The following is a 53,945-nucleotide window of genomic DNA, read 5'->3' as shown; positions in this document are numbered from 1 at the left end:
CTGGAGGACGGTCTGCGCGCCGCCGGCGTGGCCGCCCTGGAGGCCAAGTTCGCCGCCTCGCACCGCGATCACCTGACCGGCCTGCTGGATCGGCGCACCTTCCTGGTCCGCGCCGGCGAGCAGCTGACCCAGCCCGGGGACTATGAGCTGGTGGTCGCCGACGTGGATCGCCTCCGCCGTCTGAACGAGGCTTTGGGACATGAGCGCACCGACCTCGTGCTGTCGGCGCTGGGGTCGCGCCTGAACGCGGCTTTCGCCCACGACGCCAACGCCGCCCGCATCGGCGAGGACGAATTCGCCGTCCTGGCCCCGCGTGGCTCGGGCATGGTCGCCGAACGGGTGCGCGAGGCGCTGGAACAACCGCTGCGGGTCGCCGGGTTCGACATCTATCCGACCGTCTCGATCGGCTCGGCCCAGGCCGAGGGCGGGCCGGACGCGCCCGATCCCGCCGAAATGCTGAGGCGGGTCGAACTGGCGGTCGAACAGGCCAAGACTGCGGGGCGCGGCGGCGTCGCCGCCTATGGCCGGGCGCTGGAAAGCGACAGCCTGTCCCGTCTGGCGCTGGAGGCCGACCTGCGCAACGCCTTCGTGCGCGGCGAGATCGAGCCGTTCTACCAGCCGATCGTCAATCTGCTGACCGGGGCCGTGGCCGGGTTCGAGGCCCTGGCGCGCTGGCGCCACCCCAAGCGCGGCCTCGTGCCGCCGGACGAATTCCTCGGACTGGCCGACGAGATGGGCCTGATGAACGACCTGGGCCTCCTGATGATGACCCAGGCCTCGCGCCAGCTCGCCGAATGGCTGGTGCGGCATCCGTCGGCGGGCAAGCTGTTCTGTAGCGTCAACCTGTCGGTCGGCGAGATCGAGCGGCCCAATCTGGTCGAGGACGTGACCCGCATCATCGCCGACGCCGGCCTGCCCAAGGGCGCGCTGAAGCTGGAGGTCACCGAGGGCGACATCATGCGCGACACCTCGCGCGCCGCCGAGACCCTGACCCGGCTGCGCAAGGCGGGCGCCTCGCTGGCGCTGGACGATTTCGGCACCGGCTTCAGCTCCCTGACCTGGCTGGCCAAACTGCCGTTCGATACGCTGAAGATCGACCGCTATTTCGTTCTGACCATGGACAAGGACGAGGGCTCGGCCAAGATCGTCAAATCCGTCGTCAACCTGGGCCGCGACCTGTCGCTGGAAGTCGTCGCCGAAGGCGTCGAGAACGCCGGCCTGGCCAAACTCCTGCTCGAGGCCCAGTGCCACTACGGCCAGGGCTTCGGCTACGCCCAGGCCCTGCCGGCCCAGGAGGCCGAGGTCTATCTGAACGAGTCGCTCGCCGACGGCACGGCGCCGATCAAGGCGCGTTCGGCCTAGGCCCGCCCGCTCTGTCCTGACAGCTGCGCCGGGTCGACGCCCAGCCCCGCGAGGGCCTTGGCCCATTTGCCGTCGTAGTCGGCGTCGAAGATCAGTTCCGGATCGGCGTCGGCGGTCAGCCAGACGTTCTCGCCGAGCTCATCCTCCAGCTGACCCTCGCCCCAGCCGGCGTAGCCCAGCAGCAGCACGGAACGATTGGGCCCCGCCGCCGGGTCCACCATGGCCAGCAGAGCCTCGCGCGTGCCCGTCATGGCCAGACCCTCGGTGAAGGCCACGGAGGCGTCGTCGATTAGCCAGTCGTCGGTGTGCAGCACGAAGCCGCGCTCCCGTTCCACCGGCCCGCCGATCAGCACCTGCCGCCCGGCGGCGTCGTCCGGGGCGTCGGGCGCCAGTTTGGTAAGCACCTTCTTGAGGTTCACCCCCGGCGCGGGCCGGTCCAGCCGCAAGCCCATGGCGTGGTCCGGCCGGTGGGCGCAGATCAGGATCACGGCGTGTTCGAACCGGCTGTCGCTGATGCCCGGCATGGCCACCAGCAGCCGCCCGACCAGGGATTGGAAATCGTCCATGATCCTATCATCGGGACGCCGGCCCGCGGACGCAAGGCGGCGTATGGACACGATGCGGTTGGCGTCCTGCGCCGCAACCCCTATCTGGTCGGAGACGTTGCGTCCTCACACACTCCCGGAGCCTGCCATGACCGTCCAGATCGGCGACCGCATCCCCTCGTCCAACCTGACCCGCGCCACCGACGACGGCCCCAGGCCGGTCACCACTGACGACATTTTCGCCGGCAAGACCGTAGCCCTGTTCGCCGTGCCGGGCGCCTTCACCCCGACCTGTTCGGCCCGCCACCTGCCGGGTTTCAAGGACCTTCGCGGCGAGATGACCGCCAAGGGCGTCGACACCATCGCCTGCGTCTCGGTCAATGACGCCTTCGTCATGGGCGCCTGGGCCGACAGCCAGGGCATCGGCAAGGATGAGATCGTGATGTTGGGCGACGGCAACGGCGACTTCACCCGTCAGCTGGGCCTGTCCATGGACGCCAAGGGCTTCGGCATGGGCGAACGCTCCCAGCGCTACTCCATGATCGTCAAGGACGGCGTGGTCAGCCAGCTGAATATCGAACAGCCCGGCGAATTCCGGGTTTCCTCGGCCGAGCATCTGCTGGCGCAGCTCTAGAGGACCCACCTTTCCCCGCTTATCCCGGCGAATGCCGGGACCCAGATAACAGGCCAGGTTCGACGGGACTGCCCCGCGGAGCCACTGGGTCAGGGACCGGGATTTCCATCTGGGTCCCGGCATTCGCCGGGATGAGCGGTATGAGAGAGATCACCACCGACGTCTTCACCCCGGAGCAGCGCAGCGCGGTCATGCGCGCCGTGAAGGGCCGCGACACCACGCCTGAACTCGCCGTGCGCCGCATTCTGCGCGCGGCGGGGATCGGTTACAGGCTGGGGGGCTGCGGCCTGCCCGGCCGGCCCGATCTGGTGATGCAGGGGCGGCGCGTCGTGGTCTTCGTGCACGGCTGCTTCTGGCACGGGCACGCCTGCCCCCGAGGCGCGCGAAAGCCCAAGGCCAACGCCGACTACTGGTCCGCCAAGATCGGGCGAAACCGCGCGCGCGACCTCGCGATGCTCACGGCGCTGGACAGCGCCGGCTGGCGGGTGGTCACGGTCTGGGAGTGTGAGATGAAGGCCGCCGGCTTCGCCGATCGTCTGGTCGCTGCGGTCCGCGATCAGGCGGCGGCGGTCTCGATCCCGGCCTCTTCTTCCGACTGAGCCAGGGCCATCACATGGGTGATGGCGCCCAGCAGCATCGGCGGCGTGATCGGCTTGGGCACGAAATAGGTCATGCCGGCGTCGGTGCAGGCGGCGATGTCGTCCGGCGAGGTGTCGGCCGTGACGGCGATGATCGGCACGCCGGCGTTGGGACCGTCCCCCGCCCGGATGCGGCGGGTGGTCTCGCGACCGTCCAGCTCGGGCATCCGCACATCCATGAAGATGAGGTCGAACGCGGTGTGCTCGCAGATCTTCAGCGCGGCCATGCCGTCGGCGGCGGTGGCGATGTCGCAGCCCAGCGGCTGCAGGATCAGCTGGATGGCGCGGCGGTTGATGTCGTGGTCGTCCACCACCAGCACCCGCATCGGTCGGCCCTCGTCCTCCTCGCCGTCCTCCATGACGGGGTCCGGTTGGGCCTCGGCCGCAACGGCGATCCCGACCGGCTCGGGCGTCGAGGCCAGGGTTTCGGGAGCCGGGGTTTCGGGGGCCGGAGCTGCGACGGGCCGGGGAGCCGCGGCCAGCGATTGCGCAGCGGTGGCAGGCGTGGAGGGGGTGGTCGGACGGCCGGACAGGGCGCGCGCGACGGCGTCCCGGCTTTCCTGATCCAGCACAGTGGGGGCGGCCTCGACCATCTCGCCTGGCTGCAACCGCAGGGCCAGGGTGAACTGGGCGCCAGCGCCCGGACGGCTGCGGACGGTCAGTCTACCGTCCATAAGCTCGGCCAGCTGGCGGCTGATGGCCAGACCCAGACCGGTGCCGCCATGGAGGGCGCTCACGCCGTCGACGGTCTGGTCGAAGGGGGTGAACAGGCGCGCCATCTGGTCGGCCGTCAGGCCGGGACCCGTGTCCGCGACCTCGATCAACACCGCGTGGCCGCCCGGCTCCTCGCTCCAGGCGTTGAGACGCAGGGTGATCGACCCTGTCTCGGTGAATTTCATCGCGTTGGAGATCAGGTTGTTCAGCACCTGACGGACCCGCATCGGATCGCCCCGCACGGCGGCCGGGATGGACGCGGCGCCCTCGACCCGCAGCTTCAGCCCCTTGACCCGGGCCGGACCGCGCCAGAGCCGCGTGGTCTGGTTCAGCAGGTCACGCAGATTGAAGTCGACCTGGTCGACCGTCATGTGGCCGGCGTCCAGCTTGGCGTGGTCCAACAGGTCGTCGAGCATGGCTTTCATCATGAAGCCGGCGTCGGTGATCAGCTGGGCCTGCGAGCGGCCAGCGGCGTCACTCGCGCCGCGCTCCAGCTCCGCGGCGCCGGTCAGGATGGCGCTGATCGGCGTGCGCAGGTCGTGGCCGATCGCGGCGAGAAAGGCGCTGCGGCCCGCCATGATGCGCTCGGCTTCGGCGCGCTTTTCCTCGGCCTCGACACGGGCGGCGCTCTCGGACAGGCGCGCCTCGTTCATCCGCTGCCAGGTCGACAGGCAGTAGGTGATGAAGACGCCGACGGCGATGGCCGCGGCCGTGACGAAACCGGGCGTGGCCCCGTGAATGGCCATGAACACCGGCGTCGCCGCCAGATACAGAAATTGGACCGAGGCCGTCATCAACATGACCGAGGTCGAACGCGGGGCGTTGATCACTGAATAGATGGCGCCGGCCGACAGCAGCATGACGGCGCAGATGCCGCCGAACGGTCCGCCGATGAGCCATAGCGGCACCGACAGGCTGCCGAAATAGGCGGCGTTCAGGATCAGCATGAGCCAGCCGCCGACCCGGCGCACGCCGCGCAGCCGCTCGGCCTTGCCGCTGAGGATCGGGGCGAAGACCCACAGGTCCAGCAGCTGGACGACGAAATAGCCGACGACCCAGGCGAAACTCAGCGACCCGCCAAGAAGCGGGCTGAAAATCAGGGCGCTGGCCGCGGCCATGCCAAGCCGTTGCAGCAGCGCCTTGCGCCGCTGACGGATCGCGCCGGCCCAGTCCCCGGGATCAGAGACGGACGCGGCGGCAGGCATGTCGGCTGTGGCTATCGCCATGCGGGTCCCCGGAGTGAGCGTTTTCGCCCGTCCCGTGATCATGGCCTGCTTGCCCTAACGCTCCGTCAACGGGCGGTCGAAACAGCCTCGGCGACTGTGGAAAACCCGTCGGAGCGCAGGCGCGCGGCGAGGTCGCGCTTGATCCGCCCGATCAGGCCCGGACCCTCATAGATCAGGGCGGAATACAGCTGGACGGCGGACGCGCCGGCCCGGATGCGGGCATAGGCCTCGGCCCCGCTGTCGATCCCGCCGGCCGCGATCAGGGGCAGGCGGCCGGCTGCGGCCTCCGCGGCGGCGCGCAGGGCGGCCCCGGCCCGCGCCTTCAGCGGTGCGCCGGACAGCCCTCCAGCCTCGGCCCGGTGGTTCGAACGCAGGCTGTCGGGACGGTCCAGGGTGGTGTTGGACACGATCAGGGCATCGATCCCGTGATCCAGACTGGCCTCGACGATCAGCGCGATCTCGGCCGACGTCAGGTCCGGCGCGATCTTGAGGAAGACCGGGGTCGGGTCGTCCCCGCGAGCCTCGGCCAGCCGGCCCAGCAGATCGTCCAGCGCCGCCCGGCCCTGCAGGGCTCGCAGCCCCGGCGTATTGGGTGAGGAGACATTGACCGTCACATAGTCGGCCAGACCCTTCAGCCGGATCAGCCCGGCGACATAGTCCGCGGCCTTGTCTTCGGTGTCCTTGTTGGCTCCCAGATTGGCGCCCACGACGGCGTTGCGAGGTCGATCAGCCAGCCGGGCGGCGAAGGCCTCCAGACCGGCGTTGTTGAACCCCATCCGGTTGATGATCGCGCGGTCCTCGCTCAGGCGGAACAGGCGCGGTTTCGGATTGCCGGGCTGGGCCAGCGGCGTGACCGAGCCGCATTCCACAAAGCCGAAGCCCAGCCGAGACAGGCCGTGCAGGGCTTCCCCGTTCTTGTCCAGTCCGGCGGCCAGACCGACCGGATTGGGCAGGGCCAGGCCGGCTACGCTGGTCGCGAGGACAGGGTCGTCGGCCCGCGCCGGCGGCAAGGGCGCCAGCTGCAACGCCCGGATCGCCAGCCCATGGGCGGTTTCGGGTTCAAGCGCACGCAGCAGGGCGGCCCCGATGTCGGTCACGGCCATCCGACGGTTCCGTCTTCAAATCGCATGACGCCCTGGGCATCGACCGACAGGCGGCGTTCGTCCGACGCCAGGTCTGTCGTCAGGGGTCCATAGAAATGCGGAAAAAGGTCGCCGCCGCGCGACGGCTCCCATTTCAAGGCATCGCCTGTTCGTCGGAGATCGACCGCCACCAGCACGAGGTCGCTCCGCCCGGCGTAGTGGCGGCGCGCGGTCTCCGCCAGTTGCGCGCCGCTCGACAGATGAATGTAGCCGTCCTTCAGATCGAGCGCCGACCCGGCGTAGGACGCCTTGGCCAGCGCCGCCTTCCACTCGGCCAGATCGACCAGCTTGTATGCGAAATCGCTCATTCGCCGCCCAGATCACGCGGCTGGATGAAGCCTTCGAAGGTGCAGCGTCCGGCCACGTCGACGGTGAAGATCGCTGCCGCTCCCGGCGGAAAGCCGCCGCTCATCCGGTCCAGAATGGCGGGCGACGCGGCCCCCTCGACCAGATATTCCACCGCCAGCAGATGGACCCCCGGATTGTGGGCCACGACCATCAGACAGCCGGCCTCGTCCTCTCCCGCTTCCACGAACCGGCGCAGGGTTTCGGAACCGCCGTTGTACAGGGGCTCGTCCTCGCGCACCTGCACGTCGCCGAAGGCGTCATGCAGCAGATCCCAGGTCTGGCGCGTGCGGGCGGCCGGCGACACCAGCGCCAGATCGGGGCGCATGCCGCGTCCCGCCAGCACCCGGCCCATGGCGGCGGCGTCCCTGCGGCCACGGGCCGACAACACGCGGTCGCGGTCCCGACCGGAACCGGCCGCCCGTTCCGCCTCGGCGTGACGCATCAGGATCAGTCGTTGCATGGGCAGGGCTTTAAGGGCGTTCGCCGCTTCCCGCCAGATCATCACCGGGCAGATCGCGCGATGATCGCGACGCCGGCTGGGGCTGCATCGCGGGCGTGAGCACCGGCGCCGTGGCCACCGCCCCGCCCGGCCGGATACGGGCATAGGCCTGCCGCGTCGCCTCCAGCAGGATGACGCCCGCCGCGCCCGGCATGATCCGCTTGCCTACCTGTTCGAAACCGTCAGCCAACGGCAGCAGCGGTCCCCACGGCGGCACATACAGGGTCTGGGACCAGGCCGTGGGCTCCAGACCCGCGCCGCGCACCAGCCGCTCCAGCTGGCGGCGGGTGAAAGGCCGTCCGTGACCGAAGGGCGTGGCCTCGGCCCGCGCCCACATCCCGCCCCGGGCCGCCGCGACCAGGATGATCCGCCCGGCCGGAGACAGGGCGCGCACGGCCTCATTCATCAGCCCCTGGGCGTCGTCCGCCTCTTCCAGGGCATGTATCAGCAGGATGCGGTCGAACGAACCGGCGGCGAAGGGCAGGCGGCGGTCATCGACCAGCAGGCTCCGGTTTTTTCCGACCAGGGGCCACGGCTCGACGCCCTGACCGCCCGGCATGGCCGCGACCACGCGCCGGGCCCCGACGAAGGCCTCCAGCCACGGGGTGGCGTAGCCGATGCCCAGGACGTCGCTGTTGGCCGCCTCGCCCCAGGCGTCCTCCAGCCGACGCGCCAGCAGCCGACGCGCGAGGGCGCCGGTAGGCTCGCCGTAGAAGGTCCGGAGTTCCTCGATACTTCGCCGCATGGCGTCACCATAGGCCGCGCCGGGGGCGGCTGCTAGAATGCGCGCATGACCCTCGACGTGCGCCTGTTTCCCTGCCTCAACGACAACTACGGCTTTCTGGTTCGGGACCGGGACACAGGGACGGTGGCTGCCATCGACACGCCCGACGCGGCCGCAATTCTGGTCGATCTGGAGCTCAGCGGCTGGGGTCGGCTCGACCTGATCCTCAACACCCACTGGCACCCCGACCACACCCAGGGCAACGCCCGGCTGAAGGCCGAAACCGGCTGCGAGATCGTCGGACCCGAAGAGGTGCGCAAGGCCGCGCCGATCGACCGGATCGTGGCGGGTGGCGACACGGTCATGCTGGGCGCGACGGCGCTGGAGGTGACCGATGCGCCCGGCCACACCCTCGGCCACATCGTCTATCGCTCGCCCGCGGACGCCCAGGCCTTTGTCGGCGATGTGCTGTTCACCCTCGGCTGCGGACGGTTGTTCGAGGGTACGCCGGCGCAGATGTGGAACAGCCTGCAGACCTTGGCCACTTGGCCGGAGGAGACCGTCATCTGGTGCGCGCACGAATACACCGCCGCCAACGCCCGCTTCGCCCTCAGCGTCGATGATCGGCCGGAAATGGCGGCGCGAGCAGAGGAGATTTTCGCGACGCGTGAGCGGGGCGAAGCCACAGTTCCGACGACCATCGGTGCGGAAAAGGCGTTCAATCCCTTCCTGCGGGCGGGTGACGCCGAAACCTTCGCGGTCGTGCGGGCGGCCAAGGACGTTTTCTAGCGCCGGATCGGAGCCGGCGGGGCCAGGAAGGCCTGAATCACGCGGGCCGACGACGGGCGGCCGGCTACGCCCTGCACCGGAGCCACCACGATGCGCAGGTCGCCGCGTGCATAGGTGACCGAGGCGCGCTCGCCCTCGACGATGGTGATGCTGCGCAGCCGATCCAGCGAAGACCGGGCCGTCGGGGAGCGGGCTATCCGGAGGACCGCGTCGGTTGACAGGATCAGGGCCTCGACAGAGAGGCTTTCGGCCTGCTCGCCCGTAACGAGATTGATCTCGATCAGCCGGCCCATCGTCTGGCTCAACATATGGCTGCGTCGAGCCATCAGTTGGAACAGCTGGGTCGGACCCAGGGTCGGCGGAGTGAGGCTCTGGCCGGGGCCGGCGAAGGATGCGGGCGAGCCGCCGGGCGCCCGGGCCGTATAGACGGTCATGCCGCCGCCGGGGGTCACCCGCAGCAGCTGGTCGCCGGCGTCATTGCGATAGATCACGTCGCCGCGGGGAGCGGCCGTGGGTCGCAGCACCCAGGTCTCATCTCGCCGGTCGAAACGCAACAGAGGCCGCTGGCCGGACCGGTCGAGAATGAAGGCCTCGCCGGACTCCGCGACATAGCGGCCGGTCGGCGGCACGGCGCGCGCGGCGGCTGCCGCATTGCGGTAGCGCAGGGCCTGGCTCTGCTCGGCCTGGGCGTTGCCCTGGTCCTGGGCCTGGGCCTGGGAGGCCATGGGCAGAGACGACAGGGCCGCCGCCGCGAGGGCGATCGCCATCGCAGCCGGAAGCGGCGTTCGCGCCGTTCTGACCCTTGCCGTCAACTCCATGGTGAGCAGTGGTGCTATCGACACGCGGCGGATTTTGGGCAGGACCGGCTCAGCCGACCAGATACTGACCGCCGTTCAGGGACAGGGTGCAGCCTGTGACATATCCGGCACGTTCACCGGCCAGCCACGACACCATATCGGCGATTTCCTCGCCTTTTCCGAGCCTTCCGACCGGAATCTGGGAGATGATCCCGGCCAGGACCTTCTCGTCCATCGCGCCGACCATTTCGGTGTCGATATAGCCCGGTGCGATGCAGTTCACGGTCACGCCCTTGCGCGCGTTCTCCAGCGCCAGCGCCTTGGTGAAGCCGATCATCCCGGCCTTGGCCGCCGAATAGTTGGTCTGCCCAATCTGGCCCTTCTGGCCGTTGATCGAGCTGATGTTAACGATGCGGCCGAAGCCGCGGTCGCGCATGCCGTTGATCACCTGCCGCGTCATGTTGAACACGCTGTCCATGTTCACCCGGATCACGTCGGACCACTGCTCCGAGTTCATCTTGTGGAAGAAGCCGTCGCGGGTGATGCCGGCGTTGTTGACCAGAATGTCGATGGGGCCGAGCTGGTCCTCGATCTCCTTCACTGCGCGCGCGCAGTCGTCGAACGAGCCGACATTGCCCTTGACGATCGAGACGCCCAGTTCCTTCGCCGTGGCCTCGGCCGCCTCGACATTGCCGGAATAGCCGGCGGCGACGAGCATGCCGTCTTCCTTCAGCCGCTGAACGATCGCCTTGCCGATGCCGCGGGTGCCACCCGTGACCAGAGCCACTCGAGCCATGTGTGTTTCCTTGTCCCTGCTGGTGGCCCGCTCTGTCGGAGGGCCTTCATCAGCAGGTGTAGCGGCGAGAGGGGCGAGGGTCGAGGGGCGAGGGTCGAAGCAAGAGGCCAGCCGCTCCCGGACCGTTTTCTTCCCTCGCCCCTCGCCCCGCGCCCCTAAATCCGCGCCATGTCCAGCACGAACCGGTATCGCACGTCGGACTTCTCCAGTCGGGCGTAGGCCTCGTTGATCTGGTCGGGGGCGATCACCTCGATGTCGCAGGCGAGGCCGTGCTCGGCGCAGAAGTCCAGCATCTCCTGGGTCTCGCGGATGCCGCCTATCAGCGATCCGGCCACCGCCCGCCGCCGCCACAACAGACCCATCGCATAGACCGGCAGGCCCTCGGTGGTCAGGCCCAGCATGACCATGGTGCCGTCCTTGGCCAGCAACTGGACATGGCTGGCGATCTCGTGCGTGGCCGAGACGGTGTTGATGATCAGGTCGAAGCTCTCGCCCGCGGCCTTCATCGCCGCCTTGTCGGAGTTGATGAGGAAATGCTTCGCCCCCATCCGTTCGGCGTCCGCCTTCTTGCGGTCCGAGGTCGACAGCACCGTCACTTCCGCTCCCATGGCCGCCGCCTGTTTGACCGCCATATGGCCCAACCCGCCCAGACCGATCACCGCCACCTTCGATCCCGGCCCGACCTTCCAGTGCCGCAACGGCGAATAGGTGGTGATGCCGGCGCACAGCAGCGGCGCGGCGGCGTCCAGCGGAATGCTGTCGGGGATGGTCACGACATAGTTCTGGTCGACCACGATGGCGGTGGCGTAGCCGCCCTGGGTGATCTTCTGGCCGACGGCGGCGCCCTTGGGATCGGGCGAGCCATAGGTCTGGACCATGCCGGGCACGCAGTACTGCTCCTCGCCTTCCAGACAGGGTTTGCACTGGCGGCAGCTGTCGACCATGCAGCCGACGCCGACCCGGTCGCCGACCTTGAAGCGGCTGACGTCGGCGCCGACCGCCGTCACCACGCCGGCGATCTCGTGACCCGGCACGATCGGATAGGTCGTATTGCCCAGGTCATTCTTCACGATATGCAGGTCGGAGTGGCAGACGCCCGCGAACTTGATCTCGATGGCCACATCGTCCGGCCCCGGATCGCGCCGGTCGAAACTGTAGGGCGACAGGGGAGCGTTGCTGGACGTGGCGGCGAAGGCGCGGGTGGCGATGGGCATGGAGGGTCCTCGAGGCTTGGCTTCAGGGGCAGGTGCTTACACGGGGTGCAATCCGCAAGGTCAAAAGTCGTTGCGGCCGTCGACATGGCGCACCGGCACGGCGGCCAGGTCGAGGTCATCGAACAGCCGGGCGTTCACAACGACGCGCGCGGGCCGGGCTTCACCCTCATCCGTCGTCCAGGCGGGTGCCTCGTCGAAGACGCTGCACCCGCAGACCGCGCAGTGGTGAAAGGTCATCATCCGGTCGCCCCACTGGTAGTTGGCGAGATCGTCGGGCGAGAGGTTGAGCTCGACCTGCTCCGGCGCATAATAGGCTGCCAGCGCCCCGCGCTTCGAACAGATCGAGCAGTTGCACTGCGTCACCGTCTCGGGCGCGGGCGCGGAGAACCGCTGGACCCCGCAATGGCAGCTGCCGTGCAGCCGCGCCGTCACTGGCCCAGCTTCGCGATCAGCGCCTGCGCCGCCGCCGGATTGCGCACCTTCGCCCCGGCGATGAAATAGGCAAAGACGTCGCCGGTCTTCGCCCAGTTGCGGGCCTGTTTGACGATCCCGTCCAGCTCGGCCGGGGACATGCCCGTCGGCTCGTCCTCGCGGCTCGACATCAGCCGGGCGTATTTGAAGTCGGCAGTGGGCTGGTCGATCCGCGGCCACTCCGGCGCTTCCTCGTCGATCGCATAGACGATGGCCGCCCCGTATTTCGCCGCCAGATCGTAGAACTGCTGGGTGTCGAACGTCGGGTTCCGCACCTCCAGCGCATGGCGCAGCCGCACCCCGTCCTTCTCCTTCGGCAACAGCTTCAGAAAGCCCTCGAAATCGACCGGGTCGAACTTCTTGGTGGCCATGAACTGCCAGTTGATCGGCCCCAGCTTGTCGCCCAGCGCCGTCAGCCCCTGATCGAGGAACCGCCCGACGCTTTCGCCGCCCTCTGACAGGATTTTCCGGTTGGTGCAGAACCGGCTGGCCTTGACCGCGAAGACGAAGTCGTCGGGCGTCTCGTCGCGCCACTTCATCCAGGTCTCGGGCTTGAAGCCGGAATAGTAGGTGCCGTTGATCTCGATCGAGGTCAGCTTGGCGGAGGCGTACTCCAGCTCCTTCTTCTGGCTCAGCTTGTCCGGATAAAAGATCCCGCGCCACGGCTCATAGGTCCAGCCGCCGATGCCGACGCGAATGGTTCCGGTCATGTCAGGCTCCGCTCGGGTCAGAATCTCAGGGACGCAACATAGCCGGGATCGGCCAGCCGGGAATTGATGAACTCGGCCTGTCTCTCGCGCGGCACAGCATAGGCGACGAAGGGCGCGAGCGCGGCCAGGATCTCGGGCGGCGCGTCCATGGCCTCGGGCATCTCGCATTCGGCCATGGCGAAATAGCAGGCCCCCGCCGCGTCCAGCAGCAGGTCGATGTCCCACCGTAGACCGTGTCCGTCGGTCTCGGTCCGCCGCAGCTTGTGGATGCGCCGCGTCGTCAGGGGCCACAGGTCGTCGAAGTCGCGCGGCTCCGCCATCGCCGTCTCGATCTCGATCAGCCGACCGGCGGCCGTGATCTTGTAGGTGAAGCTGTCCTGCGCGACGCCGCTCCGGACCTGACGCCTGATGCGGGCGTCGCCGGGCAGGTATCCCTGCCGGATCTCGCTCCACGCCGACCGGTCCCACAGCGCCAGCAACGCCGCCGAGTCGGACAGGACGTATTTGCGCTCGTTCTCGGTCGGCATGGCGCGCTTCTAGCCCGGCGCCGGGCTCACAGGAAACGCGCGTCTGGCGGACTTCGGCTGTCGTCTCAAACCCCGAGCAGCATCCGGTACGCCGCCGTCGCCCGGGCCCGGGCCGCCTCGTCGTCCAGCAGCCGTTTCGAATGGCCATAGGCCAGCAATATGCCCTTCCACTGGAACACCAGCGTTTCCAGCGTCGCATCGTCGGCCTCGGGCCGCAGGACGCGGAACTCGCGCTTCAGCGTCCGGCCCCAGCGCACCCGGTTGTCCTTCAGCTTGTCGCGCAAGGGCCCCGGCTGGTCGTCCAGTTCGGTCGCGGCGGAAGTCAGCGGACAGCCTCCCGGCAGGTTTTCGCTGTCGTTCCAGGCCAGTTCGCGCTCGAACAGCTTCTCCAGCCGCTCGCGGCCGGGTGCGAACGGCTCCGCCGGCCGCCAGACCTCGGTCACGAACCGGTCCGTCATGGCGTCCAACAGGGCCAGTTGCAGCGCCTCCATCGACTGGAAATGCTTCAGCACCCCGCTCTTGGACAGGTTCATCCCGGTCGCGAGATCGCCCAGGCTGACGCCGGTCATGCCGCGCACGCTGACCTGACGCATCGCCTCGTCCAGAATCCGCGCCCGCGTGTCCTCGCCCTTGCCCAACGAAATTACCTCTTGACCCAAAGTAACCGACCGTGCACTTATCGGTGACCGACCGGTTACTTTTATCCTCAGCCGGACGGTTTGGAAAGTCCCTTTGGAGGAAGCACCATGCTTCTCATGACCCTGATCTCGACGGCGGCCCTGCTCTCCGCCCAACCCGCTCCCGTCGCTCTCGGCGCCGCCGCTGTCCTGGCCGCGCCCGGCGAGGCCCGCAGCGAACTCTTCGACGGCCGCAACTGGACCTGCGGTCCCGACGGCGTCTGCGCCGCCCGCGGCCCCGGCATTTCCCAGCCCCTGGGCCGCGAGTGCCGCCGCTTCGTCGCCCGCTTCGGCATGGTCACCCGCTACGAGCGCGACGGCGCGGCCCTGACCGAGGCGCAGCTGGCCCAGTGCAACACGGCGGCGACGCGGTAGGGGCCGCTCGTCAGTCCGTGGTGAAGCGGATCGACCGCACGGCCGTCTCGGCGGCGTCCAGGCCGTTGCCGAAACCGCTCGACGAGATCACCACGGACTGCGCCCCGTCGCTGACGACAGCCCACAAACATTCACCGGCGGCGGCGTGGAAGCCGGTCTCGGGGTCGCTGATCCCGCAGGCGACCAAGGCGCGCAGGCCGGATTTGCCGTTCACCTCAAACGCCTCGACCGCGACGGGCTCGAACCGGCCGTAGGTGGTCATCAACCGCCCCCCGGCGTTGCGCACGAAGCCCGCCTCTTCAGCCGCGACGGTCTCAAGCGGACCGGCGTGAACCTGGACAGTGAGCAGATCGCGCATGAATTCTTCGGCGGCCGGGTCAGACAAGATCATGCAGCGCGGCCCCATCTCTTCATCGCAGGGACGCATCTGCAGACCGGCGGCCTTGTCGAAAGCGACGCCCAGAGCCGCGGGCGGTTGGGGCGCCGCCTGATGTGCTTCAGGCCCGGCGACCGCGGCGGGCTCCTGGCATCCGGCAAGCCCCAGTGCGGCCACGACCGCGACAACGCTAAACCCGTTCATGATCAGCCTCCCGCCTGCTGCGGCCAAACCTGTGCCCGTTGGAGCCAGTGATCAAGGCCTGACACGCGCAGTCCCGGCCCGAGGCTCAACGGACGCAGCATGGTGTGGCTCAGACCCGGGGAGCGGCCGGCGCTCAGTCCCCCAGCACAGTCTGAATTCCCGCGATGAGGCTGACCGCCGTGATGGGCTTGGCCACATGGCTGTCGGCCCCCGCCGCGAGGGATTCGGCGCGGTGCTCGGCCATGGCGTTGGCGCTTAGCATGACGACGGGTGTGCGGGACCGGTGGGGCATGGAGGCTTCAAAGGCGCGGATCGCCCGGGTCGCGGTCAGACCGTCCATGACGGGCATCTGCATGTCCATCAGCACCACGTCGAAGGTCCCAACTTCAAAGGCCGCGACCGCCTGGGCGCCGTCGTCGGCGGTGACGACCTCGGCGCCATGGCCGCCGAGGATCAGCTGGACCACCCGCTGATTGGTCGGGTGATCCTCGGCAAGCAGGACCCGGATCGGGCGGCCCGCGAGGGCCGGCGCCGCCGATCCGGCGCCGGTTTCGCGGGCGTCATAGTCGGCCAGACTGCAGGCGCGATCCAGCGGCAGGACGAAACGGAAGCGGCTGCCAGCGCCGGGAGTCGACCGGGCCTCGATCGAGCCGCCCATCATCACCACCAGCGAGCGGCAGATGGACAGGCCCAGACCCGTGCCGCCGAACCGGCGTGTGATGGTGCTGTCGGCCTGGTTGAACCGCTCGAACAGCCGGGCTGCGTGGCCGGCGTTGAAGCCGACCCCCGTATCCTCGACCGTGATCGCCAGCTGATGCGGGGCCGACGGCGCGTCAGGATCGTCCGGCCAGGCCTCGATGCGGACTGTGACAGAGCCGGAGGCGGTGAATTTGATCGCATTGGACAGCAGATTGCCGAGCACCTGACGGATGCGGGTGCTGTCGCCCACGAACACGCCCCGGGCCTCGGGCGTGCGCTCGACATGGAAGGCCAGCCCCTTGTCCCCGGCCCGCGCGCCCATGACCGCAAGCGGCTCCAGGGCGTCTTCCAGATCGAAGGGCCGGGATTCCAGGTCCAGCTGGCCGGCTTCGATCTTGGAGACGTCGAGGATGTCAGACACCAGGCGTTCCAGGGTGACGCCCGACCCGCGGATCAGGGCCACCATCTCCGCCTGTTCCGGCGAGAGCGACGTGCGCGACAGCGCATCGACGATGCCGATAACCCCGTTCAGCGGGGTCCGGATCTCATGGCTCATATTGGCCAGAAATTCGGACTTGGCGGTGTTGGCAGCCTCGGCCGCCGCCTTGGCGTCGATCAGGGCCTGTTCAGCGGCGACCCGATCGGTGACGTCGCGGGCGACTGCGTAGATGTGGTCGCCGAACCGGCGGGCGCGCCATTCAAGGGTGCGGTGGTGGCCATCCTTGTGACGATAGCGGTTGATGTGACCGATGACCGGCCCGCCGGGACGCCGGTTCTCGACCTCCTGAACGCTGCCCTGCGTTCCGGGCAGATCGTCGGGATGGACCAGCGTCAGCAGGGGGACGCCGCGCATTTCCTCCGGCGTGTAGCCCAGCGCCGTGTGCCAGGAGGGGCTGACTCTCGCCACCCGGCCGTCGATCCCACGAATGACCAGCAGATCCAGCGACACGTCGAAGAAGGTGGACAGCTCGGCGCCCGCGCCCGTCGTCGGGTCGGCGAGAAAAGCCGCCGCAAAGCCGTGGTCATCCGGTTCGCTCTGCGCGGTGCAACTCACAGTACTGTCGTCCCAAACCCCGATGACACATGCATCTAGGCCGCCGGGGTTAAGGTCGCATTGCCGCCTAATAGGCGAAGTCGCGATACATCCGCGTCAGGTCGCCCTCCCACTCGCCGTTGTACAGCGCCAGCAGTCGGTCGGCGGGCGTGACGCCGCTGTTGGCGATATCTTCCAGCTCTGACAGATAGCCGCGCTCATCGACCATGCCGCCGCTGAACCGGGCCCGGTTCTTCAGCCCCTGTTTGGCGATGGCGACCATGTCTACGGCCACGTCGCGCACCGACCGCCCAGCCACCTCGGCCTTGAGGCCCAGCCGGGTCACATCGCGGCGCAGGCGCTCGTGGTCGGCGATGTCCCAGTCCTTGACCAGGTCCCAGGCCGCGGTCAGCGAGGGGGCGTCATACAGCACCCCGGCCCAGAGGGCCTGAAGCGCGCAAATGCGGCTCCAGGGTCCCCCGTCGGCGCCGCGCATCTCCAGATACGACTTCAGCCGCACCTCCGGGAAAAGAGTCGTCAGATGGTCGTTCCAGTCCGCCTTCGTCGCCCGCTCGCCGGGCAGGGCGTCGAGGCCGTCGGTCATGAAGCGCCGGAACGACTGGCCCGACAGGTCGACATAGGTCTCGCCGCGCTTGGCGAAATACATCGGCACGTCCAGGGCGTAGTCGGCATAGCGCTCGTAGCCGAAGCCATCCTGGAAGACGAAGTCCAGCATGCCTGTCCGGTCCGGATCGGTATCGGTCCAGACATTGGCGCGTGAGGACAGGAAGCCGCTGGGCTTGCCCTCGATGAAGGGCGAACAGGCGAACAGGGCGGTGGCGATGGGCTGCAGGGCAAGGGAGGTGCGGAATTTCGCCACCATGTCGGCCTCGTCCGCGAAATCCAGGTTCGACTGGATGGTGCAGGTGCGCAGCATCATGTCGAGGCCCAGCGACCCCTTCTTCGGCATGTAGGCCCGCATGATCTTGTAGCGGCCCTTGGGCATGACCGGCACGTCCTCGCGCCGCCACATCGGGTCGAAGCCGGCTCCGATGAAACCGAGGTTCAGCTGGTCCGCGACCTGTTTGACCTCCATCAGATGCTGACCGGTCTCGTTGCAGATGTCGTGCACGTCCTTCAGCGGCGCGCCCGACAGTTCGAACTGCCCGCCGGGCTCCAGTGAGATCGAGGCGGTCATCCCCTCGTCGTTCTTGCGCTCCAGGGCGATGACGTGGCCGGCCTCCTCCACCGGCGCCCAGCCGAACCGCTGCAGGCCGGTCAGCATGGCCAGGATGCCGTTCTCGCCCTCATAGGCGGGGCGACGCAGGGTCGACCGATCGAAGCCGAATTTCTCGTGCTCGGCGCCGATGCGCCACTGGTCCTTCGGCTTGGCGCCCTTTGACATGGCGCCGATCAGGTCTTCCCGGGAAAGCGGCGCGGCGTCGGTCATGTGGTTCTTCGCCCCCAGAGCCCGAAGGCTGTCGCGGCTAGATGGGGGGAAACGGCGCGTTCCTCAAGGGTCGTTGCGATGGACCATGCCGTGTTTTCTCCGGGCGGAGAACGGCGTCATGACGCTGACGAAGAAGGCGACCGACCATCCCAGTAGGATGGCCCCGGCCACGCCCTCGATGGCGCCGAGCAAACGCCACCGCGGCACCATCAACACATCGCTGTAGCCGATCGAGCCATAGCTGATGCTGGAGAAATAGACCGCCTCGCGAAAGTCCGGCACCGCGCCGATCAGCACATAGACGGCGGCGTACACCCAGATCTCCACCCCATGGATGACGAACAGGCCCAGAACCACGGCGATGGTCAGGAGGGCGTGCCGCCACAGCGGCCCTTCGACATAGGATCGGCCCGCCCGGATTTCGTAGAGTTCCAGACCGCGACCGAGGCCGAGCAAGCCGAATCCGTGGATGCTGACGGCAAGTAGGGCCAGTATCGTCGACAGGGCCAGTTCGTTGAACATCGCCGCATCTTGCCCGGAAGTAGCCGGCCCCGCTAGCGGTCCCAGTCGCCTACGGCCGCCTGCCACAGGGTCAGGGCGGCGATGGCGGCGGTGTCGGCCCGCAGTATGCGCGGCCCCAGCGAGACGGCGATGGTGAAGGGCAGAGACCGCAGGCGCTCGCGCTCCTCCGGCGAGAATCCACCCTCAGGACCGATGAGAATGGCCCACTTTCTGCTCCCTTCCCCCCTGGAGAGGGAGGGCTTTCCAAGCGCCTCCATCACCGGCGCCCCGCCCGTCTCATCGCAGAACATCAGCCGCCGCCCGGCCTCCCAGCCGTCCAGCAGGTCCGCCAGTTTCACCGGCTCGTCGATCATCGGCACATCCAGCCGGCCCGTCTGTTCGGCGGCCTCGATAGCGATGGCGTCCAGCCGGTCCAGCCGCACATGCTGGGTCTGGGTTCGGTGGGTGACCACCAGCCCGACCCGCCGCGCCCCCAGTTCGGTAGCCTTCTCGACGGCGAACTCCAGCGCGCTCTTCTTCACCACGCTGATCAGCAACTGCACGTCCGGCCCCATGGATTGCGGCCGCACCTGCTCCTCGGCCCGCAACACCACGCCCTTCTTGAGGATTTCGGCGATGACGCAGCACCACTCCCCGTCGATGCCGTTGAAGACCAGCAGGCTGTCCCCGATCTTCAGCCGCATCACCTGGGTCAGATAGCGCGACTGATCCAGCGTCGGCAGGACGGCGGCGTCGGGGGAGAGCGGCGTGGGGACGTGGAGGCGGACCATTCCGCTGTGTGGGGTCAGAGCGTCCGCGCGATCAAGAGCTTCATGATCTCGTTGGTCCCGCCGTAGATTCGCTGCACCCGCGCATCCTTGTACAGCTGGGCGATCGGGTACTCGTTCATATAGCCGTAGCCACCGTGCAGCTGCAGCATCTCGTCGATCACCTCGCCCTGGATGTCGGTGACCCAGTATTTGGCCATCGAGGCGGTCGATGCGTCCAGCTTGCCCTGCAGGTGCAGGCCCAGGCAGTGGTCGACGAACACCTTCGCGACCGTCAGCTTGGTCTTCACCTCGGCCAGTTTGAACTGGGTGTTCTGGAAGTCGATGACCCGCTTGCCGAACGCCTTGCGCTCCTTGACGTAAGCCAGCGTCTCCCGCAGCCCGCGCTCGGCCGCGGCCACGCCCTGGACGGCGATGTTCAGCCGCTCCTGCGGCAGCTGCTGCATCAGCTGGATGAAGCCCTGGCCCTCGCCGCCGCCGATGATGTTCTCGCCCGGGACCTTCACGTCATTGAAAAACAGCTCGGAGGTGTCGTTCCCCTCCATGCCGATCTTGTGCAGGTTGCGGCCGCGCTCGAAGCCCTCGGCCCCGTCGGTCTCGACGATGATCAGCGAGGTGCCCTTGGCGCCCTCCGACGGATCGGTCTTGGCCACGACGATGATGAAATTGGCCAGCTGGCCATTGGTGATGAAGGTCTTGGACCCGTTCACCACATACTGGTTGCCTTGTTTGATGGCGGTGGTCTTGATCCCCTGCAGGTCGGACCCGGCGCCCGGCTCGGTCATGGCGATGGCGCCGACCAGTTCGCCCGACTGCAGCCGCGGCAGCCAGCGCGCCTTCTGCTCCTCGGTGCCGTAGTGCCAGACGTAAGGCATGACGATGGCGTTGTGCAGCGAGATGCCGAAATGGTCCGCGCCCTTCCAGCCCAGCTGGCGCATCAGCACCACCTCATGCCGGTAGTCTCCGCCCATGCCGCCGTCGGCCTCGGGCATCGACAGGCCCAGCAGGCCAGCCTCGCCCGACGCGTTCCATAGCTCACGCGGCACCGACGAGTTGGCCAGCCACGACTGCACCGCCTCGGGCGAGGCGTGCTCGTCGATCCATTTGCCGACGCTGTCCGAGAAGAGGGTGATCTCCTCCTCCTGCATGAAGGCCGGTTCGGGGACGTTGAGGACGTTCAGCATGGAGGTCGGCTCGCTTACTTGACCCTTCTCCCAGAGGGAGAAGGAGGGGCCCGCCCGCGCCAGCGGGTGGGAGGATGAGGGGTTACGGTGGTCCCCGGTTCGCACCGTAACCCCTCACCCATTCGCCTTTCCGATCGCTGCGCTCCCGGAGGCTCAAGCCCTCTCCCACTGGGAGAGGGAAGCGTTCAGAACGCCTCCGCCGGCATCTGCATCAGCACCTCGGCGCCGGTCTTCAGCTTGGCCAGATGGGCGCCCGTGTCGGGCAGGATGCGCTCGACGAAATAGCGGCCGGTCATCAGCTTGTTGGCGTAGAACGGATCGGTCGACCCCGCGTCCACCTGCGCCTGCGCCGCCTTGGCCATCTGCGCCCACATATAGGCCAGCGCCGTCAGGCCGAAGATGTGCAGATAGTCGGTGCTCGCCGCCCCGGCGTTGTCCGGGTTCTGCATGCCGTTCTGCATCAGCCACATGGTGCCGTCCTGCAGCTTCTTCTTGGCGTCGGCCAGGCCGTCGACGAACGGCTTGATCGGACCCTCGGCGCCGTTCTCGGACACGAAGGCGTCGATGTCGGCGAACCAGCTCATGATCGCCCGCCCGCCGTTGGCCGGCAGTTTGCGCCCCACCAGATCCAGCGCCTGGATGCCGTTGGCCCCCTCATAGATCATGGTGATCCGCGCATCGCGCAGATACTGCGACGCCGGGAAATGCTCGGTGTAGCCGCTGCCGCCGTGCACCTGCATGGCCAGCGAGGCGACGTGGAAGCCCTTGTCGGTCAGATAGGCTTTCAGCACCGGCGTGATCAAACCCATGTAATCATGAGCCTTCTGCGCCTCGGCCGCGTCGTCCGAATGCTGAAGATCGCCCTGCAGCGCGGTCCACAGGGTGAAGGCCTGGCCGCCTTCAACGAAGGCCTTGGCCTCCAGCAGCATCCGACGCACGTCCGGGTGGACCATGATGGAGTCCGCCGGGCCGTCGGGGTTCTTCGGCCCGGTCAGCGAGCGGCCCTGCAGCCGGTCATGGGCGAACTCCACCGCGGCCTGATAGGCGGCGGCGCCGATCGACAGGCCCTGCAAGCCGGTGCCGAGGCGGGCCTCGTTCATCATCACGAACATGGCCGCCATGCCTTTGTTCTCGGTCCCGACCAGCCAGCCTTTGGCGTTGTCGTAGTCCATGACGCAGGTGGCGTTGCCGTGGATGCCCATCTTGTGCTCGAGACCGCCGCAGGCCGCGCCCGCGTTGCGCTCGCCCAGGCTGCCGTCCTCGTTGACGAACACCTTGGGCACGACGAACAGGCTGATGCCCTTGATCCCCGCCGGCGCGCCCTCGATCCGGGCCAGCACCAGATGGATGATGTTGTCGGTGAAGTCGTGCTCGCCCGAGCTGATCCAGATCTTCTGGCCGGTGATGTTGTAACTGCCGTCGCCGTTGGGCACGGCCTTGGTGCGGATCAGGCCCAGGTCCGTGCCGCACTGCGGCTCGGTCAGGTTCATGGTCCCGCCCCATTCGCCGGTGGCCATCTTGGGCAGATACATCGCCTTCTGCTCATCCGAGCCGTTGGCGTTCAGGCCCCGGTAGGCGCCGGCCGTCAGGCCGGGGTACATCGAGAAGGCGGCGCTGGCGGCGGCGGTCATCTGGCCGAACGCCATGGCCACCACGGCCGGCATCCCCTGGCCGCCGTGCTCGGGCAGGGCCGACAGGGCGGGCCAGCCGGCCTCGACCATGGCCTTGTAGGCTTCCTTCCAGCCGGTCGGGCCGGTGACCTTGCCGTTGTTCCACTTGCAGCCTTCCTGATCGCCGATGCGGTTCAGGGGGGCGATGACTTCCTCGGCGAATTTGGCGCCTTCCTCGAGGATCTGGCCTACCAGGTCCGACGAGACGTCGGCGAAACCGGGCTGGTTGGAATAGCGGTCGATCTCCAGCACCTCGTTCAGGACGAACGTCAGGTCGCGGACAGGCGCCTTGTAGGCCATGGAACTACGCTCTCGCTTTGAAGGGCTGATGATGGGGGTCGGGGCTGAGGCGGGATTTCAGCAGGTCGGCGTATTCGTCGGCGCCGGGCAGCAGGTCGGGACGGAACTCGCCCAGCTTCCGCTCCATCACATTGCAGGCCTCTTCCGCCGTCTCGATGGCCGCGTCGAGGTCCTCGCGCTGCTGTTTCAGCGCCGCGATCTGGGCCCGGTGGCGGCGCAGGGCGACCGACATCTGGTGGGCGTTGTGATCGTCGTGATCGTACAGATCCAGCATCTCCTGGATCTCGAGGAGGGAGAAGCCGATGCGGCGCCCCCGCAGGATCAGCTTCAGCCGCGCCCGGTCGCGGGCGTCATAGACCCGCGTCTGGCCCTTGCGGGCCGGGGTCAGCAGGCCCTTGTCCTCATAGAACCGCAGCGCGCGCGCCGTGGCCCCGAACTCGCGACAGAGCTGGCGGATCGAATAGGTGCGATGGTCGTCGGCGGTCGCCATGGTCAAGTCATAACTTGACGTGCACGTAAAGGGAAGCCTTTAGCTCGGCATGGCTCGCAAACACGTCGATCAGGGGACCGCCCCCGGAAAAAAGCGCGATCTGCCGCAGAAGACATGAGTCGTGTGCGGCAGACCGTTCTCGTGGCGACGCAAACGGGCGCGCGACTGGGATAGCGTGAAGGCTTGCTCCGACCGTTGCCGGGCGGCGGGCGCCGGATCCTAACGTACCTCGCGGGCCCGCTTCCACAGCACGGTCGCGGTCATGGCGATCAGGATCAGGTTGGTCACCACCGGCCCGACATCCATCCCGGTCGCGTGGAGGCCCAGCATGACAACTTCCAGCGCCAGAAGGCCGCTGGCGGCCATGACCAGCAACGGGCGGCCCTGTTTCCACGACACCAACGGCGCCAGCACCAGGCCCGCGAGGATGATCTCGGCGACGCCAAGGCCGCGCACCATGTTCGGCGCCACAAGGGCCGGCCAGCGCATCAGCTCGATGAGGTTGGCCATCGGCTCGCTGAGCTTGGCGTAGCCGGCGGCGATGAAGAACATCGCGATCCATCCCTGGAGGGTCCAGAGGGTCAGATTGCGGTAGCTGGCGTTGAGGCGCGAGCGGGCAGGAGTGAGAGCCTGTGAGGTCATGGTCTTTACGCCGGGGAGGGCGCTCTTGTGATTGGCAACAGTTGCGATGTCGGATCGCATGAGCCATTCCGCAAGGGCGCGAAGCCTGACCGTAACCATCCGTGACCGCCTTCTGCGAGAGCTACGGGGCCGAAGCGTGGCCGTATTTATAATTCTTTGTAACGCGACCGGCGTTTCGGGCGTCTTAAGAAGCGGGCAGGACACGGGGAGGGTCCGGACGGTCGCCGGTCGATCACCGGCCCCGCCTGACTACCGCCACTCTGCTGCCAGCCTGCTGTCAGCAGTCCGTCCGGTCCCAGGCCGTGCCGGCCTGCTGCAGCCGGGCCAGTTTGGCCTCGAGCGGAGTCCAGTCGTCGTCCCTGTCGATGGCGGCCCAGATCGCCTCGACCTCGTCGATCAGCATCTCTTCGGGCTCGGCTGCGGCGAACATCGGCGCCTCCAGCCGCTCGGGTCGGTCCGGCGCGTGTTCGAACAGGGCAAAGCGGAAGGCGTCGAAGGCCTCGCCCTGATACAGCTTCCCGCGCGGCCCCTGCAGCGCCCGCGCCGAGGAGGCGAAGCCGCCGAACCAGTCAAAGAACAACGGCTCCCAACGCAATGCCTCCCCGCCCTCGCGCAACAGGGCCAAAGTCGTGTCCAGCAGCCTTTGATCCGCCCCCTCGCCCAGGCCCGACACGCCCAGCCGCGCCAGGAAGGCGGCGCGCAGTTCGCGGATATAGGCCGGGCCGAAACTGTTCAGCGCCTCGGTCAACGGCCCCGCGTCGGCGACCAGCTTCAACGCCCCGCCCAGCTGGGTCAGGGCCCAGAACACGGCCTCGGGCTGTCGGGCGAAGGCGTACAGGCCCGTCTGGTCGAAATAGGCGGCGGTGAAGCCGGGTTCGTAGTGCGGCAGGAACCGCCACGGGCCGTAGTCGAAGCTCTCGCCCGTAACGTTCAGATTGTCCGTGTTCAGCACCCCGTGTACGAAGCCGGCCGCGATCCAGCGGGCCGTCAGCCGCGCCGACGCCTCGACCACGGCGCGCAGGAAGCCGGGCGCATCCCCCGGCGCAACGGCCGGGTGGTAGAGCGACCGGGCGTGTTCGACCAACGCCTCGACCATGTCCGCCCGGCCTAGATACGCCGCCCGCTGGAGAGTGCCGAAGCGGACATGACTGTGCGACAGCCGCACCAGAACGGCGGACCGCGTCGGCGACGGCTCGTCCCCCCGCTGCAGGGCTTCGCCCGTCTCGATCAGGGAGAAGGCCCGGCTGGTCGGCACGCCCAGCGACTCCAGCATGGCCGCCGCCAGCACCTCGCGCACCCCTCCCTTGAGCGTCAGCCGCCCGTCGCCGTCGCGCGACCACGGCGTCTGTCCCGAGCCCTTGGTGCCCAGGTCGAGAAGTCGCGAGGCTCCCTTCCCCCTCGAGGGGGGAAGGGTCGGGGTTGGGGGTGGAGGCAGCAAGTTTCCGGACGTGGCGCCCAAGGCGCTGACGGCCTTCGCGGAGCCGTCCCCGCCTTCCGCCGTCGGACCTGTGGCTCCACCCCCACCCAACCCTCCCCCCTCGAGGGGGTGGGCTTTCTCTCTGAGCTGCGCCGCGAGGAAGCCGCGCCCGTCGCCGAGGTCGGGGTTGTAGGTGCGGAACTGATGGCCGTGATAGCGCATCGCGACGGGGCCGGGCTGGGCAGGAAGGGGCTCGAACCGGCCGAAATGGGCGATCCATTCGGCGTCGGTCAGCGTCTCCAGACCCACGGTCGCGGCGGCCCGGTTGTTGCGGACGCGCAGGATGGTCTTCGGGAACTTCGCCGCCCGAACGGCGTCGCCATAGTCCTCTCCCAATTCGAAGAACTGCGGATCGGGGGCGTAATCGGGCGAAACGGGCATCCGGCGCAGATGCGGCCTCCAGCCTTCGGACGCAACCGCCGCTGGCGGTTGAACGCCGCGCGCCCTCGCGTATTGTAGGACTCAGAGATCAGGCCGGGTCACCCGGTCAGGCTGGCGGGCTCGCGGATGCGGCGCGAATCCGGTCCGGCGTCCGTCGATAACCTGACGCCACGACAGACCTTTCCAAAGTTCCGGAGACCGCCGTGGCGCTCAAGACCACTCTCGACTTCCTCAAGACCGAGGCCGCCTCGGGCGTGGTGCTGGGCCTTGCGGCCGTAGCGGCCCTGATCGTCGCCAATTCGCCGCTGGCCGCCGATTATATCGGCTGGCTGAAAAGCGAACACGTCCTCCAGATCGGCCCGCTGATGCTGGAGCTGACGATCTCGGAGTGGATCAAGGAAGGTCTGATGGCGATCTTCTTCCTCGTCGTGGGGCTGGAGATCAAATACGAGATCCTCAAGGGCGAACTCAGTGATCCCCGCAAACTGGCCACGCCGGTGCTTGCGGCCGCCGGCGGCATGATCGCCCCCGCTGCGGTCTATCTGGCGGTCTCAGGCCTGTTGAACGGGCCGCACGGGGGCTGGCCGATCCCGCTGGCGACCGATATCGCCTTCGCTCTTGCTGTGTTCGCCGTCGCCGCGCGCAAGCTGCCGTCCTCGCTGCGGGTCTTCCTGCTGACCCTGGCCATCGTCGACGACCTCGGCGCGATCGCCCTGATCGCCGTCCTGTTCTCGAGTGGCGTCGACTGGGTCCCGCTGGCCTGGGTCACCGGCCTGCTGGCGGTCGGCGGGGTGTTCGCGAGGCTCCGTCGGGTCGCCGCCCCCTTCTGGGTGCTGGGCTTCGGCCTGATCTGGTATCTGACCGTGCTGTCCGGTCTGTCGACCTCGCTGACGGCGGTGGCCTTCGCCCTGATTGTTCCGGTCGCCAATCGCACTGACGACGACCAGAGCCCGCTGAAAGAGGCGATGCACGACCTGCACCCCTATGTCGCCTATCTCGTCCTGCCGCTGTTCGCCTTCGCCAAGGCCGGGGTCTCCTTCGCCGGCCTGTCGCTGGAACAGGCCCTCGCCCCGCTGGTGCTCGGCATCGCCCTGGGCCTGTTCATAGGCAAGCAGATTGGCGTCTTCGGCGCCGCCTGGCTGGCTTCGGCCCTCAAGATCGGCCGGCGTCCGACGGACGCCACCTGGCTTGAGCTGTATGGCGTCAGTCTGCTGTGTGGGGTCGGGTTCACCATGAGCCTGTTTGTCGGCCTTCTGGCCTTTCCCGGAGCCATCGACTCCGTGGAGCAGGTCGAGGTCAAGTTGGGGGTGCTGGGCGGATCGTTCCTGTCCGCTGTCGCAGGGGCCGCGGTTCTTGTCGTGGCGACACGAAGGCGCAAGAATTTGGCCGAAGCGGCCACGGATACTCGCACGGACTAGGTGAATATTGACGTAGCGTCATCGATTTCTGTCGCTTTTGCGTCACAGTCAGGCTTCCGCCGTGGCGGAAATGAGGCGCTGAGGCCTCCCGCTCCTTGTCGCTGAGTCCGGCTTGGATTACCCCGGAGGCTGGACTTACCGCGCTCCACAGAAGGGTGCGGTCCAAGGGATCAGGAAACGCTGCGGTCGCCGTCCATGACGGGGGCCCGGCCCATGTCGGGGAGCCACCATGCGCCTTACCAACCTTCTTCGCACCACCGTGTCGGCCGCCGTGGTCGGGGCATGCGCCTTCGGCTTCGCCGGCAGCGCCGCCGCCCAGGACCAGGACAGCCCGCAGACCATCGACGACATCATCGTCACCGCCCAGAAGCGTGAGCAGAACCTTCAGGACGTGCCGATCGTGGTCACCAGCCTGTCGGGTGAGACCCTGCAGGACGCCGGCGTTCGCGACATCAAGGACCTGCAGATCCTGACTCCCGGCATGACCGTCACCTCGACGTCGTCGGAAGCCTCGACCACTGCCCGTATCCGCGGCGTAGGCACGGTCGGTGACAACCCCGGCCTGGAAAGCTCGGTCGGCGTGGTCATCGACGGCGTCTATCGCTCGCGCAACTCGGTCGGCTTCGGCGATCTGGGCGAAATGCAACGCATTGAAGTCCTGAAGGGTCCGCAAGGCACGCTGTTCGGCAAGAACACCTCCGCAGGCGTCATCAACATCATCACCGAGGTGCCCTCGTTCACGCCTGAGTTCAACGCCGAACTGAACGTCGGCAACTACGGCGCCATGGCCGCCTCGGGTTCCGTCTCCGGCCCGATCAGCGACACCCTCGCCTTCCGCCTGTACGCTGGCCGCCGCGTCCGTGACGGCTTCATGGATATCGACACCGGTGACGGCCAGCGGCCCGAAACCACCGACAACAACCAGGACTTCGGCACGGTTCGCGGCCAGCTGCTGTGGCTGCCCAGCGACAACGTCTCCTTCCGCCTGATCGGCGACTATTCGCGCCGCGACGAGTTCTGCTGCGTCGGCACCCAGATCCGCACGGGCCCGACCTATCCGTTCGTTGACGGTCTCTCGGTCGGCACCGGCCAGCGCCCGCCGGCCGCCGGCTTCGGCCCGCTGCCCTTCTCGCGCACCGGCTTCGCCAACCGTTCGGACTACCAGGAAGTCGACGACCGCGGCGTTTCGCTCGAGGCCAACATCGACATGCCGGGCATCAACGGCGCCCTGACCTCGGTCACCTCGTGGCGTCAGTGGGAATCCACCCTCGGTCAGGACATCGACTACACCGGCGCCGACATCGCCTACCGCGTCAACGATGGCGACTACGGCTTCTCCGTCGACAACCTGACCCAGGAGTTCCGCCTGGCCGGCGCCAATGACCGCTTTGACTGGCTCGTCGGCGTGTTCGCGACCTCGGAAGACATCGAGCGCGGCGACAGCTGGTATTTCGGCGCCGACTACACGCCCTTCCTGTCGTTTCTGCTGAGCGCCAGCCTGAACGCCGTCAACCCGGCTCTGCCGATCAGCCCGAGCACCATCGGCTGCTATACCCGGGCGGGTCAGGTGCCCAGCAACCCGGCCCCGCCCTTTGGCTTCGCCCAGTGCCTCGGCAGCGGCGGCGCCGTCGGCGGCGGCGGCCCCGGCTTCACCGTCGGTCAGGGCTTCGAGGACGTCTACAATCAGGAATCGACCTCCTACGCGATCTTCACCAACAACACCTGGCATGTCACCGAGCAGTTCGACATCACCCTGGGCCTTCGCTACACCCTGGATGACAAGAGCCTCCGTGGCCTGCAGACCAACGTCAACGGCAACGGCGGCGCCTGCTCCGCCGCGCTGGGCAACGCCGCCGCCATCGGCGCCGTTCTCGGGGCCTCTACCTCCTCGCTGCTCGGACGCTTCTGCCTTCCCTGGTCGAACTCGGCCTTCAACAACCGCAGTGTTTCCGAGAGCTTCGATGACGGCGAGCTGAGCGGCACGATCAAGGCCGCCTTCCGCCTGAACCCGTCGATCCTGACCTATGTGTCGTATGCCCGGGGCTACAAGAGCTTCGGCTACAACCTGGACCGCGTGCAGACGGGCATCACGCCCAACGCCTCGCTGTTCTTCCCGTCGGAAGTGGTCGACAGCTACGAAGCCGGCGTGAAGATGACGCTGCTGGGTCGCACCCTGCTGCTGAACGCCACCTACTTCGACCAGACGTTCGAGAATTTCCAGCTCAACACCTTCCTCGGCACCGCCTTCGTCGTGGAGTCGATCCCCGAGCTGACCTCGCGCGGCGTCGATGCCGACATGGTCTGGTTCACCCCGATCGAGGGCCTGAGCTTCCAGGGCGGCGTCACCTACACCGACGCCCAGTACGGAAACTTCACCGCGGCGGACCTGACCTCCCCGGGCAATTTCCCGCAGCTCTCGCTACTGCCGGGCGCCCGCGCCTCCTTCGCTCCGGAGTGGTCAGCCACCGGCTCGATCAACTATGACCGCAACGTCGGCAACGGCCTCCGCGCCGGCTTCAGCCTGGCGGCCAAATACATGGACGACTACAATACGGGCTCCGATCTGCTGCCCTACAAGCTGCAGGAGGCCTTCACGACCATGAACGGCCGCATCATGCTCGGCGCCGAGGACGAGCGCTGGACCGCCGAGTTCTGGGTCCAGAACCTGACCGACGAAGAGTACATTCAGGTCGCCTACAACGCTCCGCTGCAAGGTTCGGCGTTCCAGTCCACGCTCCAGCCGAACGGCACCTACTACAACCCGGCGCTGGACTCCCAGACCTACGACGCCTTCCTGGGCCAGCCGCGCACCTGGGGCGCGACCCTGCGCTTCAAATACTAGACGCCTCGCCGCAAGGTGGGTCGAACCAACCGGCCGGGGGAAACCCCGGCCGGTTTTGTTTTGGGCGGTGGCCTGGTGGCTGGTGGCGAGGCCCTGAATCGCCTTGTCATCCGGACGCCCCGAAGGCGGCGATCCGGGACGCTGGTGCAAGAACATCAACCTCCCGGAAGCGGCGTCAGCCGTTATCCGGGAGACAGGTCAGGACACAGCGCCGTAGCTGCCGGCCTCCCGGACAATCGCGGGGCGATTTCCGGGAGGCCTCGTCAGGTGGGGCAAGCCGTCCCGGATCGTCGCCTTCGGGGCGTCCGGATGACAAGTATGCATCTACTGCGGAGCGGGCCGGACCTGGGTCACCGGCCACCAGCCACCAGCTGCCCGCTACCGGTCCCGCGACTCGCCGAAGCTGATCGTGCGGCCGCCACGCGCCTTGCGGGCGACCCACCGTCCCGCGTTCATCACATTGCCCGGCCCGCGTTTCACGAAACCCGGAATATCGTCCACGATGGTGAAGATCGGCGGGATGAACAGCAGCGACAGGAAGGTCGATGAGATCAGGCCCCCAACCACCGCGATGGCCATGGGCTGGCGGAATTCGACGTCTGCGCCCCAGCCCATGGCCACCGGCGTCATGCCGGCGCCCATGGCGAAGGTAGTCATAAGGATCGGCCGCGCCCGCTTGTGGGCGGCGTCCATGATGGCTTCGAAGCGCGGCATGCCTTCCTTCTCGGACATGATGACGTAGTCGACCAGCAGGATGGAGTTCTTGGCCGCAATCCCCATCAGCATCAGGATGCCGATCAGGGACGAGATCGAGAAGCTGGAGCCGCCGATCATCAAGGCCACGAAGGCGCCGCCGATGGCCAGGGGCAGAGAGGCCATAATGGTCACCGGATAGGCGAAGCTGCGGAACAGCAGCACCAGCACCGCGTACATCAGCAGGATGCCGGTCAGGAAGGCGACGGCGAAACCGGAGATCATCTCCTGAATGAACTCGGTGTCGCCAGCGGGCACCTGGCGCACCCCGGCGGGCAGGTTGTTGACCGACGGCAGCTGCTTGACCGCCGCATCGGCTTCGCCGGAACGGATGCCGTCCAGTTCGGCCGTGATCGAGGCGATCCGCGACCGGTCCTGACGCAGCACCTGCGACGGTCCGGCGCCGAACTGGATGTCGGCCACCGCGCTCAGCGGTACAGACCCGCCGCTGTCGGTCGGCACCCGCAGCGTCTCCAGCACCGAAAGGTCCTCGCGGGCCTCGCGGGTTAGCTGCAGCCGGATCGGCACCTGCCGGTCGCCGAGATTGTATTTCGGCAGGTTCTGCGCCACGTCGCCGAGGGTGGCGACGCGGATCGTCTGAGAGATGTCGCGGGTCGAGACGCCCATCAGGGCGGCCTCATCGGCCCGTGGCGTGACGAGGATTTCGGGCCGGGCGATCGAGGCGGTGTTGACCACATTGGCCAACCCCGGAACGCCCCGCATCTCGGCCTCAATCTGGCGGGCCGCAGTCTCCAGCGCCTCCGGATTGTCGCCCAGAATGGCGAAGGTGTAGCTGGTGCCGTCCGAAGGTCCTCCGCCCTGGTTGCCGGTCCCGGCGCCGATGCGGGCGCCGGGGATCGTCTTCCAGCCATCGACCATCTGGCGTGCGAATTCCTGCTGGCTCAGCGCGCGCTCGCCCTTGTCAACCATGTCCGCATAGACAAAGGCCTGATTGACCTCCTGCCCGCCGATCGACGCATAGACCGAGGTCGCCTCCGGCCGCTGTTGCAGATCGCGGGTCAGCCGTTGGGCGATGGCGTCGGTCTGGGCCAGGGTCGCGCCCGGCGGCAGTTCGACCGAGAAGGCCGCCCGGCCCTCGTCGCCCGAAGGCTGGAATTCGAACGGCACCTTGGACGCCAGAAAGCTGCAGCCGATGAACAGGACGGTGCCCATGGCGAACACTTTCCAGCGGTTGCCGAGCGACCAGTGCAACGCCACCAGATAGCCGCTCATCCAGAACGGATCGGCATCCTCGTGCTTCTGGTGCTTCAGCATGTAGGCGGCCATCAGCGGCGTCAGCGTCCGCGCCACGACCAGCGAGAAGGCGACCGAAACGCACGCCGCCAAGGCAAAGGCCTTGAAGAATTGGCCGATGATGCCCGGCATGAAGCCGACCGGCGCGAACACAGCCAGAATGGTGGCCGTAGTGGCCACGACGGCCAGACCGATCTCGTCGGCGGCCTCCATCGACGCGTTGTACGGCGACTTTCCGTCCCGCATGTGCCGGACGATGTTCTCGATCTCCACGATCGCGTCATCAACGAGGATGCCGACGGTCAGCGACAGGGCCAGCAGGGTGACCACGTTCAGCGACTGGTCCAGTGGCCCAAGGATGGCGAAGGCCGGGATCAGCGACAGAGGCATGGCCATCGCCGTGATGAAGGTGGCGCGCCAGTCCCGAAGGAAGATGAAGACGACGATGACGGCGAGGAGCGCGCCGAGCCCGAGCGCTTCCAGCGAGGCGATATAGCTCTCCTCGATATATTCGACGCTGGCGGTGACCTTTTCGATGGTTAGCTCGGGATGCGCCTCATCGATCTCGGCGACGCGGTCGCGGACCTTTTCGGCGACCTTGACCTCGCTGGCGCTGCGCGAACGCAGGAAGTTGAAGGTCACCGCCTCCTGGCCGTTGTATCGGGCCAGACGGCGCGGTTCGCTCCAGTGGTCCGTGACCACGCCCAGATCGCCGAGACGGGCGGACCGGCCGCCGCCCAGCGGGATCAGGGTCTCGCGCAGTTGTTCGATCGAGCCTGCGGCGCCGAGGGTCCGGATCGACCGTTCGGAGCCGGAGATGGTCACCCGGCCGCCGGGCAGGTCGTTGTTCACCGAGGTCAGGGCCTGGCTGACCGTGGCCGCCGTCAGGCCGAAGGAGGCGAGGCGGTCGGGATCCAGCTCAACCCGGATTTCGCGGTTCACTCCGCCGGAGCGGTTGACTTCGCCGACGCCCTGGATCGAGAGCAACGAGCGGCTGACCTCATTGTCGATGAACCAACTGATCTCTTCCGGCGTCATGGTCGACGATCGGACCACCCAGGTGATCAGGGCGTCGCCGGTGATGTCGATGCGCTGGACGCTGGGCTCCTGCATGTCCTGCGGCAGGTCGGCGCGCAGGCCGCTCATGGCGTTGCGGACGTCGTTGGTGGCGCGCTCGGTGTCGGTGCCCAGTTCGAACTCGATCGTGGTCGAGGACGACCCGTCAGTGACCTGGGAGTTGATGTGGCGCACGCCCGGCAGGCCGGCGAGGGAGTCCTCGATCAACCGGGTGACCTGGACCTCCATCTCGCTGGGCGCCGCGCCAGGGCGGCCCGCATAGACGTTGATCAGCGGGAAATCGATGTCGGGGTTGTTGTTGATCCGCATCCCCATGAAGCCGTTGATCCCCGCGAGGGTCAGCAGCACGAACATGAGAATGATCGGAACCGGGTTCCGGATGGACCAGGACGACAGGTTTTTCATGGTTACGAGGCCTGGTTCTTGGCCGGGGCGGCGGCGCGAACTGGCGCCGCCGCGCGCGGTGCGGCGGCCACGATCACCCGGTCGCCTTCGCCGAGGAAGCCGGCCCCGGCGACCACGACGCGCGAACCCGCCGTCAGGCCCTCGACCGCCGTCTGGTCCGCCGCGCGCGACAGGACGGTGACCGGCTGGAAATGGGCGCGGCTGTCTCCGCCGACGACAAAGACTCCGGCGCGGTTCTCGCGGTACAGGACCGAAGCGGTCGGTACGGTCACGGCCGGCCGGGCTCCGACCTGGATGCGGGCGCGGGCGAACATGCCGGGCCGGAAGCCGCCGCCGGTCAGGGAGATGCGGGCCGTCCCCAGCCGGTTCGCAGCATCGACCTCGGAGGTGACGATGCGGACCCGTCCGGTGGCGTCGGCCACCTGATCCGAGGAAATCAGGGCGGTCTGGCCTGCGCGGACCAGGGCCAGTTCGGTCTCCGGCACCTGGGCGTCCAGCTCCAGCCGGCCGTCGCGGACGATGCGGAACAGTTCGGTCCCGGCGCCCACGATCTGGCCGCGGGTGACGCTGCGGCGGATCACCTGACCCGATACGGGCGCCTTGATGGTTGCCTGCGCCAGACGCGTCCGCGTCTCTGACAGCGACGCCTGGGCGGCGGAGACATTGGCGGCCGAGGCGCGCTGGTTGGCGAGCGCCGTGTCCAGCGAAGCCTGGCTGAGGAAGCCGCGCCCCTTCAATTCCTGGGCGCGGTCCAGCGCCGCCTGATCCCGCGCGGCGTTGGCCTCGGCGGTCTGCACCGCGGCCTGCTGTTGGCGCAGTTGCGCGCGAAGCACGGCGTCATTCAGCTGCACCAGCGGCTGGCCCTGACGCACCCAGGCGCCTTCGTCGACGAAGACGCCGGTGGCCGTCAGTCCGCCGGTCTCGGCGCCGACCGGCACCTCTTCCCAGGCCGACACAGTGCCCGAGGCGGTGACGGTGCGCGGCAGGGTCTGCAAGGACGCCACGGCGATCGACACGGTCTGGCTGGACGCGCCGCCGCCGGCCTTGGTCTCGGCCTTGGTCTCCGCCTTCCTGGCGGCCTCGTCGCCGCCGCAGGCCGCCAGGGTCAGGCCCAGGGCCATCATGGCCGCGCCGGCCAGACTGTTCCGCACAATGTTCGCCACGTCTGATCCCCATGGACGCCGCGGAGGGGGAGCCGCGCGTCTCGCGTTCGGGTCGCCCGCCCTGGGCGCCCCTGTCATCGGCCGTTGAATAGCGGTTTCGCTGTTGCTTCTCAAACGCCAAAGCGAGGCCTTACGTCGAAGTAATCCACGCCGGAGGGGATGGCGAAACCCTCCGGCGAAGGCGCGCGCGTTGGCGATCCGGCCCCGCCGTGCTACCGGCGCGGCCATGACGACCCCTCCCATCGAACGCATCCGCAATTTCAGTGTGGTGGCCCACATTGACCATGGCAAATCCACGCTTTCCGACCGGCTGATCCAATTCACCGGCGGCCTGACCGCGCGCGAGATGAGCGCGCAGGTGCTCGACTCGATGGACATCGAGAAGGAGCGGGGCATCACCATCAAGGCGCAGACGGTGCGCCTGAACTACAAGGCCCGCGATGGCCTCGACTATGTCCTGAACCTGATGGACACGCCGGGGCACGTCGACTTCGCCTATGAGGTCTCGCGCTCGCTGGCCGCGTGTGAAGGCAGCCTGCTGGTCGTCGACGCGTCGCAGGGCGTCGAGGCCCAGACCCTGGCCAATGTGTACCAGGCGATCGACAACAACCACGAGATCGTCCCGGTCCTGAACAAGATCGACCTGCCCGCCGCCGAGCCCGAGCGGGTGCGCGAGCAGATCGAGGACGTCATCGGCCTCGACGCCTCCGACGCCGTCCTGTGCAGCGCCAAGTCCGGCATCGGCATCGAGGAGGTGCTGGAGGCCATCGTCACCCGCCTGCCGGCCCCGAAGGGCGACCCCGCCGCCCCGCTCAAGGCCCTGCTGGTCGACGCCTGGTACGATCCCTATCTCGGCGTGGTGGTGCTGGTCCGCGTCTTCGACGGCGCCCTCAAGGCCGGCCAGCGGATCAAGATGATGCAGCACGGCTCGACCCATCTGGTCGACCGCGTCGGCGTCTTCCTGCCCAAAAACACCCCGGTGGACCAGCTCGGTCCCGGTGAGATCGGCTTCTTCACCGCCCAGATCAAGGAGGTCGCGGACGCCGCCGTCGGCGACACCATCACCGACGAACGCAAGCCCACGGCCGAGGCCCTCAAGGGGTTCAAGGACGTGCAGTCGGTGGTCTTCTGCGGCCTGTTCCCGGTCGACGCCGCCGATTTCGAGGACCTGCGCGCCGCCATCGGCCGCCTGCGGCTGAACGACGCCAGCTTCACCTATGAGATGGAATCCAGCGCCGCCCTCGGCTTCGGCTTCCGCTGCGGCTTCCTCGGCCTGCTGCATCTGGAGATCATCCAGGAGCGGCTCAGCCGCGAGTTCAACCTCGACCTGATCGCGACCGCCCCGTCGGTGGTCTACCGCATCGGCCTGCGCGACGGCTCGGAGATGGAGCTGCACAATCCGGCCGACCTGCCCGATGTGATGCAGATCATGGAAATCCAGGAGCCGTGGATCAAGGCCACGATCCTGACCCCCGACGAATACCTCGGCGGCGTCATCAAGCTGTGTCAGGACCGCCGCGGCTCGCAGGTCGAGCTGTCCTACGTCGGCGCCCGCGCGCTGGTGGTCTATGAGCTGCCGCTGAACGAGGTCGTGTTCGACTTCTACGACCGGCTCAAATCCATCTCCAAGGGCTACGCCTCGTTCGACTACGAGCTGTCGGACTACAAGGTCGGCGATCTGGTCAAGATGAACATCCTGGTCAATTCCGAGCCCGTCGACGCCCTCTCCATGCTGGTCCACCGCGGCCGGGCCGAGATGCGCGGCCGCTCAATGGTCGAGAAGATGAAGGAGCTGATCCCGCCGCATCTGTTCGTCATCCCGATCCAGGCGGCCATCGGCGGCAAGATCATCGCCCGCGAAACCGTCCGCGCCCTGCGCAAGGACGTGACCTCCAAATGCTACGGCGGCGACGCGACGCGGAAGAAGAAGCTGCTGGAGAAGCAGAAGGCCGGCAAGAAGCGCATGCGCCAGTTCGGCAAGGTCGAGATCCCGCAGGAGGCGTTCATCGCGGCGCTGAAGATGGACGACGATTGAGGGCTGCGTGAACACGGCGCCTTGTCATCCCGGACGCCGCAACGCGGCGATCCGGGACGGTCAAATGCAGAATCGCCATCCTCCCGGACGCTGCGTCAGCGGCGAGCCGGGAGACAGGTCAGGACCCGGCCCGGCGCCCGCCCTTCTCCCGGATAATCGCGCTGCGATTTCCGGGAGCGACAGACAGGGGAACCCATCCCGTCCCGGATCTCCGCTTCGCTTCGTCCGGGATGACAAGCGCAACGCCAACGATTGACGCCGCCCGCCCGCTCCCCTCTTGTGTCCGACCCTTCGATTTCGAGCCCGTTCCATGACCGACGCCACGCCCGCCACCCCCATGACCTTCACCGACAATCCGATGAACCCGCTGGAGGAGCTGCTCTACGCCGGTCTGGCGGACCCGGCGCAGATGGGCGCGTTCGAGCGGATCATGCTCGAGGCCGACCTCTATGCCGTGCCCGAGGCCGACAGCCCCGGCGGAACCCCCGGCGACGACGGCGCCAAGGTGCTGCGGCCCGGCGAGCAGCTGATCCTGCGCGGCGTGGTGCTGAACGACGGCCGCGACACCGTGACCCTGTTCACCGACCCGCGCCGCGCCACCGAGATGTTCGGCCCCGAGACCCGCATCCTGGCCATGAAGGGCCGCAACCTGCTGGACATGCTCAAGGACAACGTGATCCTGCTCAACCCCGACGGCGGCAAGGGGCTGATGATGACGCCGGACCAGATCAAGGCCGTGCTGGAACATGACCCGGTCCGTCCGCTGGTTCGCCCCTCGGGCCGCGTCGAACTGCATGCGGTCGAGCCGGAGAATGAGCCGGTCTTCCTGTCCAAGGCCCTGCGCGAAGCCTTCCAGCCGCCGATGGTCGAGGCCATCTGGGTCGCCCGCGCCGTCTGGCCCGACATCGGCCAGATCGGCTGGTTCGCCGACGTCCGCAGCGACGGCCCGGCCGACGAGATCACCGCCCTGCTCCAGCGCGCCGTCCGCGGCCTGAAATTCGGCACGGAGACGCTGGATGTGTCGGTCAGCAAGCCGGGCGGCAAGGACGGGGTCGGGGTGAAGGTGGTTTGAGGGGGGCGATCCCCGGCACCTGATTGGGTGGGCTCTGAGCCCACGAGCCCACAAGGCCGGTCCGCTCACGCAGTTCAACCCAAGCGGCGAACCTGCTCTTGAATTCGCCGTTCGGAATTGAAATCGATTCCGAGTGACCAAGGCAAAGCCCAGCCCGTGGGAAGGAACCTATTTGCCCCGCGCCTGTCTCGCGTGGGTGAAGGAGGTTGAGCGGATCATGCTTGAGGAGTTCTGCATCGACTTGTCTGATGCGGGCGCGGATCGAGCTGACGTGCTGCGATATTGGAAATGGGGGCGAGATCCTGACGATTTCGTCGATTGGTTCGGCGAGAAGTACGATCTGATCACGATGGATCAGTGGGACCCGTTCGGTATCGCGAGGGGGGCTAGCCGACCCTAGCGCGCCAAGTCTCCGCTTCCAGCGTGACTGCCGCTTCCAGCGGCGGCTTCAGCTTGAACAGGCGCGGTGTCTGCGAGAAGTCATAGAGACGGTACAGCCGGAAATGATCTGGCCGCTCATGGGCGAGGGACAGTTCATTGCGGCTGATGAAGAATGGCGTCGTGCGCGCGCCACGCGTGGATTTGACCTCGATCAGGCGCTCTGCGCCCGATGTGTGAAAGCTCTTGATGTCGTATCCAGCGCCGTCTCCACGCACTTGCGAAGTCCATTCGACCTTGTCGGCCAAGTTGGAATAGCCCGCAGCTTTCAGACGAGCCTTCTCGTGAAGGAAGACCCGCTCCTCTCCCGCGTGCCCCAGTAGCCGGTTGCGGTGATCTCGGGCGGCGGGGTCAAATTTTCGGACGAGACGCTCAAGGCCTTCCGGCCGAGGCTTACGTGCAGCACCGGGGGAAGGTGCGTCTTCAAAGATCAGCACCGGTGAGATTGAGGGCTGCTCCGCCATGCCGGGGAAGGGCTGCGGCAAGCCCTTCTTGGCTCCGTTCGGCGCGAACTCGCGCTCCCAAGACGGCACCAACGGGTGGGCTATGGCAGCCTCGCCGATATCCCATGCGTCAGGGTGGTCGTCGAGGTAGCGTTCGACGGCCGGGAGGATGGCCCGCTGATAGTTGCTCATCGGCCTATAGCCACGAATGTTAGGTAGTCCGAGTTCCGCCAGAACGGCGGAGATATTCATGTGCTTGAACTCGATCGACTTGTGGCCGCGTCCGATTTGCTCGTCGAGCGCGCGTGCTCGGTGGGCCTTTACGAAAGTCTCGCCTGCCTGCTGTGCAACGAGCATGGCGAAGTAGTCCGCGACGATCGCGTCAAGCTCTTCCGAGCTCCAGTCGGTTCCTACTTTGGATAGGTCTTCCACGGCCCCTCCGCCTACTGGAGGTTAGGCATACGCGTAGTCTTCGCGCCAGGCCCCCTCTCCCGATGGGAGAGGGCTTGAGCGCACGGCGGCGGAGCCGGCGTTCTGGCGCGAAAGGGTGAGGGGCGACTGTGCCGGGGCGGCTTCGCCGCTCATACCAGCCGACCCTCATCCGGCCCTGCGGGCCACCTTCTCCCATCGGGAGAAGGAAGCAGATCTGGCGACCCATCGCGGCGTCGTTCTCAGCCCTGACCCCGATTCCGACACTCCGATTCCAGTCGCAGCGGGCGTTTCCGGCTTTCTCCTCAGCAAGACTTCGGGGCGCCCCAGACTCCGGCTCATGACCCGAGCCTATGTCGAAGCCCCCGCCAGCCACTATCGCCTGAGCCCCGAGACGTGGGCGATCATCGGCGAGGAATACCGCAACGGCGCCATGGCCAAGGACGTGGCGGCCAAGTGGAAGACGTCGCCGTCGTCGGTCTATCGCCACGCCTGTCAGGACGGCTGGACCAAGAAGTCCATGGGCGATGCGCGGGCGCGGGCGCATGCGCGGATGGTGGAGGCCGAGGAGGAGGGCGCGCGGGCGCTGCACCCCGTCGGGTCGCGGGCGCTGAAGAACCTGTTCGCTCCGGCGCCGACCGACGACCCGGAGGCCTCCGACCCGGCCGCCCTCGCGCGGGCGGCGACGCTGGCGTCGGGGCGGGCCATGAAGGGGCGGCTGTGGAATGAGGCCAGGGCGCTGGCCGGGCTGGCCGAGAGCTATGCGCGGCTGGCCGACCGGACCGGGCGGGGCGGCGGCGACAATTGGAACACGCCGGAGCCGACGGAGGCGGAATTCGAGGCGGTGCGGCGCAAGGTGATGGGGTGGGACGACAGGACGACGGAGCCCCCGTCCGCCTCCGAAGCCGGGAGCGAGGCGCCGGACGGCGGTCGCCGGTGACGGTCGAAGGAACGCCCGGCCGGCAGGACCCCGGGCGTCACCGCTTCCTGAATCGCGTGGCCTCGGTCTTGAGGTTCGAGCCCCAGTCGGTGACCGGCTGGTCCGGCTCGGCGTGGAACGGCAATGCGCCGGCGACGCCGCGCATCGACAGGGCCAGGGGCAGGGCCCAGTGCGCCAGCATGCGCAACGGCTTGCGCCGCGCGTCGGTGACGTCCCAGCCTGCGGCGGCGAAGGCCTCGGCCATGTCGGCGGGGTCGAGCCGCTCGATGCCGTCCCAGTCGGCGGGCAGGGCCACGGCCTCGGCCTCGTCCGGGGTCAGGCCGAAGGCGGCGCGGGCGGTCTCGTCGATGGCCTCGGCGATGTCCGGGAACGCGTGGCGCTCGTCCGGGTCGGCGGCGCGCGGCTTCATCAGCGCCTTCAGCTCCAGATCATCGATGCCGGGCAGGTCGAGCAGGCGGCGCAAGGGCAGCTGGGTCATGGCCGCAGTCTCTAGCGCATCGTTGGACGGCCTGCACCTTCGCCGCAGCGCCGGGTCCGTGGGCGGAACACCCGCTCGTCGCACACGTTGTGCAAGGGAACCCGGAGAGGCTCCCATGTACAGATTTGTTCCGACTGCCACCGCCCTCATGCTCGCGCTGGCCGCGCCGACGGCCGCACTCGCCGACGATCCCGACAAGGGGAACGGCAACGGCAAGGGCGGCGACAGACAGGAGCGCGGCAATCGCGGCGGCGGCGATGACCGCGGCGAGGGCCGGGGCAACGGGAATGGCAACCGCAATGGCAATGGCCGGGGCGAGGAGCGCCGCGCTGAACGGCCCGATACGCGCCTCGCCGAAGTGGTTCGCGGCGCCCGCGACGACCGCAACGACGATGACCGCCGGGACGACCGCCGGGACGACCGCCGCGAACTGCGCCGCACCGTCGAGCGTGAGGTCTTCCAGACCCGCGACGGCCGCCCGGTGGTCTATTTCCAGCGCGACCGGGACCGCGGCCTGATCGCCGGCTGCCCGCCCGGACTGGCGAAGAAGGACAACGGCTGCCTGCCGCCGGGACAGGCCCGCCAGATCGCCCGCGCCGCCGCGGCTGACCGCTACGACTGGCTGTGGCGCTCGCGCGACGACGACAGCCGCTACCGCTACGAAAACGGCTATCTGTACCGGATGAACCAGCAGGGTTCGCTGCTGGGCTATCTGCCGGTGCTGGGCGGGGCGCTGGCCCCCGGCGCGACGTGGCCGTCGCAGTACGCGTATCAGCCGGCGCCCGACTACTATTCCAGCTATTTCGGCCTGCCGCAGGGTCAGGACTACCGCTATGCCGACGGCGCCCTGTACGGCGTCAATCCGCAGACAAATATGATCAGCCGGGTCGTGGCCCTGCTGACCGGTCAGAACCTCAGCGTCGGCCAGCCCCTGCCGAGCGGCTATGACATCTACAATGTGCCCACCGCCTATCGGGGGCAGTACGCCGACAACGCCGATGCGATGTACCGCTACAACGACGGCTATGTGTACCAGGCCGATCCGAAAACCCAGCTGGTGACCGCCGTCATCCAGCTACTGACCTGACAGGGAGCGGGAGCATGGGACTGAAACTGCGCTGGGCGCTGGCGCCCGTTGTTGCGATGGCGCTGGCCGGCTGTGGCGACGGCGCCGGCAAGACCGACGGGACGGGGGTCGCGGCGCCCTCGAACCAGACCCTCGCGGCGACGCTGAAGGACGACCGTGCCTTCGGGACGCTGGAACGGGTGCTGGACAACGCCGCCCTCGGCGACGTGCTGGAGGGGACGGGCCCCTATACGGTGTTCGCCCCGTCTGACGCGGCCTTCACCGCCTCGGCCGGCGATCTGGGCGACGAGGCGATGAAGGCCCAGGGCGCGGCCATGCTGCGGGCCCATATCGTGCCCGGAGCGCTGACGCGCGCCGACATTCTGGCCGCCATCGCCCGCGAGGGCTCCGGCGAGGTCCAGATGCGCACCATGGCCAACAGCCTGCTGACCTTCTCGAAAGAGGGCGAGACGGTGATCGTGGCCGGAGACAACGGCGCCCGCGCGCGCCTGACCGGGTCCGAGACCGTGGCCTCGAACGGCGTGGTGCAGCCCGTCGACGGCCTGCTGGTGAGGGCGGCGGCTGCGAACTGACGGCATTGACCCGGGGCGCGGCGCGGTCGAGAGCATGGACTCATGACCGTCGTCTCCAAAGCCCCCCGCCTCGCCGTGCTGATCGACGCCGAGAACGCCTCGGCCCGCATCGCCGAGGCCCTGTTCACCGAGATCGCCACCCTGGGCGAGGCCTCGGCGCGGCGCATCTACGGCGACTTCGCCAGCGCCCAGCTGACCGGCTGGACCAAGGTCCTCGCCCGGTTCGCCATCCAGCCGCAGCAGAATTTCGCCAACACCAAGGGCAAGAACTCCGGCGACATCGCCCTGGTCATCGACGGCATGGACCTGCTGCATTCGGGCCGGTTCGACGGCTTCTGCCTGGTCTCGTCGGACGCCGACTTCACCCGGCTGGCGTCGCGCATCCGCGAGGAGGGCGTCGACGTCTACGGCTTCGGCGAGCAGAAGACACCCGAGAGCTTCCGTCAGGCCTGCACCCGCTTCATCTACACCGAGAATCTGACCGCCCAGCCGGCCGAGAGCGCCGCCCCGGCGGCCGGCGGCGGCCGGGCTCCCGCGGCGGCGGCGCCGGCGGTCGTGGGCAAGCGCAAGCCCGTCGAGGCCGCGCGCCTGATCGCGGCGGTGATCGCCGACATGGATGAGGATGGCGACGGCTGGGTGTCGGTCGGCGGCATCGGCAACCGGCTGAGGAACGCCTATCCGGATTTCGACCAGCGCAGCTATGGCCACGCCAAACTGTCCGATCTGATCCGCGCCACCGGCCGGTTCGAGGTTCAGGCCGGCGCCGGCGGGGCCATGCGGATCCGCGACAAGGCGTGAGGGGAGCGGCGCGCTAGAACCGGATGACGGTCCGGACGGTCCGCCCCTCGGCCAGATCGTCGAAGGCGGCGTTGATGTCCTCCAGCCCGATCGTCCCGCTCAGCAGCCGGTCGACGGGCAGCCGCCCCTGCCGGAACAGGGCGACATAGCGGGGGATGTCGCGGGAGGGGACGCAGGTCCCGATGTACGATCCCTTCAGGCTCCGCTCCTCGGCCACCAGCTGGACCACATTGACCGCCAGCGCGGCCTCGGGCGGGGGCAGGCCGGCGGTGACCGTGGTCCCGCCGCGCCGGGTCATCCGCCACGCCGCCTCCAGCGCCGCGATCGAGCCGGCCATCTCGAATGTGAACTCCGCCCCGCCGCCGGTCAGGGCGCGGACCTGCTCGATGGCGTCGGGTGCGGCGGCGTTGACGGTCTGGACCGGGCCGAGGGAGCGGGCGAGGGCCAGCTTGTCCTCGCTGATGTCCACGGCGATCACCGGCCCGGCTCCCGCCGCCAGCGCGCCCAGCACCGACGACAGGCCGACGCCGCCAAGGCCGATCACCGCCACGCTCTGGCCGGCCTTGACCTGCGCCGTATTGACCACCGCCCCGACCCCGGTCAGCACCGCGCAGCCGAACAGGGCAGCGTGCTCGAACGGCAGGTCGCGGTCGACCTTCACCAGCGACCGGCGCGAGACGACGGCATGCGCCGCGAAGGCCGAACAGCCGAGGTGGTGGTTGAGGTCGCCGGCGTCGTCATGCAGGCGCCGCCCGCCGGCCAGCAGCTCGCCCTTGCCGTTGGCCGCCGCGCCGGGCTCGCACAGGGCGGGGCGTCCGCCGGCGCAGGGATCGCAGTGGCCGCAGCTGGGCATGAAGACCATGACGACGTGGTCGCCGATCTCGAGATCGGTCACGCCGGGGCCGAGCGCCTCGACCACCCCCGCCGCCTCATGGCCCAGCGCCATCGGCAGGGGCCGGGGCCGGTCGCCGTTGATGACACTGAGGTCCGAATGGCAGAGGCCCGCCGCCTTGACCGCCACCAGCACCTCGTCCCGGCCGGGCGGATCGAGCGTCACCGTCTCGAGCGACAGCGGCCGGCTGTCGGCATAGGGGCGGGCGGCGCCCATGGTCCTGAGAACGGCGGCGGTGGTCTTCATATCGGCGAGGCTAGGCGCTTGACGCCGCGTCCGCCAAGCCCAAGGCTGACGACAAGCGCGCCGAGACGCGCGAAATCAAAACTTGCTCAAGCAGCGAGCGACCGCGTCGCGAGCGTTAGCGCACAAAGGGAGACTTCATGACCGGAACCATCGAACGGACGAAGCGGGGCGACTATCGCCGGTTCCAGGCCATCTCGACGCGCTGGATGGACAATGACGTCTACGGCCATGTGAACAACGTCGTCTATTATTCGTGGTTCGACACGGCGGTGAACCGGCTGCTGGTCGTCAACGGGGTCATCGACATCCACGGGGGCAAGACCATCGGCCTCGTGGTCGAAACGGGCTGCCGCTATTTCTCGCCGACCGCCTTCCCGGACGAGATCCAGGCCGGGGTGCGGGTGGCCCACGTCGGCACGTCTTCGGTCCGCTACGAGATCGGCCTGTTCCGCAACAATGAGGAAGAGGCGGCGGCGGTGGGCTATTTCGTTCACGTCTATGTCGACCGCGAGACCAAGCGCCCGGTGCCGGTGGATGACAAGATGCGGGGGTTTCTGGAGTCGCTAAAGACCTAGGATCAGGACCCATTAAAGGGATTCACGGCGCGGGCTTGATCTGATTCACTGGCGGCAGGAGGAAGCCGCCATGAGTGATCTGTTCTGGTTGACCGACGCGCAGATGCGCCGGATCGAGCCGTATTTTCCGCTGTCGCACGGCCTACCTCGCATGGACGACCGGCGGGTGATCTCAGGCATCATCTTCGTGATCAGGAACGGCCTTCGCTGGCGTGATGCGCCCCCGGCCTACGGGCCCTCCAAGACCATCTACAACCGCTTCATCCGCTGGAGCCGGCTGGGCGTATTCAACCACATCTTCGTGGAACTGTCGGGCAAGGATCCCAAGCCGGATCGGCTGATGATCGACGCAACTCACCTCAAGGCCCACCGAACCGCAGCCAGTCTGCTTAAAAAGAGGATGTTCCCCGACGTATCGGGCGCACCAGGGGTGGGCTGAACTCCAAGCTGCACGCCGTATGCGACGCCGACTGGTTCCGGGCCGTCCTGATCGCCCGAGGCATCGAACCCTGCATCCCGCCCAGAGCCAGGCGCAAGGCCTCGATCGACTACGACAAGACGCTCTATCGCCAGCGACACAGGATCGAGAACATGTTCGGCCGGCTCAAGGACTGGCGGCGCATCCACACTCGATACGATCATTTTCCTTATTGATATTAATCAACCTTAACGCTCCCCCTCGCGAGTACACTTTGGCGTCACCGGCGACGGGGGAAAGAATGTTTCTCAGTACCTTAACGCCCACGCGGCCGCTGAGGTGGTGGTGGGGCATGCTGCTGGCCATCGGCCTAACCTTGGTGGCGGGCGCGGGCCGTGCGAGCGCCGAGAGCCTTCTCGGGACAAATGCGCCTTACCTGATCTTCATTGCGGCCGTGCTGCTTTCAGCCGTCGTCGGGGGTCGGACGGCCGGCGCTCTGGCTGCGGTGCTGGGCGGATTGGCCGCCAACTGGAGTTTCGGCGCGTCGCACCTGGAGATTCGCGACAGCCATCTATGGAATCTGGTCCTCTTCCTGCTGGTGTCCGGCTTGATCGTGCTGGTCGCCGGGACGATGAGCGCCGCGCTTCGACGCGAGGCCAGACTTGCCAGCGAACTGGCCGTGGTGAGCCGGGAGTACCAGCACCGGGTGATGAATGTGCTGACCATGGCTCAGGCCCTGGCGCATCAGACGGCTCGCTACGCGCCAACGGTGGCCGAGTTCGAGCATAAGCTGATCGACAGGCTGCAGGCCTTGGCCCGCGCGCAAGACCTGCTGCTCAGGGAGCACGGACAGCCGACCCCCCTGCCGCTTCTTGTCGACAACATACTCGCCCCGTACGACATCGCTGATAAGTTGGACGCGACGGACGCGACGGACGCGACGGACGCGACGCCCGACGTGAAGGTGGACTCCAGCGTAGCGGTGGTCCTGGCCCTGCTGCTCAATGAGCTTGCCACCAACGCCACCAAATATGGCTCTCTCTCCGTGCCGAGAGGGCGGCTGCACCTCGCCTGGTCCAGCGCTCCACACGCGGTGATCCTGACCTGGAAGGAGCTGCAGGGCCCGCCGGTGACGCCGCCGCGGCGCGCCGGCTTCGGTTCAAAACTCTTTCGGGCCGGCTTCGCCCAGGCCGGCGGTGCTCTGAAGCTCGACTACGAGCCCGACGGGCTACGATGCCGGCTAACGTTTGCGTGCCTCTAAGCTGGCGCGTCAGCCGCCACCGGCCAAGGCCACAACGCGCCGCCCCATTGCTGTAGCCTAGTCGTCCAGCCGGCCCATAAGCGCCAGCGCGCCCACCGCGGTCAGCACGCCGAGGGCGAAGGCGGCGACGATGGCGCCGGTGGCGACGGCGGTCGGGACGGTGACGGGGCGGGCCTCGTACCATTCGACGATGTCGGCGTTGTCCAGATCATCGTCGGCATAGGCTTCGGCGTCATAGAGGACGTCTTCGACGGTCATGGATCGGGCTCCGGCGGGTTCGCTTGCGGAATGCCCCGCCAGCCTTGCGGTTCCTGTGTCGTGACAGTCTCGCCGCCATCGGCTAGATGCCCGGCTCCACCGTGCGGGTCGGCGCTCAACCATCGAGCGACCGCATCGCGAGAGTCAGCGCACATCAAGAGATCTTCATGGCCGGCCATTCCAAATACAAGAACATCATGCACCGCAAGGGACGCGCCGATGCGGTGCGGTCCAAGCTGTTCTCCAAACTGTCGCGCGACATCACCGTGGCGGCCAAGCTGGGCATGCCGGACATCAACATGAACCCGCGCCTGCGCCTGGCCGTCAACAACGCCAAGGCCGAGAGCCTGCCGCGCGATGTGATCCAGCGGGCCATCAACAAGGCGGCGGGCGGCGACGTCGATACGATGGAAGAGGTCCGCTACGAGGGCCGGGGTCCGGGCGGCGTGGGCATTATCGTTGAGGCGCTGACCGACAACCGCAACCGCGCCAATTCCAACATCCGCTCATGCTTCACCAAGAACGGCGGGGCGCTGGGCGAGATGAACTCGGTCGCCTTCATGTGGAACCGCGTCGGCCGGATTATCTACCCCGCCGAGGCCGGCAGCGAGGACGCGATCATGGAGGCCGCCATCGAGGCCGGCGCCCAGGACGTCGAGAGCGATCTGGTCAAGCCCGACATCTATGAGGAGGCGCCGGGCCACACCATCTGGACCACCTTCGAGGATCTCAATGAGGTGGCCGAGGCCCTGTCGAAAATCCTCGGCGACGCCAAGTCCACCGCCCTGGTCTGGCGCCCGCAAACCGAGGTCCCGGTCACCGGCGAGGCGGTCGGCACGCTGATGAAGCTGCTCGACGCGCTCGACGCCGAGGATGACGTGCAGAACGTCTATTCGAACGAGGACATTTCGGACGAAGACCTGGCGAAATACGCCGGCTGACGAAACTCAGGCAAAGGTGCGGGGCTCGTAATCGACCCAGGCCTCATCGCGCCGGATCGGCCGTCCGGGGCGTCGCAGGCGGATCAGGCTGTGCAGTGCGTCGGTGAGATCAAGCAGTTGCTCGTGCGACAGCTCTGCGCCAGTCCGCAGAATTTCCGTCCGCAGGGCGGCGAAATGGCTCGGGTGCAGGCCGCGCCCGGACAGTCGAATGTCGGTGGCCTCAGGCATAACGTCGGTCTCCGTTGTTCCTGAATGCGCGTCCCCCGACTCCGGTTCCGAGGCGCCTCTGCACCGGCCGGCGCAGACCTTCACCAGATCCCGCGCGCAGCAGGCGACAGCGGAACGGCAGGCCCGCACAACCGTTGCCGTGACGTGGGGCGGATGTCGGCGGCCAGTGCGCCGGCCTGATCCGCGCCATCGGAATGCCGATCTCACCGACCCTCTCGTCCCCTCCCCAAGGATTTCCCATGCAAGGCTTCATCGACAACATCGAGACCCTGACCACCGCGAACACCGACTTTCGGCGCGTGCTCTACACCGGCAAATATCTGCAGCTGGTGCTGATGGCCCTGCAGCCGGGCGAGGAGATCGGCGAGGAGGTCCACGAGGACCACGATCAGTTCTTCCGCATTGAATCCGGCGCGGGCGAGGTGCTGATCGACGGGAAGCGCACCCCGATCAAGGACGACGACGCCGTCATCGTGCCCGCCGGCGCCCGGCACAATGTGATCAACACCGGCGACGCGCCCCTGACCCTCTACACCCTCTACGGCCCGCCCGAGCACCACGATGGCGTGGTCCGGGCCACCAGGGCCGAGGCCGAGGCGAAGGAGGAACATTTCGACGGCAAGACCACGGAATAGATCACCAGACCATTTGCTTCAGGTCGATTCGACCTGAATCCAAAAAATGGTCCGGAACTATGCTGGAGCGAAATCTGAGCCTTGGCGGACTGCGTCCACCAAGGCCAATTTCGCTCTGGTCCTTGATCGATACGCTTCGCCGGGACTAGGCTGAAGATTCGTCAGTTAGCGGAGCGATTTACACAAATGAATTGGGATCTGGTGTGGCCGGTCCTGGCGGCCATGACGGCCGGCGGGCTGATCGGGGTCGAGCGGACCTATCACGGCCATCCGGCCGGGTTCCGCACGCATATCCTCGTGTGTCTGACCTCCTGCCTGCTGATGCTGGCGGCCATGCAACAGTCGACCTGGGCCTTTACCGCCCTGGCCGGGCAGACGGTGGTGATCGACCCGACGCGGATGTCGCATGGCCTGCTGACCGGCATCGGCTTCCTCTGCGCGGGGGTGATCTTCCGCGAGGGATTTTCAGTGCATGGCCTGACCACGGCGGCGTCGCTATGGGTCACCTCGGCCATCGGCGTGCTGTACGGCGTGGGGATGATGGAACTGGCGCTGATCGGCTCCGGCGCGACCCTGGGGGTGCTGGCCGCGTTGCGCCTGCTGGACGCCAAGCTGCCGCACGTCGGGGTGATGGATGTGACCTTGCGCTGGAAGCGCGGCGACGCCCCCAGCGGACTGGCCGTTCGCGACCTGCTGCGCGGCAAGGGGGTGAAGGTGGTGCGGCTTGGCCATGTGATGAGCCTCGACGGCGCCATCCACGAGCACCATCTCAAGGTGAAGGGACACGTGCCGATCGATGTCGACGGTCTGGTGGCCCAACTCGGCGCCGAGCCCGGCCTCGCGGGCTTCTCCATACTGCCGCGCGAGGAGTGACGGCCGGTCATTGTTCGTCAACCTCGTTTGAGGCATGAATGGAACGAATGACGAACGAAACGACTCGAATCCTTGGGCTGGACCCTGGTCTGCGCCGCACCGGCTGGGGCGTGGTGGCGGCGGAAGGATCGCGTCTGCGCTGGATCGCCCATGGCGTCATCAGCCCGCCAGAGACCGCGCCGTTCAGCGAGCGGCTGCTGTTCCTGCTTGAGGCCGTGGGCCAGGTCTGTATCGACCAGGGCTGCGACGAGGCGGCGATCGAGGAGGTGTTCGTCAATATGAACCCGGTCTCGACGCTGAAGCTGGGCCATGCCCGCGCGGCGGTGATGCTGGCTCCGGCGCGGCACGGGCTGAGCGTGGCGGAGTATTCGCCAAACCTGATCAAGAAGGCCGTGGTCGGCGCCGGCCATGCCGACAAGACCCAGATCGCCTTCATGGTGAAGCGGCTGCTGCCGGCGGCCGGGGATGTGAAGGCCGACGCCGCCGACGCCCTGGCCGTGGCGATAACCCATGCCCAGATGCGCAAGCGGGCCTTGCTGGCGACGCTGCGGGGGGCGGCATGATCGGCCGCCTCAGAGGCGTGCTGGCCGAGGTCGAGGCGGACCACTGCCTGATCGACTGCGCGGGCGTGGGCTATGTGGTGGCGTGCGGGGCGCGGACCCTGGGCCGGCTGCCGGCGCCCGGCGACGAGGCCACCCTGCATATCGAGTCGAGCTGGAACGCCGAGAGCGGTCCGCGGCTGTACGGCTTCCTGACCCGCGACGAACGCCGCGCCTTCACCACCCTGACGGCCATCCAGGGCGTAGGGCCCAAGGCGGCGCTGTCGGTGCTGGACGTCCTGCCGCCCAGAGAGCTGGCGGCGGCGGTGGCGCGTGAGGACAAGGCTGCGGTGGCCCGCGCCAACGGCGTCGGGCCGAAATTGGCGCTGCGCATCGTCACCGAGCTGAAGGGCAAGCCGCTGGGGGACGCGTCGTTCACGCCCTCGGCCGCCGGGGTTCACGCCGAGCTGGCTCCGCCGGCGCCCAGCGTCACGGGCGAGGCCGTCTCCGCCTTGCTGGGTCTGGGCGTGGCCGAGGTCAACGCCCGCCGCGCCGTTGATCAGGCCTTGATCCGGCTGGGCGATGAGGCCGATCTGTCGGCGGTGATCCGCGCGGCCCTGCAGGAGCTGGGACGGTGATTTCCCTCATCCGCTCATCCCGGCGAACGCCGGGACCCAGGGCTTTGGGTGATGGAGCCTTTGGCCCTGCCAGCGGAACGGTCGTCCTGAAACACCGGCGTCAGGCTGGACAGAACTGGGTCCCGGCTTTCGCCGGGATGAGCGGGTGTGGGGATGAGTGAGGACAGACTGGTGGATGCCGCCCCCGCCCCCGGCGAGGGTCACGACCGCGCCCTGCGGCCCCAGACCCTGTCGGAATTCGTCGGCCAGGAGCAGGCCAAGGGCAATCTCAAGGTCTTCATCGACGCCGCTCGGGGGCGAGGGGAATCGCTGGACCACGTCCTGCTGTTCGGCCCGCCCGGACTGGGCAAGACGACCCTGGCGCAGATCGTGGCGCGCGAGCTCGGCGTCGGCTTCCGCGCCACTTCCGGCCCGATCCTGGCCAAGGCCGGCGATCTGGCGGCCATCCTGACCAATCTCGAACCGCGCGACGTGCTGTTCATCGACGAGATCCACCGGCTGGCCCCCACGGTCGAGGAGATCCTTTATCCGGCCATGGAAGACCATGTGCTGGACCTGATCATCGGCGAGGGGCCGTCGGCGCGGTCGGTGCGGATCGATCTGGCGCCCTTCACCCTGGTCGGGGCGACGACGCGGGCGGGGCTGCTGGCCACGCCGCTGAGGGACCGGTTCGGCATTCCGTTGCGGCTGGAGTTCTACACGCCCGAGGAGCTGGTCCGGGTCATCACCGGGGCGGCGCGCAAGCTGGGCGTGGCGGTGAACGATGAGGGCGCGCGCGAGATCGCCAGCCGGTCGCGGGGCACGCCGCGCGTGGCGGGGCGGCTGCTGCGCCGGGTCCGCGACTTCGCCGAGGCCGAGGGCTCGCCGGTCATCGACCGGCTGGCGGCGGCGCGGGCGCTGAGCCGGCTGGAGGTCGACGAGGCCGGGCTGGACAGTCTGGACCGCCGCTTCCTCAAGGCCCTGATCGAGAACTATGGCGGCGGGCCGGTCGGCATGGACACCCTGGCCGCCGCCATCGCCGAGGCGCGCGACTCGGTCGAGGACGTGATCGAGCCCTATCTGCTGCAACAGGGCTTCATCCAGCGCACGCCGCGCGGCCGGATGGCGTGCGCGAGGGCCTATGCCCACCTCGGTCTGGTGGAGCCGCCCAAGCCGGCGGGAGCGGGTCAGGTCGGATTGTTCGAGTGAGGGTGTCGTTCGATCCGGAAAAGGACGCGATCAATCGCGCCAAGCATGGGCTGTTTCTCGCACAGGCAGAGATGGGAGACTGGACGGCGGCTTATATCGCCATGGATGACCGACAAGACTACGGCGAGGTCCGATGGTATGCTTACCTTCCGATCGACGATCGCGTTCATGTGGTCGTCTTTACCGAGCGGGATGGGATCACCCGCATCATCAGTCTGCGCCGGGCCAACCCGCGCGAGGTTGCAAAGTATGACGAACTCAGTCGCTGACCCCATTGATGATCCGGACAACCCCGAACTGACAGACCGGGACATCGCCCGAATGCGTCCGGCTCGCGAAGTGCTGTCGGCTGCGGCATACGCTCGCCTGACCGGCGCCAGCGAGGTGGCGCTCAAGCTGCCTGCGGCGACGATTCAGGCCTTCGCCGAGGAAGGTGAGGACTGGCGGGAGCGTATGGCCGACGCCCTGACAGAAGCGGCCCGGAAGAAGCACGCCGCCTGAGCACCTCTATTGAGGCGTCGGTGTGAAGCGGAAATTCAGGGCCTGGATCGTGACCGGCGTCGTCGGGGCCAGCAACAGGCGGCCCTCGATCACGCCCTTGTCGCAGGTCCAGCGGAACGTCCCGGAAAGGCCGCCCGTGGGGGTGATCGGCGCATCGGCGGCGCAGGCCCCGGCGTCGGCCTTGAGCACGCCCAGCACGGTGCGCCAGTTCTCCACCGAACGATCCATGAGGACATTCATCGCCAGCCGGTCGCCGGCGACGGACACGTCTCCCGCGGCCCAGATGCGGCCGAGGTCGGCGTAGCGTTCGGTCAGGATGTCGCTGGCCACGAGCGGACGGACCGGCGCCAGGCCGCCCCGGACGAGCGTCAGGGCGGCTTCCGTCAGCGGTCCGGACGGCCCGGCGTAGGTGCGGTTGGAGAAGGCGAAGAGGCCGGTCCGACGGTCCGGCAGCAGGATCATGTAGGAGCCGTAGCCGGGATAGCCGCCGCCATGCGCCAGCCAGGTCCCGAGCTCGCAGTCGGTGTTGGCCTGCAGACCCATGCCGTAGGCGCCGGCGCCGGGGCAGGGCTGGCCGTCTGCGTCGGTGCGGTTGCGCGGCGAGGCGAAATTCGAGCCCTGGGCCATTTCCCGCACGGTCGAGCGGCGGACCGGGCCGGTCTCGGGGCCATCGCGGGCGGGCCAGGCAGACAGCAGGAAGGTGATCCAGCGGGCGTAGTCCTCGGCGCTGGTCTGGACCCCTCCCATGGAGCCGAAGACGCCATGCCGCATGTCGGGCTCGAGCGACCAGGCGTCGTTCTCCCAGCGGTAGCCGAGCGCCCGGCGGTCCTGTGGCGAAGCGAAGACGTCATAGCCGCTGGAGGTCATGCCCAGCGGCCGCATGATCTCTGTCTCGATATAGTCGTTGTACGGCCGACCCGAGACGTTGGTGACGATCCGGCCGAGCAGGGCGTAGCCGAAATTGGAATATTCGAACGCCGTCTGCGGCGCGCGGGTGAAGGGCACGCCGTCGCGCAGCATGCGGGTGAACTCGGCCTCAGTGATGACCTGCTGCCGGTCGCCCCATGGGTCGTCGGTGACAAGACCGCCGGTGTGGTTGAGCAGGTCGCGGACCCGGATGCGCGGCGAATCGGCGGTGAGATAGCTCCAGCCCGCCATCTCCGGCACATGGGTCTCAGCCAGATCGTCGAGGGAGAGCCTGCCCTCGTCACGCAGCTTGAGGACCGCCAGGGCGGTGAAGGCCTTGGACATGGAGGCGATGCGGAACAGGGTGTCGGGCGTCACGGCGGCACCGTCGACCGTGCGGACGCCCGCTGTCCGCAGGTGGATGATGCGGCCGTCCTGCACCACGCCATAGACGAGGCCCGGCGCATGGGCGTTGGCCTGCCAGCGGTCAAAGGCCGCGTCGATGACCGGGATCGCCTCCTGCAGCGTCGATGGCGCGGGAGCGGCGGCCGGAGCGGGGGTCGGCGTCTGCGCCTGCAGCGGGACGGCTGTCCCCAGCGTCAGGACCAGAGCCAAGGCCAGAGCGTTGTGTCGCATGGTTCCCCTCCCGTTCGAAGACCCACGGTTTAGCATCCGTGTTCCCGGGCTCCAATCCATCGCCGGGCTTCACCTGCCGCCCGAACCCCGGCATGGTCGCGCTTCAGGGAGGCCGCATGGCGCGACGGGCGATACCAACCGACAGACTGATCGCCGTGCTGGGCGTGGCGGTGATCGTTCTGGGCGCGCTGGCGCTGTGGTTCGTCACCCGGGGTTCGGGTGGAGGCTTCACCGAGGAGCCGGCCTCGCGCCGCGTGCTGCGTCAGGCGCGTGAGCAACTGGGGCGAAACGCCGAGGTCCAGCTGATCGAGCCGGGCCGGGGCCGGGTGGTCTGCGGCTATATCGCCGCCGAACGGGGCGGACGGGCCGTCGGCTTCATCTCGCGCCCCAATCGCATGCTTCTGAGCCATGATCCTCTGAACGGCGAGTTCCGCGCCATGATGAGCGCCGACTGCCCCGATTTCCCGGAACCGCCGACCAACCGGCCGGTCGTGACCCGGCCATGACCGACACCCCCACCGCCGGCCGCTTCGAGGGGCGCGAGCACCGGTTGCCGGTCCGGGTCTATTACGAGGACACCGATTTCACCGGCCTGGTCTACCACGCCAACTATCTCCGCTATT

57 protein-coding genes and 2 pseudogenes (2 of these 59 cut by a window edge) are annotated in these 53,945 nt (G+C 67.9%); 28 read left to right on the top strand and 31 right to left on the bottom strand.

Annotation, left to right across the window (positions count from 1 at the left end; all coding sequences use genetic code 11):
- A protein-coding gene (locus ACTIEW_RS07120) for a putative bifunctional diguanylate cyclase/phosphodiesterase (RefSeq protein ID WP_439477208.1) crosses the window boundary here: on the top strand, window positions 1-1,362 show its 3' portion. It extends 363 nt beyond the left edge of the window; 1,362 of the gene's 1,725 nt are visible here — the last part of the coding sequence; the start codon falls outside the window, past its left edge; its stop codon occupies window positions 1,360-1,362.
- Here ACTIEW_RS07120 and ACTIEW_RS07115 read toward each other — a convergent pair.
- Window positions 1,359-1,928: a YqgE/AlgH family protein gene (locus ACTIEW_RS07115; protein WP_439477207.1), complete on the bottom strand. Its 570-nt coding sequence runs from the start codon at window positions 1,926-1,928 to the stop codon at window positions 1,359-1,361. The two genes, ACTIEW_RS07120 and ACTIEW_RS07115, sit on opposite strands and share 4 nt — an antisense overlap.
- A gap of 127 nt (window positions 1,929-2,055) precedes the next feature.
- Between ACTIEW_RS07115 and ACTIEW_RS07110 the strand changes: the two genes are divergently transcribed.
- Window positions 2,056-2,541: a peroxiredoxin gene (locus tag ACTIEW_RS07110; RefSeq protein WP_439477206.1), complete on the top strand. Its 486-nt coding sequence runs from the start codon at window positions 2,056-2,058 to the stop codon at window positions 2,539-2,541.
- A 140-nt stretch (window positions 2,542-2,681) separates the two neighbouring features.
- Entirely contained in the window at window positions 2,682-3,140 is a 459-nt protein-coding gene (locus ACTIEW_RS07105; protein WP_439477205.1) for a very short patch repair endonuclease, read from the top strand.
- On the opposite strand, the gene ACTIEW_RS07100 is transcribed toward ACTIEW_RS07105, so the two are convergent.
- The 5 genes from ACTIEW_RS07100 to ACTIEW_RS07080 form a co-directional block, all read right to left on the bottom strand.
- Window positions 3,098-5,119 carry an ATP-binding protein gene (locus tag ACTIEW_RS07100; protein ID WP_439477204.1) on the bottom strand — a complete coding sequence of 674 codons (2,022 nt, stop codon included), beginning with the start codon at window positions 5,117-5,119 and terminating at the stop codon, window positions 3,098-3,100. The genes ACTIEW_RS07105 and ACTIEW_RS07100 overlap by 43 nt on opposite strands.
- A gap of 65 nt (window positions 5,120-5,184) precedes the next feature.
- Complete coding sequence (locus tag ACTIEW_RS07095) at window positions 5,185-6,222, bottom strand: quinone-dependent dihydroorotate dehydrogenase (RefSeq protein ID WP_439477203.1); 1,038 nt, start codon at window positions 6,220-6,222, stop codon at window positions 5,185-5,187.
- Window positions 6,213-6,569 carry a DUF952 domain-containing protein gene (locus ACTIEW_RS07090; protein WP_439477202.1) on the bottom strand — a complete coding sequence of 119 codons (357 nt, stop codon included), beginning with the start codon at window positions 6,567-6,569 and terminating at the stop codon, window positions 6,213-6,215. The genes ACTIEW_RS07095 and ACTIEW_RS07090 overlap by 10 nt, the downstream gene beginning before the upstream one ends.
- Window positions 6,566-7,069 carry a SixA phosphatase family protein gene (locus ACTIEW_RS07085; protein WP_439477201.1) on the bottom strand — a complete coding sequence of 168 codons (504 nt, stop codon included), beginning with the start codon at window positions 7,067-7,069 and terminating at the stop codon, window positions 6,566-6,568. The genes ACTIEW_RS07090 and ACTIEW_RS07085 overlap by 4 nt, the downstream gene beginning before the upstream one ends.
- 10 nt (window positions 7,070-7,079) lie before the next feature.
- Window positions 7,080-7,853: a methyltransferase domain-containing protein gene (locus ACTIEW_RS07080; protein WP_439477200.1), complete on the bottom strand. Its 774-nt coding sequence runs from the start codon at window positions 7,851-7,853 to the stop codon at window positions 7,080-7,082.
- A 45-nt stretch (window positions 7,854-7,898) separates the two neighbouring features.
- Here ACTIEW_RS07080 and gloB point away from each other — a divergent pair, with 45 nt between their 5' ends.
- Window positions 7,899-8,621: a hydroxyacylglutathione hydrolase gene (gene gloB, locus ACTIEW_RS07075; RefSeq protein WP_439477199.1), complete on the top strand. Its 723-nt coding sequence runs from the start codon at window positions 7,899-7,901 to the stop codon at window positions 8,619-8,621.
- Here gloB and ACTIEW_RS07070 read toward each other — a convergent pair.
- From ACTIEW_RS07070 to ACTIEW_RS07040, 7 genes are all read right to left on the bottom strand, one after another.
- The gene (locus ACTIEW_RS07070) at window positions 8,618-9,388 is read right to left on the bottom strand and encodes a DUF4908 domain-containing protein (RefSeq protein WP_439477198.1); all 771 of its coding nucleotides are present in this window, start codon (window positions 9,386-9,388) and stop codon (window positions 8,618-8,620) included. The two genes, gloB and ACTIEW_RS07070, sit on opposite strands and share 4 nt — an antisense overlap.
- Window positions 9,389-9,488: 100 nt before the next feature.
- Window positions 9,489-10,214: an acetoacetyl-CoA reductase gene (gene phbB / locus ACTIEW_RS07065; protein ID WP_304881666.1), complete on the bottom strand. Its 726-nt coding sequence runs from the start codon at window positions 10,212-10,214 to the stop codon at window positions 9,489-9,491.
- Window positions 10,215-10,369: 155 nt separating this feature from the next.
- Window positions 10,370-11,428 (bottom strand): NAD(P)-dependent alcohol dehydrogenase, encoded by a 1,059-nt coding sequence (locus tag ACTIEW_RS07060; protein WP_439477197.1) that lies wholly within the window; start codon window positions 11,426-11,428, stop codon window positions 10,370-10,372.
- A 60-nt stretch (window positions 11,429-11,488) separates the two neighbouring features.
- Window positions 11,489-11,860, bottom strand: coding sequence for a GFA family protein (locus ACTIEW_RS07055; protein WP_439477196.1), 372 nt, complete (start codon window positions 11,858-11,860; stop codon window positions 11,489-11,491).
- A complete protein-coding gene (locus ACTIEW_RS07050) occupies window positions 11,857-12,609 on the bottom strand; it encodes a DUF72 domain-containing protein (protein ID WP_439477195.1) in 753 nt (250 codons plus the stop codon). The genes ACTIEW_RS07055 and ACTIEW_RS07050 overlap by 4 nt, the downstream gene beginning before the upstream one ends.
- Before the next feature lie 17 nt (window positions 12,610-12,626).
- A complete protein-coding gene (locus ACTIEW_RS07045) occupies window positions 12,627-13,136 on the bottom strand; it encodes a hypothetical protein (RefSeq protein WP_439477194.1) in 510 nt (169 codons plus the stop codon).
- 65 nt (window positions 13,137-13,201) lie between these two features.
- Window positions 13,202-13,774, bottom strand: coding sequence for a TetR/AcrR family transcriptional regulator (locus ACTIEW_RS07040; RefSeq protein ID WP_439477193.1), 573 nt, complete (start codon window positions 13,772-13,774; stop codon window positions 13,202-13,204).
- A 108-nt stretch (window positions 13,775-13,882) separates the two neighbouring features.
- Here ACTIEW_RS07040 and ACTIEW_RS07035 point away from each other — a divergent pair, with 108 nt between their 5' ends.
- Window positions 13,883-14,188 (top strand): CC_3452 family protein, encoded by a 306-nt coding sequence (locus tag ACTIEW_RS07035; RefSeq protein ID WP_439477192.1) that lies wholly within the window; start codon window positions 13,883-13,885, stop codon window positions 14,186-14,188.
- Between the two features lie 10 nt (window positions 14,189-14,198).
- On the opposite strand, the gene ACTIEW_RS07030 is transcribed toward ACTIEW_RS07035, so the two are convergent.
- From ACTIEW_RS07030 to ACTIEW_RS06995, 8 genes are all read right to left on the bottom strand, one after another.
- The gene (locus ACTIEW_RS07030; protein ID WP_439477191.1) at window positions 14,199-14,768 is read right to left on the bottom strand and encodes a hypothetical protein; all 570 of its coding nucleotides are present in this window, start codon (window positions 14,766-14,768) and stop codon (window positions 14,199-14,201) included.
- A 133-nt stretch (window positions 14,769-14,901) separates the two neighbouring features.
- Window positions 14,902-16,521, bottom strand: a complete 1,620-nt coding sequence (locus ACTIEW_RS07025) for an ATP-binding protein (RefSeq protein WP_439477190.1) — start codon at window positions 16,519-16,521, stop codon at window positions 14,902-14,904.
- Window positions 16,522-16,588: 67 nt separating this feature from the next.
- The gene (locus ACTIEW_RS07020) at window positions 16,589-17,950 is read right to left on the bottom strand and encodes a glutamate--cysteine ligase (protein WP_439477189.1); all 1,362 of its coding nucleotides are present in this window, start codon (window positions 17,948-17,950) and stop codon (window positions 16,589-16,591) included.
- Window positions 17,951-18,013: 63 nt separating this feature from the next.
- A complete protein-coding gene (locus tag ACTIEW_RS07015; RefSeq protein ID WP_439477188.1) occupies window positions 18,014-18,472 on the bottom strand; it encodes an ion channel in 459 nt (152 codons plus the stop codon).
- A 32-nt stretch (window positions 18,473-18,504) separates the two neighbouring features.
- Window positions 18,505-19,242 carry a 16S rRNA (uracil(1498)-N(3))-methyltransferase gene (locus ACTIEW_RS07010; RefSeq protein ID WP_439477187.1) on the bottom strand — a complete coding sequence of 246 codons (738 nt, stop codon included), beginning with the start codon at window positions 19,240-19,242 and terminating at the stop codon, window positions 18,505-18,507.
- Between the two features lie 14 nt (window positions 19,243-19,256).
- Window positions 19,257-20,420, bottom strand: a complete 1,164-nt coding sequence (locus ACTIEW_RS07005; protein WP_439477293.1) for an acyl-CoA dehydrogenase family protein — start codon at window positions 20,418-20,420, stop codon at window positions 19,257-19,259.
- A 188-nt stretch (window positions 20,421-20,608) separates the two neighbouring features.
- Entirely contained in the window at window positions 20,609-22,393 is a 1,785-nt protein-coding gene (locus tag ACTIEW_RS07000; protein WP_439477186.1) for an acyl-CoA dehydrogenase C-terminal domain-containing protein, read from the bottom strand.
- Between the two features lie 4 nt (window positions 22,394-22,397).
- A complete protein-coding gene (locus ACTIEW_RS06995; protein WP_439477185.1) occupies window positions 22,398-22,883 on the bottom strand; it encodes a MerR family transcriptional regulator in 486 nt (161 codons plus the stop codon).
- Between the two features lie 124 nt (window positions 22,884-23,007).
- Between ACTIEW_RS06995 and ACTIEW_RS06990 the strand changes: the two are divergent.
- Window positions 23,008-23,106 (top strand): annotated as a pseudogene (locus ACTIEW_RS06990) (DUF2256 domain-containing protein); the annotation flags it as partial.
- Here ACTIEW_RS06990 and ACTIEW_RS06985 read toward each other — a convergent pair.
- Together ACTIEW_RS06985 and ACTIEW_RS06980 are read right to left on the bottom strand one after the other, a co-directional pair.
- Window positions 23,103-23,525, bottom strand: coding sequence for a DoxX family protein (locus tag ACTIEW_RS06985; protein WP_439477184.1), 423 nt, complete (start codon window positions 23,523-23,525; stop codon window positions 23,103-23,105). The pseudogene ACTIEW_RS06990 and the gene ACTIEW_RS06985 overlap by 4 nt on opposite strands.
- 277 nt (window positions 23,526-23,802) lie before the next feature.
- Window positions 23,803-25,383 carry a protein adenylyltransferase SelO family protein gene (locus tag ACTIEW_RS06980; protein WP_439477183.1) on the bottom strand — a complete coding sequence of 527 codons (1,581 nt, stop codon included), beginning with the start codon at window positions 25,381-25,383 and terminating at the stop codon, window positions 23,803-23,805.
- 203 nt (window positions 25,384-25,586) lie between these two features.
- On the opposite strand from ACTIEW_RS06980, the gene nhaA reads away from it, so the two are divergent.
- On the top strand, window positions 25,587-26,801 hold the full coding sequence (gene nhaA / locus ACTIEW_RS06975; RefSeq protein ID WP_439477182.1) for a Na+/H+ antiporter NhaA: 1,215 nt from the start codon (window positions 25,587-25,589) through the stop codon (window positions 26,799-26,801).
- Window positions 26,802-27,030: 229 nt separating this feature from the next.
- Window positions 27,031-29,643, top strand: a complete 2,613-nt coding sequence (locus ACTIEW_RS06970; RefSeq protein WP_439477181.1) for a TonB-dependent receptor — start codon at window positions 27,031-27,033, stop codon at window positions 29,641-29,643.
- 378 nt (window positions 29,644-30,021) lie between these two features.
- Here the strand turns inward: ACTIEW_RS06970 and ACTIEW_RS06965 are convergent, their stop codons facing one another.
- On the bottom strand, window positions 30,022-33,132 hold the full coding sequence (locus ACTIEW_RS06965; protein ID WP_439477180.1) for an efflux RND transporter permease subunit: 3,111 nt from the start codon (window positions 33,130-33,132) through the stop codon (window positions 30,022-30,024).
- Between the two features lie 2 nt (window positions 33,133-33,134).
- On the bottom strand, window positions 33,135-34,295 hold the full coding sequence (locus tag ACTIEW_RS06960) for an efflux RND transporter periplasmic adaptor subunit (protein WP_439477179.1): 1,161 nt from the start codon (window positions 34,293-34,295) through the stop codon (window positions 33,135-33,137).
- Window positions 34,296-34,521: 226 nt separating this feature from the next.
- Here ACTIEW_RS06960 and lepA point away from each other — a divergent pair, with 226 nt between their 5' ends.
- The 3 genes from lepA to ACTIEW_RS06945 all read left to right on the top strand — a co-directional run bounded on the left by lepA (window position 34,522) and on the right by ACTIEW_RS06945 (window position 37,802).
- Window positions 34,522-36,330: a translation elongation factor 4 gene (lepA, locus tag ACTIEW_RS06955; protein ID WP_439477178.1), complete on the top strand. Its 1,809-nt coding sequence runs from the start codon at window positions 34,522-34,524 to the stop codon at window positions 36,328-36,330.
- Window positions 36,331-36,640: 310 nt separating this feature from the next.
- Window positions 36,641-37,402, top strand: a complete 762-nt coding sequence (locus tag ACTIEW_RS06950; protein WP_439477177.1) for an SseB family protein — start codon at window positions 36,641-36,643, stop codon at window positions 37,400-37,402.
- Between the two features lie 133 nt (window positions 37,403-37,535).
- The gene (locus ACTIEW_RS06945; RefSeq protein WP_439477176.1) at window positions 37,536-37,802 is read left to right on the top strand and encodes a hypothetical protein; all 267 of its coding nucleotides are present in this window, start codon (window positions 37,536-37,538) and stop codon (window positions 37,800-37,802) included.
- Here ACTIEW_RS06945 and ACTIEW_RS06940 read toward each other — a convergent pair.
- Window positions 37,789-38,715 carry a DUF3883 domain-containing protein gene (locus ACTIEW_RS06940; RefSeq protein ID WP_439477175.1) on the bottom strand — a complete coding sequence of 309 codons (927 nt, stop codon included), beginning with the start codon at window positions 38,713-38,715 and terminating at the stop codon, window positions 37,789-37,791. The genes ACTIEW_RS06945 and ACTIEW_RS06940 overlap by 14 nt on opposite strands.
- Window positions 38,716-39,052: 337 nt before the next feature.
- Here ACTIEW_RS06940 and ACTIEW_RS06935 point away from each other — a divergent pair, with 337 nt between their 5' ends.
- Window positions 39,053-39,652: a hypothetical protein gene (locus ACTIEW_RS06935; protein WP_439477174.1), complete on the top strand. Its 600-nt coding sequence runs from the start codon at window positions 39,053-39,055 to the stop codon at window positions 39,650-39,652.
- Window positions 39,653-39,689: 37 nt separating this feature from the next.
- On the opposite strand, the gene ACTIEW_RS06930 is transcribed toward ACTIEW_RS06935, so the two are convergent.
- Window positions 39,690-40,130, bottom strand: a complete 441-nt coding sequence (locus tag ACTIEW_RS06930; protein ID WP_439477173.1) for a hypothetical protein — start codon at window positions 40,128-40,130, stop codon at window positions 39,690-39,692.
- Window positions 40,131-40,245: 115 nt separating this feature from the next.
- Between ACTIEW_RS06930 and ACTIEW_RS06925 the strand changes: the two genes are divergently transcribed.
- The 3 genes from ACTIEW_RS06925 to ACTIEW_RS06915 are packed head-to-tail and all read left to right on the top strand — an operon-like array spanning window position 40,246 to window position 42,587.
- Entirely contained in the window at window positions 40,246-41,217 is a 972-nt protein-coding gene (locus ACTIEW_RS06925) for a hypothetical protein (protein WP_439477172.1), read from the top strand.
- Between the two features lie 14 nt (window positions 41,218-41,231).
- Complete coding sequence (locus ACTIEW_RS06920; protein ID WP_439477171.1) at window positions 41,232-41,789, top strand: fasciclin domain-containing protein; 558 nt, start codon at window positions 41,232-41,234, stop codon at window positions 41,787-41,789.
- Between the two features lie 42 nt (window positions 41,790-41,831).
- The gene (locus ACTIEW_RS06915) at window positions 41,832-42,587 is read left to right on the top strand and encodes an NYN domain-containing protein (RefSeq protein ID WP_439477170.1); all 756 of its coding nucleotides are present in this window, start codon (window positions 41,832-41,834) and stop codon (window positions 42,585-42,587) included.
- Between the two features lie 13 nt (window positions 42,588-42,600).
- Here the strand turns inward: ACTIEW_RS06915 and ACTIEW_RS06910 are convergent, their stop codons facing one another.
- Window positions 42,601-43,725, bottom strand: coding sequence for a zinc-dependent alcohol dehydrogenase family protein (locus ACTIEW_RS06910; RefSeq protein WP_439477169.1), 1,125 nt, complete (start codon window positions 43,723-43,725; stop codon window positions 42,601-42,603).
- Between the two features lie 137 nt (window positions 43,726-43,862).
- On the opposite strand from ACTIEW_RS06910, the gene ACTIEW_RS06905 reads away from it, so the two are divergent.
- The 3 genes and pseudogenes from ACTIEW_RS06905 (at window position 43,863) to ACTIEW_RS06895 (ending at window position 45,979) form a co-directional block, all read left to right on the top strand.
- Window positions 43,863-44,300, top strand: a complete 438-nt coding sequence (locus tag ACTIEW_RS06905) for an acyl-CoA thioesterase (RefSeq protein ID WP_439477168.1) — start codon at window positions 43,863-43,865, stop codon at window positions 44,298-44,300.
- Between the two features lie 70 nt (window positions 44,301-44,370).
- A pseudogene (locus tag ACTIEW_RS06900) lies at window positions 44,371-44,954 on the top strand (IS5 family transposase).
- A gap of 116 nt (window positions 44,955-45,070) precedes the next feature.
- Entirely contained in the window at window positions 45,071-45,979 is a 909-nt protein-coding gene (locus ACTIEW_RS06895; RefSeq protein ID WP_439477167.1) for a sensor histidine kinase, read from the top strand.
- A gap of 57 nt (window positions 45,980-46,036) precedes the next feature.
- Here ACTIEW_RS06895 and ACTIEW_RS06890 read toward each other — a convergent pair whose 3' ends face one another.
- Window positions 46,037-46,237 (bottom strand): hypothetical protein, encoded by a 201-nt coding sequence (locus tag ACTIEW_RS06890; RefSeq protein ID WP_439477166.1) that lies wholly within the window; start codon window positions 46,235-46,237, stop codon window positions 46,037-46,039.
- Window positions 46,238-46,404: 167 nt separating this feature from the next.
- On the opposite strand from ACTIEW_RS06890, the gene ACTIEW_RS06885 reads away from it, so the two are divergent.
- Window positions 46,405-47,178, top strand: a complete 774-nt coding sequence (locus ACTIEW_RS06885) for a YebC/PmpR family DNA-binding transcriptional regulator (RefSeq protein WP_439477165.1) — start codon at window positions 46,405-46,407, stop codon at window positions 47,176-47,178.
- A gap of 6 nt (window positions 47,179-47,184) precedes the next feature.
- On the opposite strand, the gene ACTIEW_RS06880 is transcribed toward ACTIEW_RS06885, so the two are convergent.
- Entirely contained in the window at window positions 47,185-47,406 is a 222-nt protein-coding gene (locus ACTIEW_RS06880; protein ID WP_439477164.1) for a hypothetical protein, read from the bottom strand.
- A 239-nt stretch (window positions 47,407-47,645) separates the two neighbouring features.
- On the opposite strand from ACTIEW_RS06880, the gene ACTIEW_RS06875 reads away from it, so the two are divergent.
- From ACTIEW_RS06875 to ACTIEW_RS06845, 7 genes are all read left to right on the top strand, one after another.
- The gene (locus tag ACTIEW_RS06875; protein WP_439477163.1) at window positions 47,646-48,041 is read left to right on the top strand and encodes a cupin domain-containing protein; all 396 of its coding nucleotides are present in this window, start codon (window positions 47,646-47,648) and stop codon (window positions 48,039-48,041) included.
- A 186-nt stretch (window positions 48,042-48,227) separates the two neighbouring features.
- Complete coding sequence (locus ACTIEW_RS06870) at window positions 48,228-48,914, top strand: MgtC/SapB family protein (RefSeq protein ID WP_439477162.1); 687 nt, start codon at window positions 48,228-48,230, stop codon at window positions 48,912-48,914.
- 47 nt (window positions 48,915-48,961) lie between these two features.
- Entirely contained in the window at window positions 48,962-49,477 is a 516-nt protein-coding gene (gene ruvC, locus ACTIEW_RS06865) for a crossover junction endodeoxyribonuclease RuvC (protein ID WP_439477161.1), read from the top strand.
- The gene (gene ruvA, locus ACTIEW_RS06860) at window positions 49,474-50,091 is read left to right on the top strand and encodes a Holliday junction branch migration protein RuvA (protein ID WP_439477160.1); all 618 of its coding nucleotides are present in this window, start codon (window positions 49,474-49,476) and stop codon (window positions 50,089-50,091) included. The genes ruvC and ruvA overlap by 4 nt, the downstream gene beginning before the upstream one ends.
- Window positions 50,092-50,244: 153 nt before the next feature.
- Window positions 50,245-51,279, top strand: coding sequence for a Holliday junction branch migration DNA helicase RuvB (ruvB, locus tag ACTIEW_RS06855; protein WP_439477159.1), 1,035 nt, complete (start codon window positions 50,245-50,247; stop codon window positions 51,277-51,279).
- The gene (locus ACTIEW_RS06850; RefSeq protein WP_439477158.1) at window positions 51,276-51,548 is read left to right on the top strand and encodes a BrnT family toxin; all 273 of its coding nucleotides are present in this window, start codon (window positions 51,276-51,278) and stop codon (window positions 51,546-51,548) included. The genes ruvB and ACTIEW_RS06850 overlap by 4 nt, the downstream gene beginning before the upstream one ends.
- Window positions 51,529-51,780 (top strand): BrnA antitoxin family protein, encoded by a 252-nt coding sequence (locus ACTIEW_RS06845; protein WP_439477157.1) that lies wholly within the window; start codon window positions 51,529-51,531, stop codon window positions 51,778-51,780. Before ACTIEW_RS06850 ends, ACTIEW_RS06845 begins: the two co-directional genes overlap by 20 nt.
- Before the next feature lie 6 nt (window positions 51,781-51,786).
- Here ACTIEW_RS06845 and ACTIEW_RS06840 read toward each other — a convergent pair whose 3' ends face one another.
- On the bottom strand, window positions 51,787-53,322 hold the full coding sequence (locus ACTIEW_RS06840) for a serine hydrolase domain-containing protein (RefSeq protein WP_439477156.1): 1,536 nt from the start codon (window positions 53,320-53,322) through the stop codon (window positions 51,787-51,789).
- A 116-nt stretch (window positions 53,323-53,438) separates the two neighbouring features.
- Between ACTIEW_RS06840 and ACTIEW_RS06835 the strand changes: the two genes are divergently transcribed.
- A complete protein-coding gene (locus ACTIEW_RS06835; RefSeq protein WP_439477155.1) occupies window positions 53,439-53,828 on the top strand; it encodes a hypothetical protein in 390 nt (129 codons plus the stop codon).
- On the top strand, window positions 53,825-53,945 hold the 5' portion of the coding sequence (gene ybgC / locus ACTIEW_RS06830; protein ID WP_439477154.1) for a tol-pal system-associated acyl-CoA thioesterase. 329 nt of this gene lie beyond the right edge of the window; 121 of the gene's 450 nt are visible here — the first part of the coding sequence; it begins with the start codon at window positions 53,825-53,827; the stop codon falls past the right edge of the window. The genes ACTIEW_RS06835 and ybgC overlap by 4 nt, the downstream gene beginning before the upstream one ends.

Source organism: Brevundimonas sp. (genome assembly GCF_051860745.1).
In the GTDB taxonomy this organism is placed as follows: Bacteria; Pseudomonadota; Alphaproteobacteria; order Caulobacterales; family Caulobacteraceae; genus Brevundimonas.
This window is presented reverse-complemented; position numbering and strand designations above follow the sequence as displayed.

Excerpts from the sequence above, each read along its gene's own strand:
- ruvC (WP_439477161.1), top strand. The coding sequence starts at position 48,962 with ATGACGAACGAAACGACTCGAATCCTTGGGCTGGACCCTGGTCTGCGC.
- ACTIEW_RS07060 (WP_439477197.1), bottom strand. The coding sequence starts at position 11,428 with ATGCCCATCGCCACCCGCGCCTTCGCCGCCACGTCCAGCAACGCTCCC.
- ACTIEW_RS07045 (WP_439477194.1), bottom strand. The coding sequence starts at position 13,136 with ATGCCGACCGAGAACGAGCGCAAATACGTCCTGTCCGACTCGGCGGCG.
- ACTIEW_RS06870 (WP_439477162.1), top strand. The coding sequence starts at position 48,228 with ATGAATTGGGATCTGGTGTGGCCGGTCCTGGCGGCCATGACGGCCGGC.
- ACTIEW_RS06995 (WP_439477185.1), bottom strand. The coding sequence starts at position 22,883 with ATGGCGACCGCCGACGACCATCGCACCTATTCGATCCGCCAGCTCTGT.
- ACTIEW_RS06880 (WP_439477164.1), bottom strand. The coding sequence starts at position 47,406 with ATGCCTGAGGCCACCGACATTCGACTGTCCGGGCGCGGCCTGCACCCG.
- ACTIEW_RS07115 (WP_439477207.1), bottom strand. The coding sequence starts at position 1,928 with ATGGACGATTTCCAATCCCTGGTCGGGCGGCTGCTGGTGGCCATGCCG.
- ACTIEW_RS06925 (WP_439477172.1), top strand. The coding sequence starts at position 40,246 with ATGTACAGATTTGTTCCGACTGCCACCGCCCTCATGCTCGCGCTGGCC.
- ACTIEW_RS07080 (WP_439477200.1), bottom strand. The coding sequence starts at position 7,853 with ATGCGGCGAAGTATCGAGGAACTCCGGACCTTCTACGGCGAGCCTACC.
- ACTIEW_RS06890 (WP_439477166.1), bottom strand. The coding sequence starts at position 46,237 with ATGACCGTCGAAGACGTCCTCTATGACGCCGAAGCCTATGCCGACGAT.
- ACTIEW_RS06930 (WP_439477173.1), bottom strand. The coding sequence starts at position 40,130 with ATGACCCAGCTGCCCTTGCGCCGCCTGCTCGACCTGCCCGGCATCGAT.
- ACTIEW_RS07070 (WP_439477198.1), bottom strand. The coding sequence starts at position 9,388 with ATGGCGATCGCCCTCGCGGCGGCGGCCCTGTCGTCTCTGCCCATGGCC.
- ACTIEW_RS07050 (WP_439477195.1), bottom strand. The coding sequence starts at position 12,609 with ATGACCGGAACCATTCGCGTCGGCATCGGCGGCTGGACCTATGAGCCG.
- ACTIEW_RS07015 (WP_439477188.1), bottom strand. The coding sequence starts at position 18,472 with ATGTTCAACGAACTGGCCCTGTCGACGATACTGGCCCTACTTGCCGTC.
- ACTIEW_RS06980 (WP_439477183.1), bottom strand. The coding sequence starts at position 25,383 with ATGCCCGTTTCGCCCGATTACGCCCCCGATCCGCAGTTCTTCGAATTG.
- ACTIEW_RS07105 (WP_439477205.1), top strand. The coding sequence starts at position 2,682 with ATGAGAGAGATCACCACCGACGTCTTCACCCCGGAGCAGCGCAGCGCG.
- ACTIEW_RS06965 (WP_439477180.1), bottom strand. The coding sequence starts at position 33,132 with ATGAAAAACCTGTCGTCCTGGTCCATCCGGAACCCGGTTCCGATCATT.
- ACTIEW_RS06970 (WP_439477181.1), top strand. The coding sequence starts at position 27,031 with ATGCGCCTTACCAACCTTCTTCGCACCACCGTGTCGGCCGCCGTGGTC.
- ACTIEW_RS06845 (WP_439477157.1), top strand. The coding sequence starts at position 51,529 with ATGACGAACTCAGTCGCTGACCCCATTGATGATCCGGACAACCCCGAA.
- ACTIEW_RS07035 (WP_439477192.1), top strand. The coding sequence starts at position 13,883 with ATGCTTCTCATGACCCTGATCTCGACGGCGGCCCTGCTCTCCGCCCAA.
- ACTIEW_RS07110 (WP_439477206.1), top strand. The coding sequence starts at position 2,056 with ATGACCGTCCAGATCGGCGACCGCATCCCCTCGTCCAACCTGACCCGC.
- ACTIEW_RS06910 (WP_439477169.1), bottom strand. The coding sequence starts at position 43,725 with ATGAAGACCACCGCCGCCGTTCTCAGGACCATGGGCGCCGCCCGCCCC.
- ACTIEW_RS07020 (WP_439477189.1), bottom strand. The coding sequence starts at position 17,950 with ATGACCGACGCCGCGCCGCTTTCCCGGGAAGACCTGATCGGCGCCATG.
- ruvA (WP_439477160.1), top strand. The coding sequence starts at position 49,474 with ATGATCGGCCGCCTCAGAGGCGTGCTGGCCGAGGTCGAGGCGGACCAC.
- ACTIEW_RS06895 (WP_439477167.1), top strand. The coding sequence starts at position 45,071 with ATGCTGCTGGCCATCGGCCTAACCTTGGTGGCGGGCGCGGGCCGTGCG.
- ACTIEW_RS06935 (WP_439477174.1), top strand. The coding sequence starts at position 39,053 with ATGACCCGAGCCTATGTCGAAGCCCCCGCCAGCCACTATCGCCTGAGC.
- ACTIEW_RS06835 (WP_439477155.1), top strand. The coding sequence starts at position 53,439 with ATGGCGCGACGGGCGATACCAACCGACAGACTGATCGCCGTGCTGGGC.
- ACTIEW_RS06885 (WP_439477165.1), top strand. The coding sequence starts at position 46,405 with ATGGCCGGCCATTCCAAATACAAGAACATCATGCACCGCAAGGGACGC.
- ACTIEW_RS07030 (WP_439477191.1), bottom strand. The coding sequence starts at position 14,768 with ATGAACGGGTTTAGCGTTGTCGCGGTCGTGGCCGCACTGGGGCTTGCC.
- ACTIEW_RS06920 (WP_439477171.1), top strand. The coding sequence starts at position 41,232 with ATGGGACTGAAACTGCGCTGGGCGCTGGCGCCCGTTGTTGCGATGGCG.
- ACTIEW_RS06950 (WP_439477177.1), top strand. The coding sequence starts at position 36,641 with ATGACCGACGCCACGCCCGCCACCCCCATGACCTTCACCGACAATCCG.
- ACTIEW_RS07100 (WP_439477204.1), bottom strand. The coding sequence starts at position 5,119 with ATGGCGATAGCCACAGCCGACATGCCTGCCGCCGCGTCCGTCTCTGAT.
- ACTIEW_RS07090 (WP_439477202.1), bottom strand. The coding sequence starts at position 6,569 with ATGAGCGATTTCGCATACAAGCTGGTCGATCTGGCCGAGTGGAAGGCG.
- ACTIEW_RS07000 (WP_439477186.1), bottom strand. The coding sequence starts at position 22,393 with ATGGCCTACAAGGCGCCTGTCCGCGACCTGACGTTCGTCCTGAACGAG.
- ACTIEW_RS06875 (WP_439477163.1), top strand. The coding sequence starts at position 47,646 with ATGCAAGGCTTCATCGACAACATCGAGACCCTGACCACCGCGAACACC.
- ACTIEW_RS07095 (WP_439477203.1), bottom strand. The coding sequence starts at position 6,222 with ATGGCCGTGACCGACATCGGGGCCGCCCTGCTGCGTGCGCTTGAACCC.
- lepA (WP_439477178.1), top strand. The coding sequence starts at position 34,522 with ATGACGACCCCTCCCATCGAACGCATCCGCAATTTCAGTGTGGTGGCC.
- gloB (WP_439477199.1), top strand. The coding sequence starts at position 7,899 with ATGACCCTCGACGTGCGCCTGTTTCCCTGCCTCAACGACAACTACGGC.
- phbB (WP_304881666.1), bottom strand. The coding sequence starts at position 10,214 with ATGGCTCGAGTGGCTCTGGTCACGGGTGGCACCCGCGGCATCGGCAAG.
- ACTIEW_RS07010 (WP_439477187.1), bottom strand. The coding sequence starts at position 19,242 with ATGGTCCGCCTCCACGTCCCCACGCCGCTCTCCCCCGACGCCGCCGTC.
- ACTIEW_RS06915 (WP_439477170.1), top strand. The coding sequence starts at position 41,832 with ATGACCGTCGTCTCCAAAGCCCCCCGCCTCGCCGTGCTGATCGACGCC.
- ACTIEW_RS06985 (WP_439477184.1), bottom strand. The coding sequence starts at position 23,525 with ATGACCTCACAGGCTCTCACTCCTGCCCGCTCGCGCCTCAACGCCAGC.
- ruvB (WP_439477159.1), top strand. The coding sequence starts at position 50,245 with ATGAGTGAGGACAGACTGGTGGATGCCGCCCCCGCCCCCGGCGAGGGT.
- ACTIEW_RS06905 (WP_439477168.1), top strand. The coding sequence starts at position 43,863 with ATGACCGGAACCATCGAACGGACGAAGCGGGGCGACTATCGCCGGTTC.
- ACTIEW_RS07085 (WP_439477201.1), bottom strand. The coding sequence starts at position 7,069 with ATGCAACGACTGATCCTGATGCGTCACGCCGAGGCGGAACGGGCGGCC.
- ACTIEW_RS06840 (WP_439477156.1), bottom strand. The coding sequence starts at position 53,322 with ATGCGACACAACGCTCTGGCCTTGGCTCTGGTCCTGACGCTGGGGACA.